The sequence below is a fragment of the Nocardia altamirensis NBRC 108246 genome, assembly GCF_001612685.1.
Classification (GTDB): Bacteria; Actinomycetota; Actinomycetes; order Mycobacteriales; family Mycobacteriaceae; genus Nocardia; species Nocardia altamirensis.
Genome location: NZ_BDAY01000091.1, coordinates 1 through 48,036, shown reverse-complemented (window position 1 = coordinate 48,036; position 48,036 = coordinate 1). Strand labels below are relative to the sequence as shown.

The following is a 48,036-nucleotide window of genomic DNA, read 5'->3' as shown; positions in this document are numbered from 1 at the left end:
AGTGCGGACCCACGGAAGAGGTGCGGACCCGGAAGGCGCCGGATGGTTTGCGTGCGGACCGGTTGGTATTTTTGGCGGCCAGGAGGGGACGGAACACTCAGAGCAGGTGCCTACCGGGCCGGGCGGTCGGCGACGAGGGCGGTGGTGTTGTCGGTGCCACCTAGTCGAAGGGCGCTGTCCACCAGGATGTCCGCCGTCATGGCGGCCGAGTTCGCCTCGGCGAGTATCGCTTTGACGGCAACGATGTCGAGCTTCTTGTGCACGCCATCGGTGCTCAGGAGTAGTCGGCCGGAGCTGGCTCCGGTGACGGCGACGCCGATGTCGCCGGGTCGAACGGTGCGCACGGAGGTGGTCACCAGGTGGTTCAGCCGAGGGGGCGGGGTTTGCCCGCGGGCTCGCCAGAATTCGGCGACGGTGTGGTCGGTGGTGATCTGATGCAGCACCCGGCCGTTCCAGCGATAGGCGCGGCAGTCGCCGACCCAGGCGATATCGCACTGGCCGTCGGCGACCGGGAGCACCGCGATGACGAGGACGCAGTCGGCATCGGCCTGCGGGAGCTCCCGGTGCAATTCGCGTTGGGCCGCAAGGATTCCGGCCCGCGCGCCGTGCTCCGCGCCCGCCCTTGCGGCGATGGTGGCGGCGGTGCGTGCCGCGCGAAGGGCGGAGAGGTGATCACCGATGCCGTCGGCAACCACGAAGGCGGTGCGGCCGCTGACCGGATCGGTCGTGACGGCCGCGGCGTCGGCGTTCACCGAGCGCAGACCGCGCCTGCTCACCGACTCCCATGTCGCGCCGGTGAGCCGGACGAGCTCGGCTTCCTTGTCTTCGGGGACAGGTGCTGAGCACATGACCTGACCTCCTCGTACCCGGTGCGCGTGCCTGCCTGCACCATCCCAGTGTGCCGCCGCAACCCGTGTGCGCGCGGCCAGTCTGCTGAGTGGGTGCTGTGAAGCCGGTTACGGTTTGGTGTCCGCGCCCATCCGGCTCAGCTGGGCGCCGAGACCGGAACGGCGAGTTGGGCTTTGATGCGTTCGTAGGTCGGCAGGGTCTCGTAGCGCAGGACGGCGGTTTCCTCGACGAAGAGCCGGTTCGAGATGCGCCGGTAGCTCGCGAGATCCTCGGTGACCAGCACCACCACGTAATCCCATTGGCCGACAACGGAATAGCACTGCTGCACGGTCGGCTCGGTGAGCATACGAGTACAGAAATCGGCGTAGCGTCCCGCGTCGTCCTCGGCCAGCTGGACCAGCACGACGGCGGTGAGCCCGAGCCCCACCGCGCGAGGATCGACCACGGCGACCTCGGCGGTGATCACTCCGCCCGCGCGCAGCCGGACGAGCCTGCGCTGCACCGCGCTCGGCGACAGCCCGACCTGTTCGCCGAGGTCGTGCAGCGGCCGGGTCGCGTCGACCTGCATCAGTGCGAGTAGTCGGAGATCGATCTCATCGAGCGGAAAAGCAGTCACGCAAGGAATTTGCGTGACGGCGGGAAAATTGTCAATCGCGTCCGGCGCCGCGCACTCTATGTTCAGCCCATGGACGATCTTGTCGACATCGGTGCGCTCCGGCGACGCGCGGGCATCAAATGGGCGCAAGCAGGCCACGACGTGCTGCCCGCATGGATCGCGGACATGGACTTTCCCGTCGCCGATCCGGTGCGCGAGGCGTTGTCGCGGGCGATAGCCGGCGATCTCGGCTACCCGGACTGGGACGATCGGCTCGATCGAAACCCGTTGGCGCAGGTGTTCACCGATCGCGTGCACGACCGCTACGACCTCGCGCTCGACCCCGAGCAGGTGTACGTCTTCACCGAACTGGTGCAGGTGGTGCAGCTCGTGTTGCATCTGATGACTCGCCCCGGCGACGCGGTGGCGGTCCATACGCCCACCTACCCGCCGTTTCTGGAGACGTTGCGGGTGATGGACCGCCCGCTGGTGCCGATCCCGATGATCGAAGGACCGCGTGGCTGGACCTTCGACATCGACCGCTTCGCCGCGGACGTCAGCAGCTTCGGTTGCCGCGCCCTGGTTCTGGTGAACCCGCAGAATCCGACCGGCCACATGTTCGATCGCGACGAACTGTCCGCGATCGCCGAGGTCGCGCAGCGCCACGATCTGATCGTGATCTCCGACGAGATCCACTCCGAGCTCACCCACGACGGGAACCGGCATCTCCCGTTCGCCGCGCTCGGCCCCGAAATCGCTAGGCGCACAGTCACACTCAACTCCGCGAGCAAGGCGTTCAACCTGGCCGGATTGCGTTGTTGTGTCGCCCATATCGGCGACAGCAGGGTGCGCGCGGCGTTGGCCGCGCACCCACCGCAGCTGTACGGGCAGGCGAGCGCGCTCGGTGTGCTGGCAACCCGCGCGGCCTGGCAGGACGGTGACGCGTGGCTGGCCGACACCCAACGGAGATTGACCGAGAACCGTGACCTCGTCGCGGCAATGCTGCCGCCCGAGATCCGATTCCACCCACCGCAGGCGACCTACCTGGCCTGGCTCGATTGCCGCGCCCTCGAACTCGACCGGGACCCAGCGGCCTTCTTCCTGGAAGAAGCCGGGGTAAAACTGCTGCCAGGACCGGATTTCGGCACGGCGGGCAGCGGTTTCGCCCGGTTGAACTTCGCCACGTATCGTCCGGTCCTCGAGGACATGCTCGGCCGGATGCGCGACGCGGTCGAGAAACACCGCAACCGTTGACGGTTCGCGCTCCGAGTAGATTGGCCTCATGAGCGTGTGGAGCGGCTTGATCTCCTTCGCCCTCGTGGCCGGACTGTTGACCGTGGTGCCCGGCGTCGACACCGCGCTGGTGCTGCGCTCGGCCATCGCGCGTGGCACGCGCTACGCCTTCGTCACCGCGTGTGGTGTCGGCACCGGTCTGCTGGTGTGGGGAACGGCCGCGGCAGGCGGGTTGTCGGTGCTGCTGAGCACCTCGCAGGTCGCGTACACGGTGTTGCGTGTCGCCGGTGCGGTCTATCTGATCTGGCTCGGCGTCACCAGCCTGCTCGCCCTGCGGCATCGGGCCGATGCCGCAGAAGCCGCCGCGGACGACACCGCGGGCGGCAGCATGCTGCGCGCCTGGCTGCGCGGTGCGCTGTCCAACCTGCTCAATCCGAAGGTCGGCGTCTTCTACATCGCGATGCTGCCGCAGTTCATCCCGCCGACGGCGCCGCACCTGCTGATGGGCGCGGCGCTCACCATGGTCCATTTCCTCGAGGGCATGCTGTGGCTGACCGTCCTTATCCTCGGCGTCCGGTTCATGCGGGCCTGGCTCGGCCGTCCCTCGGTCAAGCGAGCGATGGAGGCCGTCACCGGCACGGTGCTCGTCGCGTTCGGACTGAAGCTGGCTCTGTCGGATAACGCGTGACCGCGTTGCCGCCCAACCGGATTCGGCACGGCGGACACCGATTACGATCACCGTGATGCTGATCCCCGCGGCCGCGGCGTTCGGTGCCGTACGCTGCGCGACCGCTGGAGTGTCGACGAGGGATGCCGGTGGCGCCCGCCGCGGCGGATGGTAGGAAAGGGAACGTGTCCACAACTGTCGAAGGATCGGTCCCCAACAGCAGCTCTCGCGCGGTAGCCGAGGTGGTGGACCTGGTCAGCGCGCTGATCCGGTTCGATACCTCGAACACCGGCGACCTCGCCACCACCAAGGGGGAGCGCGAGTGCGCGGAGTGGGTGGCCGAGCAACTGCACGAGGCGGGGTATACGACCGAATACGTGGAGTCGGGAGCGCCGGGGCGCGGCAACGTGTTCGCCCGACTGGCGGGCGCCGACAACAGCCGCGGGGCACTGATGATCCACGGGCATCTGGACGTGGTGCCCGCCGAGGCCGCCGACTGGAGCGTGCACCCGTTCTCCGGCGCGGTCCGCGACGGCTACGTGTGGGGGCGCGGCGCCATCGATATGAAGGACATGGTCGGCATGATGCTGGCCATCGCCCGTCAGTTCAAGCGGGAGGGCACGGTCCCGCCCCGCGATATCGTGTTCGCGTTCCTGGCCGATGAGGAGAACGGCGGCAAGTGGGGATCGCAGTGGCTGGTGGACAACCGCCCCGACCTGTTCGACGGCATCAGCGAAGCGGTGGGTGAGGTCGGCGGCTTCTCGCTGACGGTCCCGCGTCCCGACGGCACCGAGCGCAGGCTCTATCTAGTGGAGACGGCCGAGAAGGGCCTCGGCTGGATGCGGTTGCGCGCCAAGGCCCGAGCGGGCCACGGCTCGTTCCTGCACGAGGACAACGCGGTCACCATTCTGGCCGCCGCCGTGGCGCGGCTCGGCCAGCACACCTTCCCGGTGGTGATGTCGGATTCGGTGTCGCAGTTCCTCGCGGCGGTGTCGGAGGAGACCGGGCTGGAGTTCGATTCGGACGGTCCCGACATCGAAGGCCAGCTGGCCAAGATCGGCACCCTGTCCCGCATTATCGGTGCGACACTGCGGGATACGGCGAACCCGACCATGCTGCAGGCCGGCTACAAGGCCAACGTGATCCCGCAGACCGCGGAGGCGGTGGTGGACTGCCGGGTGGTGCCGGGCAGGCAGGCGGCGTTCGAACGGGAAGTGGACGAGCTGATCGGCCCGGACGTCGAACGCGAGTGGATCACCAAACTTGACTCGTACGAAACGACTTTCGACGGCCACCTGGTCGACGCGATGAACGCCGCGATCCTCGCCCACGACCCGCAGGGGCGTACCGTGCCCTACATGCTCTCCGGTGGCACCGACGCGAAGGCGTTCGCCCGCTTGGGTATTCGGTGCTTCGGTTTCGCGCCGCTGCAACTGCCGCCGGAACTGGACTTCGCTGCACTGTTCCACGGTGTCGATGAGCGAGTTCCGGTGCAGGCGCTGGAATTCGGCACCAAGGTACTGGAACACTTCCTCCTGAACAGCTGACAACCCGAAAGGACCACCCGTGCCCGATTACTCCTTCAACCCGTATGACGCGCTGCCGCAGCTGCCGTCGTTCACGCTGACCTCCGACGATGTCACTGACGGCCAGCAGTTCGGCAACGATCAGGTCAGCGGTGTGTTCGGCGCGGGCGGCAAGGACATCTCGCCGCAGCTGTCATGGTCCGGATTCCCTGCGGAGACAAAGAGTTTCGCGGTCACCGTGTTCGATGTCGACGCGCCGACGGCGTCCGGGTTCTGGCACTGGGCGGTCGCCGACATCCCGGTCGGTGTCACCTCGCTGCCCAGCGGTGCGGGCAGCGACGGCGGCGCCTTGCCGACGGGCGCGCTTTCGCTGCGCAACGACGCCGGCATCACCGGATTCGTCGGCACCGCACCGCCGGCCGGCCACGGCTACCACCGCTACTTCATTGCGGTGCACGCGGTGGACGTGGCGAGCCTCGGCCTCGACGAGAACGCGAGCCCGGCCTACCTCGGCTTCAACCTGTTCTCGCACGCGATCGCTCGCGCCACGATCGTCGGCACCTACGAGCAGAAGTAGTTTCGGGCAAACGCCGGTGGCCCTGGGCAAAAGCCCAGGGCCACCGGCGTTTTCGAGCTACTTGACGTTGACGACGTTCGCGGGCACCTCGGCGGCGTAGAGCTCGCCGATCGCACCGGCGTACTTCGCCGCGATCGGGTTGCGCCGCAGCTTGAGCGTCGGGGTGAGCTCGTCACCGCCGGGCTCCCACGCCTTGTCCACGATCACGAACCGCTTGATCTGCTCCACCCTGGACAGCTTGGTGTTGCCGGCCTGCACGGCGGCGAGCACCTCGTCGACGATCTCCTGCCGGGTCGACAGCGCCGTCAGGTCCGCGTCGGGGGTGCCGAGCGACTTGGCGCGCACGGCAGCCGTGTCGGGGTCGAGCACGATCAGCGCCGCGATGTACGGCTTCGCGTCGCCGATCGCGACCACCTGGCCGACCAGCGAGGACATCGCCTTGACCGCGTTCTCGATGTTGGTCGGCGAGATGTTCTTGCCCGCCTCGCTGATGATGAGTTCCTTCTTGCGGTCGACGATGGTGACGTAGCCGTCGCCGTCGATGGTGGCGACGTCGCCGGTGTGCAGCCAGCCGTCGGCGTCGATCGCCTCGGCGGTCTTGTCCGGCATCTTGCGGTAGCCGGGGGTGACGATCGCGCCGCGCACCAGCAGCTCGCCGTCCTCGTCGAGGCGCAGCTCGACCCCGTCGAGGGCGCGGCCCACCGAACCCGGCTTCGGCTTGGCCAGTTCGGTGAAGGTGCCGACGCCGGAGGTCTCCGACATGCCCCACACTTCGGTGACGGTGAAGCCGAGGCCGAGCATGTATTCCAGCGTCTCCGGCGGGATCGCCGCGGCGCCGGAGGCCGCGACCTTGAGGGTGTCGAGACCGAGGGCGTGGCGCAGCTTGCTGAGCACCAGCGCGTCGGCGAGCTTGTGCTGCACGCTGAGCAGCGGCCCGCGCCCTGAGCCTGCGAGGTCGGCGCGGGCGGCGGCGACGCCGACGCCGATGGCCCAGTTGGCGAGGTTCTTCTTGACCGGGCTCGGCTCGGTCGCCAGCTTCGCGTCGATGCCTGCCTTGATCTTCTGCCAGACGCGCGGGACGCCGAAGAACGCGGTGGGGCGCGCGTCGGGCAGCGCGGCGGCGATCTCGCGTGGATCGGGGACGCAGGTCATCTGCACGCCGGTGAAGAGGTTGGCGCAGTGTCCGGAGATGCGGTCGGCGACGTGCGCGGCGGGCAGGTAGGACACCGACCGGTCGTCGATGCCGAGGACGAGCGGCCCGGTCACCAGGCCGACGATCTGCGCGACGACATTGCGGTGGGTGATCTCGACGCCCTTGGACGGGCCGGTGGTGCCCGAGGTGTAGATCAGGGTGGCCAGGTCGTCCGGCTGCACGGCCCGCCAGGAGGCCTCGAAGTCGAAGTCGGCCAACGGGTTTGCCTCGACATCGGCGAGGCTGATCGTGCCTGCGGCCGAGCCGTCGACGAGGACGATGTGCTCGAGCGGCACGCCTGCACCCTGCACGGCGCCGAGGAAGACCTGCTCGGTGACGACGACCTTGTTTTCGGCGTTGGTGAACAGGTGCGCGATCTGCTCGGGGGAGCTGGTGTTGTAGATCGAGAACGGGGCGGCGCCGAGGTGCAGCGCTGCGGTGTCGACGAGGTTGAACTCGGGTCGGTTGGTGAGCATGATGCCGACGGTGTCGCCGCGGCTGACGCCGAGTGCGGCCAGGCCTGCGGCGATGACGCGGACCCGCTCGCCGTACTGCCGCCAGGTGATCTCCTGGGTGCCGCCTACCGTCCGGAGTGCGACCTGCTCGGGTCGCAAGGTCAGGGTCTCCTGGAAGGCTTCCGTGACGGTGTAGACCGTTTTGCCCGATTTGTGCGAATAGCCGATGTCTGTTGTCGTCATATCCCTGTTCCGATTTCCATGCGATGAACCGCGCCTCGCGGCGTCCGCACGCGGGCGGTTCGAAGACCCGAATCCTGACATAATGCGGCGACGCGTCTGTCAGTTTCTCACGAGTCGGCGCACCAGGAGTGGCGCGGCTCACTCATGGTAACTAGATCGGCGGGGAATGACGGGGCTTACGCGCAAGGTAATGGCCGTGCACCCGCCTGCGCAGCGCGAACCAGCCACTACGCAGGAACAGCCACAGCTCGGCGAAGCGCGCGTCCGCGGTCGGATGCAGGTGTCCACTCAGTCGCTGGGCCTCGCGCAGCTCCAGCGCGCGCGGGCTGCGCGGGCGCGTGTGCAGCGACCGCACGGTGACCTTGATGCCCGCCGCGCGCACCGCGCGGACCTTGTCCGGATTGTTCGTCATCAGGCGCACCGAGCGCAGGCCGAGGCGTTCCAGCGCCACGGCCGCATGGTCGTAACTGCGCGAGTCCGGCTCCAGGCCGAGGCTCTGGTAGCTGCGGAACGTGTCGACCCCGTCGCGCTGGCTGGTTCGCAACCCGCGCGCCTTGTTGACCAGGCCCGCGCCGCGACCCTCCTGCTCCAGGTAGATCAGGATGCCGGAGCCCGCCGCCTGGATCAGGTCCATGGCCTTGTCCAGGGCGGGTCCGCAGTCGCAGTCGTCGGCCTGCAGCGCGTCGCCGTAGAGACAGCGCGAATGGATCCGGACCAGGCAGCCGTCGGTGAGCTCACCGAAGATCAGCACATGCCCGCCGTCGCGCGCTTCGGGTAATTCCAGCACCCGAACTCGAAGGTCGTTTCCCTTGCGGAACATCCGGTGGCCGGTGTCGGCAAGGTCCCACTCGGCAATGGTCAAACTGCTTCCTTCGCAATGGATCTTGGGGCACAGGTCGAATAGGGACCGACGTTCGCGGGCGCTTGGCCCTGATCGTCGACAGCAGAGGATAGACCCGGCAGCGCAGGCGTGCGCGGCGGTAGCGCGGCCACGACGCTTGCGACGTCGAGTCCGAGTGGCGCGGGCGGCAATTGGGCGGCGCGGGGTCGTCGCGCCCGCCACTCGACGAGCAGGCCACGGTGCCACAGCGCGTAGCCGAGGGTCAGCAGCAAGCCGACGAGCACACCCGCCGCCACCTGACCCGTCGCCACGAGCAGGACCGACATGATCGCGACCGCGCCGACCGCGGCGAACTCCCGGTTCATCAGCGGCAGGAACGTCCGCCAGGCCACCGGCGGCGCGACCGGCGCCGTCGGCCACGACGCATCGGCGATCGGGATCATGTGCCCGCGATGCACCCGTTTCGCCTCGAGATAGGCGAGCGCCCGCTCGCTGCGGACCGGCGTGATCATCGGCAGCACCACCACGTCGAGACCGGCGGCGCGGACGGCGTCGACCTTGGCCGGGTTGTTCGTGAGCAGCTGGATCGAGCGCAGCCCGAGCTCGAACAGGCCGCGGGCCGCCGCGTCGTAGGTCCTGGCATCGACGGGATAGCCGAGCTCCTGATAGCTGGTGAAACTGTCGAGCGCGTGCCGTTCGCTGTGCCGGTAGCCGCGCGCCTTGTTGACCAGGCCCGCGCCGCGCCCCTCCTGCTCCAGGTAGACAAGCACACCGGAGCCTGCGCGTTGCATGAGGTCAAGGGCCGCTTCGAGTTCCGGCCCGCAATCGCAGTCGTCGGAGCCGAGCACCTCGCCGTAGAGACAGCGCGAGTGGATCCGGACGAGGCAGTCCTCGGGGGTGAGGTCACCGAAGATCAGCAGATGTCCGCGTTCGCCCGCGTCGTCTAGTTCTGACACCCTGATCCGCAGACCGTTGTCCTTGCGTACGACCCGGTGATCGGTATCGGCAAGGTGGGACAGGGGTGTGGTCAATGCTGCTCCTCCGAAGCAAGTCGGTTGATGCGGTCGATTTCGCTGACCGGCGGCATTGCTCCGGGGACGTCCCCGAACGACTGCGTTGCCACCATCGCAGCGGTCGCCCAGACGTAGTCGTCTTTGTCGGCGGGCCTGCGGGTCGAAACGAGACGGTATACCAGCGCCGCCGCGAAGGCAGCCTGCGCTCCCGGTGAATCTTCCATGGCGGCGGGAAATGCCGGAATCTGCAGGTTCACCCGGTCCGACCAGACGGTGCAGCCGAAGTCCTCGGTCGCGCAGACCGAGCGCACGCCGAGCGCCCGGAGTCGTTGGGCGGTATCGGTAGTGGAGGCGGCCGCCACCTCGGGGACGAGCGCGGCGAGGTCGTGACTGGTGCCCGCCAGGTAGTCGACGGCGCCGAGGTAGCGGTACAGATATTGCGGCAGGGCGATGGGCGGACCGGGATGCACCACGAGCAGTGGCCGTGGCTCCATCCGCTGGACCAACGCCATCACCTGCTCGATCACGGCACTCGGCTGCTCGAAGGTGAGCAGCACCGCGTCGGAGGCCGCGACCGCCGAACGGATCCTGGTACTGCGTAAGTCGTGTGCGCTCAGCCGGATTCGGTCGTCGCGACAGCCGATGAGCCCGGCCGCGCCGGTGCTGGTGATCATCACCGCGGTCACCGGGGTCGGCGCGTCGGGCACCACCTTCACCAGGTCGGTGTCGACGTTCTGGGAGCGCAGATAGTCCAGGACGCGCTTGCCCGCGTCGTCGTCGCCGACCGCGGAGATCAGCCGGACCTGCAGGCCGAGCCGTGCGGCGGCGACGGCACGGTTGAGTCCCTTGCCGCCGGGATGTTCCTCGAAGCTGTTGCCCACCACAGAGGCGCCGGGCATGGGGATGTGATCGACGAAGTAGATGTGGTCGATCACCGCGTCACCGAAGACCGTGACCACGCCCCGAACCGCCGGTGTGGCAGGCGCTTTCGGCGACGGTGTGGACTTGACCGCAGGTTCGGCCTGTGGGCGGGCGTCGTAGACCGATTCGTTGACGAGCAGGCTCGCCAGGGCGGTGAACGCACGGCGTTCCGGCGTGGCGCGCAAGGATCGGACGGTCAGGGCGCGCGGCGTCGGTTCGGCGTCGAGGGTGTCGTGCAGCAGCTGCCAGCCCTCGGCGAGGTATTCGCGTCGTTCGCCGAGATCCGCGGCGTACAGCCGGTCGAGATCGACACTGTCGGAAGCGGTTTCCCGAAGTAGGCCGAGGGACAGTTCGGCGTCGGCGATGATCCGGTTGGTCGGCTCCAGTTGCGCGGCCAGGTTCCGGACCACCGGCAGCACCGCCTCCTCGGGTTCGACTCCGTGGCGGCGGGCGTGCTGGCGCACCGCGAGCAAGTCCAGCAGTGGTGCGACGTCGATTTCGGTGGTGCGTAATCGATCCGAGCTCAGACCAGAGCGTTTGCACAGCCGCGTGAGGATATTGCGGACGGCAACGATTCCCGAGTCCTGCGGGATCATGGCAGGTCAGCCTCTCTCTGGTCGTTGCTGGGGAGTCGCGCTGACGATAGGCGGGAAAACCGGGTTTAGCCAGCCGACGAACTGTCAATTACCAACCTACAACGGCAATTGACGGTCCGATACGGCAAATGCCACACTGGGCTTGGCGAAACTTCGCCTCCCCAGCCACCTCGGGAGGGGACCCGGAGATGAAAATCGTTCTCCTGATTCGGCAGAGCAGGCGGCGAAAGCCACACCGACACAACGGCTCCGACACCGACCTCGAGCCGAACCTGGTCACGGACTAGGCGGGCCTCGCGCGCTCGCCTGCCCCCGCATCCCATCCAGATCAAGCCGTCGCGCGCACCGCTTCCCCGAGGAAGCCTGCCGGGCCGACCGCACCACGCGGGTCGGCCCGGCTCCGCACCCACCAAGCAGGCGCGTCGGTGGCTCCTCCGCGGAGGAGGCAACCGTGACGATCTACGAGAACAGCCGGGCGATGACGAGCAGCGACACCTCCGAATGGGCGTGGCGGGTAGCGGGTCACGAGGCATCGGCATGGCGCCTGAGCTGGTTGCCGCACCGGCTCAGCTACGAACAAGCCCGAGCCGGCATGGAATTGGACGAGCTGCTGAGCCGCAACGGCTCGGCGGCTACCGACACCGCCGGCGGTCACCCGGCAGGGGACCCATCGACGCAGGAGCGGGCCGAGACACTGGCCGCGGTCCTGGGAATCACGGTGCAGCGGGCCACCACTTTGCTGCACCTGCGGATGCACGACAGGAGGCATTCGCAATGATCGAACTGCTACACCGGAGGCAGCGATGACTGTGCACACCACCCCATTCACCATGATCAGTGACAAGACCCCGGAGTGGGCGTTCAGGGAGCCGGGCAGCGTGGCGGGCTGGCGGTTGAGCTGGCTACCCGAGCACACGTTGACCGAAGTGCAGGCGCGCGCGGGCATGGAGCTCGACGAACTGCTGAGTGACCCGGCGGCCACCCAGGACAGCAGGACCCAATCGGTCATCGAGACCTGCGCCGAGGTGGTCGGCATCCGCTGGGAACAGGCGGTCGTGTTGCTGGCCAAGCGGATTGCGGCCCGACTGAACCAAGGCCGGTCCGCGCAAGGCGACCCGGTGCCGCGCGGGCAGGCCAGGTCGCATCCGCTGCGCAAGCACGTCGTCGAACCGCCGTTTGTGCACTGAGTCGGTCGGCGGTCAGTCGCGGCCGTCGGAAAGCGTTGGTAATCCGGCGATCCGGTCGATCTCGTCGACGGCAGGCATGGCGTCGGACACGTCGCCGAACGACTGGGTCGCGGCCATCGCGGCGGTGGCCCACTCGAAGTCGGATCGGTCGGCAGGGCGCTCATTGGTGACCAGCCGGTAGGCGAGGGCGGCGCCGAAGGCCGCATAGGATCCCGGCGAATCCTCGAGCAGCGCCGCAAGGGAGCGGGGCACATCGAGATTCAGCGCCGTCGAGCGCACGCTGCATTCGAATCGTTCGACGGCGCACACACTTCCGACGCCCTGGGCGAGCAGTTGCGGCGCGATCTCGAAACCGAAGTCGGGGATCGGTGCTGCGCCGGACCGCCCCGGCTCGGCCACCAAATCGCCGAGCTCCCTGCGGGTCCCGATCAGGTAGTCGATCTTGCCGAAGTATTTGGAGATGTACTGCGGTGCATCCGTCGACGGTGTGGCCTGTACGAGCACTCGCGGCCGTCCGCGTCCTGGTCGGATCACCGCGAGCGCCTGCTCGACCACGGCGATCGGCGGCTCGAAGGTGAGCAGCACCGCGTCGGCGGTCGTAAGCGCGGAACGCGCCGCGGGCGTGCGCAGGTCGTCGCGGCTCAACCGGACCGCGGCATCACTGTCGCCGATGATGCCGGTGGCGCCGCTGCTGGCGATGATGACAGCGACAACCGGTGTCGACTCACCCGACACGACCTTCACCAGTTCGGTGTCGACGCCCTGGCGACCCAGATACCGGATGATGCGCCGACCGGCGACGTCACCGCCGACCGCGCTGATCAGCTGGACCCGCAACCCGAGCCGGGCCGCGGCCACCGCGCGATTGAGACCTTTGCCGCCGAAGTGCTCCTCGAAACGTCCACGCGCCGTGCTGCCTTCGGCGGGCAGTCGGTCGGTGCGGTAGATGTGGTCGACAACGGCGTCGCCCATGATGGTGAGCACGCCTCGATCCCCGGAGACCATGCGCCGCCCCCTCGGGTGCCTGTTGGGTTGTGCCCCAACCAGAATAAGCCGCGCAGGCCCGATCCGGCCGCGATCCTCACCATTGCAGAACCGGCGGCGACCTCAGGCGTTGGCGGTGTGCTCCGCCCCGATGGCGTCGGCGATGTTCTGATAACCGTTGGCGCGCAAGCGCTCCGCGAGGCCGCGGTGGATCTTGCGGGTCCAGAACGGGCCGCCGTAGATGAAGCCGGTGTAGCCCTGCAGCAGCGTGGCGCCCGCCTGGATCCGCTCCCAGGCCTGATCGGCGGATTCGATACCGCCGACGGAGATCAGCACGAGGCGATCGCCGACCCGGCGATACAACCGGCGCAGCACATCGAGGGAACGGTCGGCGACCGGCGCACCGGACAGCCCGCCCGCGCCCATCGCCTCGACCTCGGCCGCGGGGGTGCGCAGGCCGTCGCGGCGGATGGTGGTGTTGGTGGCGACAATGCCTGCGAGGCCGAGCTCGACGGCGAGATCGGCGACGGCGTCGATGTCCTCGTCGGACAGGTCGGGCGCGATCTTCACCAGCACCGGTACCTCGACACTGTCGAGCACCGCCTGCAGCAGCGGCCGCAGCGATTCGACGGCCTGCAGGTCGCGCAGACCCGGGGTGTTGGGCGAGCTGACATTGACGACGACGAAGTCGGCGAGCGGCCCGAGCAGCGCCGCGCTGATCGCGTAATCGCCTGCGGCCTCGGCAGCTTCGACGATCTTCGTCTTGCCGATATTGGCGCCGATCGGCACGTCACCGCGGCGCCCGCGCAGCTGCTCGGCGGCGGCCGATGCGCCGAAGTTGTTGAACCCCATGCGGTTGATCAGCGCATGATCGGCGGGCAGCCGGAACAGGCGCGGCGCGGGATTGCCCGGCTGGGCCTGCGCGGTGACCGTGCCGATCTCGGCGAAGCCGAAACCGAGCGGCGCCCACGCGTCGACGCCGTCCGCGTTCTTGTCGAAGCCCGCGGCCAACCCGAGCGGCGCGGGGAAGTCGATGCCGAACGCGGTGTTGCGCAGGATCGGATCGTCGGCCGCGAGCAGCTTGGTCATCGCCACGCGGCTCGGCGCGAAACGCGCGGCCAAGCGCATGGTTGCGAAGACGATGTGGTGGATGCGTTCCGGCGGAACCAGGAACATCAGGCGTAATAGCAGGGCGTACATCAGCTCACATTCCCGGTTCCGGCTGGGGTAGCGCGGTCTTTCGGCGGCGCAGCAGCACCCGGCGGCTGCCGTCGGTGTAGGCGCGAACGCGGGACAGCTCCCAGCCCCCGAACTCGGCCTGGATGGCCAGCCGCATGGACGCGGTCACTCTGGTCACGTCCGGCGGCAGGCGCAGCGGCACGTATTCATAGTCGTCACTGGTGGTTTCCCAGCCGACAGGCAGGCCGCGTCGCCGCGTCCGCCGGTCGGCGGGCTCGTGTGCTGCCGGTTCATCCTCCGCGCGCGTTGCCCGAGTCATCAGTGCCCTCTCTTCCGATCGTCCGCGCGGATCCGCTGCAGGCCGTCGCCGGTCGCGGACCCCACGAACATGTCACCGGTGCGCTGCTCGATGGTCACCGAGTTCGGCTGCCGGACGGTGGCGTACCGTCCCACCTCTTTCGGTATACCCGTCGACAGGTCGAATCCGACGACTTCGTTGCTCTGCGTGCACGTCACCCACACGGTGTCGGACCGCTGATCGTAGGCAAGCGCGTAAGGGGAAGAGTTTACCGGGAACCGCTGACGCAGGACGAGAGGTGCGGCACTGAAGACCAACAGTTCGCCGCCCGCGGTGTCGGTCACCAGGATGCGGCCGAACCGATCGGAGATCATCGTCGTTGCGCCGTCGCCGGCTCGAAGTGACAGGCCGAGGCCGTCTTTGCCTGGTTCGATCTCGGTGACCGAGGTCTGGCGGCGGTCGAGCACGGTGACGCGGTCGTCGGTGTAGGTGAGCGCGTCGGCGGAGGCGAGACCGTCGACGGTGGAGACGACCGCGCCCTGCGGGGAGAGGGTGCGGACCTTGCCGTCGGCGGTGCCGACGAGCAGCCTGCCGTCGTCGAGATACTGGACCGAGCGGGCGTCGCCTGCGACCGGGACCTCGGTGACCGCGCGGGTGGCGAGGTCGACGCGAAGGATCCGTTTGGCGGCAGGGATCAGTACTTCGCCGGGTTTGCCCTGGCTGATGGCGACGCCGGGGGCGGGGAGGGACACGGCGTCGACGCCGGGCGTACCTGCGAGTTTCGCGGGGTCGATGACGAGCAGCGTGCTGCTCTTCGGGTTGGTGATGTCGAGTGCGGCCAGCCGACCGGTGCTCGCCTCGGCGAAAAGGCCTGCGATCGGGGTGCCGAGCGGGGTGACCTCGCCCGCGGGCGTGGTGGTCGGCGTGGGTGCGGTCGCGGCGACGGCCGGGTCTCTGGTGGGCAGGTTTTCACTGTTGGAGCTGGAGGAACATCCGGTGAGCAGGACGAATGCCATGCCGCCCGCGACCAGCGCTGGGACACGTGCGCGCCGGTGCCGGACCCTCACCTCCGGGTGTTTCGCGAACGCCGCCGACGGAACATCGGGTCGGGCCTGGCGGCGGTAGCGGGCCGTCACCACGGTGGGCCTCGCGAACGCCGCCACCTGAACCCAGCCGCGAGGGCGCATCCAGCGAACTCCTTCTTACCGTCGAATAAACCGCAACGTCACCATCTGACCATGATGGCGCAACACCGCGGCCTACCGGGGTGTCGGCTGGGGGAGAATGTGGGTGATGGGGGTTACCGTTGAGTTGAATCAGTGTCCAAATCAGGGAGATCCGGTTGATAGCCGACCATACGTCGGGCTTTGCCATCGATGACATAACCGTTGGTCCGTTCGCTCATGGGTTCGGAACGACCGGCGATGGCAGGCCCTACGCGTTTCGTACGGTCCGATCCACGCTGACGCTGGAGATCTACCGACCCGACCTCACCAGCGCGGTGCCGAGCCCGGAGGACGTCGTCGCGGTCGCCGAGGCGCGGGTCACCGATATCGACCTCGACGACGAACGCAGCGTCGTCGCGTTGGTGCGGGACCTGATCCCCGACGCCGCGCCGGTCGCCGTGCCGGATCGTGACGTGACAACTGTTCGCGCGTTGCTCGGTCGGATCAGTTCCGTGATTGATGGTATGTAGATGGGGATGCCATACACACGATGCGCCCTGACCACGGCCACCCTCGTCCTGCTTGCCTGCGCCGCCTGCAGCACCGGGCCGGACGAGGCGGCCGTCGACGCCGCGCGTTCGGCGGCCAATGCTTCCCTGTCCGCCTCCGTCACCACCTCCTCGATCGCCGCGCACCCGCCGCTGCCGACCGCGGCCCAGCTGGACTCGCAGATCAAGCGGGCGCTCGACCCCGCGCTGCCCGACAGCGAACGCACCGACCTCATCGAGGACGGCGACGCGTTCAAGACGGCTATCCCGGACATGTACAAGGCGCTGCAAGACAATCCGCGCGCCGTCTATGGGGTCACCGACCCGGTGTTCGACAACCACGACGGCACGCTCACCGCGACGATGCGCCTGGACAAAGACGGAACAGGGTCCGCGGTGCGCACCACCGTCGTGCACTTCGTGCTGCACGACGGTAAGTGGAAGATCTCGCGCACCGACCTGTGCGGGATCCTGCGTTCGGCCGACTACCGCACCGCGGCCTGCGGCTGACCCGGGTGTCCGGCTTACGCAGCGCGCCCTCGGTACGCGCAGTGCCGCAAGGGGATTCGAAGGTGCACTCCGGATTGCTGCGGTGGGGCCGGTGCGTCTACCGGCACCGGTTCCTTGTGCTCGGCGTGTTCGCGCTGGCGGTCGTGCTGTCCGGGCTGTACGGGCGCGGCCTCGCGGATCGGTTGACGCAGGAGGGCTGGTTCGACGAGACCAGCGAATCGGTGGCGGCGTCCAAGATCGCCGACGCCACCTTCGGTCGCGACACCGACAGCGACCTGATCCTGCTCTACACCGCGCCCGCCGGGACCACCGTCGACGACCCGGCGGTGCGCAGCGCCGTGACCGGCGCGTTGAACGGATTGCTCGCGCAGTTTCCCGACAACATCCTGAAGATCGACAGCTACTGGGACAGTCCGTTCGCGGCGAACGCCACCGATGCCTCGCACACCCATGCGTTCGCGAGTGTCGGGTTGCGGGGTGAAGGGACCGCGACCGTCGAGAACTATTCGGCGATCAAGGATCACCTCGGCGCCGGGCGTGCCGGTGGCGGACCTGGCGGCACCACGGTGCAGCTGGCCGGGTTGCAGCCGGTGCTCGCCGGCCTGAATACCGGTATGCAGGACGACATTCACCGCGCAGAGCTGATCGCGCTGCCGTTGGTGGCGATCCTGTTGTACTTCGTGTTCGGCGGGGTGATCGGTGCGTTGCTTCCGGTGCTGATCGGTGGGATGACGATCATGGGCACCGCCGGAATCATGCGCGGGCTCACCGGGTTCATCGACGTGAACGTGTTCGCCAGCACGGTGATGACGTTGGTCAGTCTCGGATTGGCCATCGACTACGGACTTTTCACGGTCACCCGATTCCGGGAGGAGCTCGCCGCGGGGCGGACCGTGGAGGAGGCGACCGCACGCACCGTCGCCACCGCCGGGCGCACGGTGCTGTTCTCGGCGGCGATCATCGCGGTCAGTCTCGGGGCGCTGTTCATCTTCCCGAACGGGGTGCTGCGATCGGTGCCCTACGGCGGCATCAGTTCGGTGCTGCTGGCGGCGCTGCTTTCGGTGACGGCCTTGCCCGCCGCACTCAGCATCGCCGGGCGGCGCATCGATCTGCTCGGGTGGAAACGGTTCTCCCGCACCCAGACCGAGGCGCAGATCGACGCGGGATTCTTCTCCAGGCTGGCGCAGTGGTCGATGCGGCGGCCGTGGGCGGTCGCGGTGCCGATCGTGCTCGTGCTGCTCGCGTTGAGCATTCCGATCCGCCACATCGAGTTCGGCGGGATCAGTGAGAAATATCTCGGCGCGGAGAATTCGGCGCGCGTTGCGCAGGAGCGATTCGACGAACTGTTCCCCAGTTTCCGCACCGAACCGCTGAAACTTGTTGTGCTCGGCGCGAGCCCGGAGCAGCTCAGCGATATTCGGTACGCGGCGAGTCAGATCCCCGGGCTCACCGGACGATTCGAGCCTTCGGTGGCGACCAAGGACGGCGTCAATGTGCTGCAGGCCGGGCTGGCCGACAAGCAGGACTCCGACCGGGTGATCAATGCCCTACGGGCGATACCGGAACCGCCGGGGGTGGAGGTCATGGTGGCCGGGGTGCCCGCGTTGGAACGCGACAGCATCAACGGGCTGCTTGCCGGGCTGCCGGTGCTGGTGGCGCTGCTCGCGGCGGCGGCATTGGTGCTGATGTATGCCGCGTTCCGGTCGATGGTGTTGGCGGTCAAGGCCGTTGCGATGAGTGCGTTGAGTTTGGTGTCGACGATGGGGGTGCTCACGTGGGTGTTCGTGGAGGGGCACGGGGCGGGGTTCTTCCATTTCACCCCTGGGCCACTGATGTTCGCGGTACTGGCGTTGATCGTGACCGTAGTGTTCGGTCTGTCGACCGACTATGAGGTGTTCTTGCTGTCCAGGGTGGCTGAGGCGCGGGGCGGTGGTGCGGATCCGCCCGAGGCGATCCGGTACGGCATCGCCCACACCGGTAGCGTGATCACCTCTGCTGCAGCGATTCTCATCGTGGTCACCGGTGCGTTCGGGTTCTCGGATCTGGTGTTGATGAAGTACATCGCCTACGGGATGATCGCTGCGCTGATTCTCGACGCCACGGTGATCCGGATGCTGCTGACGCCTGCGGTGTTGAAGCTGATCTGGCGCTGACTCGACCGGATTCACCTCTGGGCCAGTGATGTTCGCGTTCACCTCCGGACCAGCCATGTTCGCGTTCACCCCTGGGGCAGTGATGTTCGCGGTGCTGGGGCCGATCGTGACGTAGTGTTCGGAAAAAGCTGCCGCAGTGGGCGTTCAGCGCCGGATCGGCAGGACCAGCTGTGCGCCGGTGACCGGGTGGTTCAACACCTCGACGGGGTGCTGGTAGACGCGGGTGAGCAATGCGGTGGTGAGCACCTCGCGCGGCGGGCCGTCGGCGGCGATGCGACCCGCGTCGAGCACGGCGACACGATCCGAATAGGCGGCGGCAATGCCGAGATCGTGCAGGACGACCACGACAGCGGCGCCGGCCGCGGCCCGCGCGGTGGCGAGTCGAAGCACTGCTTCCTGATGGCCGAGATCGAGCGCGGCGGTCGGTTCGTCGAGCAGCAGAGTTCCGGTGTCCTGCGCGAGCACGCGGGCCAACGCGACGCGGGCCCGTTCACCGCCGGACAGCGTCGGAAACGACCGGGTGGCAAGGTGTTCCACGTCGGCGGCGGCCATCGCGGCGGCGATCCGCTCGTCGTCGAGTGCCCGCCGCTCGGTGCGCAACCACGGCGACCGCCCCATCGCGACCACCTCGCGAGCGGTGAAAGGGAAACCGACAGTGTGGTTCTGCGGGAGCACCGCCCGCCGCCGCGCCATATCGAGCGTCGACCAATGCGTCAGCGCCTGCCCTTCGAGCTCGACCGTCCCCGCGCTCGGCGTGAGTTCCCCGGCCAACGCCGCAAGCAACGTCGACTTACCAGCCCCGTTGGGCCCGACCAACGCAACGATTTCCCCTGCGACAACATCGAAGTCGACCTCGTCGAGCACGCGCCTCCCCGCACTGTTCGCGCCCCGCCGTTCGATACTCACCCCCCGTGCCCGCAACGTCACCGCACCCTTCTCCGGCGCTTCGGGCAACTCGTGCGTCCGCGCAAACACCCCACCGAGCTGCCGAACCCCGCTCATGCGCGCATCTCGCTGCCGCTCGGCCCCGTCACACGCGGTGCAAGCTGGTGCGTGATTCGCGCTTGTCGTTCACTCAAGACTGCGCCTCGCCGCACGGCCCCGTCATGCGCGTTGTGCTGGTGCGTGATTAGCGCTCGTCGTCCACTGATGACTCCGGCTCGCCGGCGCACGGCTTCGTCGTGCACGATGCGCGCTGGCGGGATGATTCGCTCACAGCGTTTGCTCATGACTGCGGCTCGCTGGCGCTCGACTGCGCCATGCGCGTTGTGCTGGTGCATGATTCGCGCTCGTAGTTCGGTGCTGACTCCGGCTCGCCGGCGCACGGCTTCGTCCTGCACGATGTGTGCTGGCAGGATGATTCGGTCACATCGTTTGCTCATGACTACGCCATCTGCGTTGTGCTGGTGCGTGATTCGCGAGCTCATGCCCAACCTCCGGCACGTGCTCGGGTGCGGCGCAGCAGCCAGAAGAAGAAGGGGCCGCCGACGAGGGAGGTGAGCATGCCGAGGGGGAGGTCGGCGTTGTGCACCAGCGAGCGGGCGCCGACATCGGCGGCAAGCAGGACGACGGCGCCGACGATGGCGCTGAGCGGGATCAGCACGCGGTGGGCGGGTCCGACCAGCATGCGGACGAGGTGCGGGACGATGAGGCCGACGAACAGCACGATGCCGTTGAAGGCGACGCCTGCGGTCGCGAGGAGCGCAACCACCAGAATGACGTTGCGCCGCAAGCGTTCCACGTCGACGCCGAGGTTCCGGGCGGCCGCTTCGCCGAGTGCGAGCAGGTCCAGTCGCGGCGCGATCAGGATGGCGGCAGTGACGCCGACGGCGGTGAGGCAGGCGACGATGGTCACCGAATCCCAGTTGGCGCCGTTGAGCGAACCCAACTGCCAGAACACGAGCTGATCGCGCGCGGCGGGGGAGGCGACGAACAGCAGGTACGCGATCAGCCCGCCCGCGAAGGCGTTGATCGCGACCCCGGTGAGCACCAACGTGACCACCTCGGTCCGTCCGTTGGAGCGCGAGAGCACATAGACCAGCAAGGTGGTCGCCAGCCCGGCGACGAACGCGGCCGCAGCCACCGACCAGGCGGCGACGAACGCACCACCGATCACAATGACGGTGCCCGCACCGACCGCCGCACCGGCCGACACCCCGATCACCCCGGGTTCGGCGAGCGGGTTCGCGAACACCCCTTGCAAGAGCCCGCCTGCCGTCGCGAGCGCCGCGCCCACCAGCATCGCCAACAGCACCCGAGGAAACCGCACCTCCCACAAGGTGACCTCGCCCGCAGGATGGGCAGGCATCGGCCCCCAATCCAGCCCGATCCGATGCAGCACACTCCCCGCCACCTCAGCAGGCGTCGTAGGCACCTGCCCGATCGCAGCAGAAACGAGCGCCAACACAATCAACCCGACGATCGCCACCACAAAAGCCACCGTGGTCCGCGACCGCCGCCGCGACTTAGGCGCGCCCGGCGGCTCCACTGCCACAGCCGGTTCCGTCTCGGTGGCGGCGGATTCCGTCATGCGCCCACAGTTTCCATCACGCCGGCCCGCTCAATCCCGCCACCACAGTCGACTGACATGAGGGCACGGTAAGCCACGCGCGCACCCCCACCCGCGCCGACACGGTCGGCAACGTCGATCATGCGGGCACGGGGCCGTAGATGGCCTTGCTCAGGGCCGCGATCACCTTGCCGGTGTTGGGGCCGAAGCTGAACAGCACCGAGTCCGACATGTCGACGACGCGCTTGTTGCGCCCGGCCGGAGTCTGCGCGATACCGGGGACCTTCTGCAAACCGTCCACGCCCCCAACGGATTTCAAGCCGTCGGACATCACGATCAGCAGATCGGGTGCGGCCGCGATCATGGCTTCGCTGGTGATCGAAACGAACGGTTCTTTCAACGCGGCGCCCGCGTCCTTGCCGCCGAGCGCGGCGATGAGCGCGTCCGCGCCGGACCCCGGCCCGGCCAGGAACGTGATCGAGGTGGTACGCAGGTACAGGAACGCCATGGTGAGCGCCGGATCCTGCTTGGGCACCGCGGCGGTGGCGGCGGCGATCTCGTCGCGGGTGCGCTGCCCGAGCGCCTGCCCGCGTTCCGGCACGCCGAGCGCGCCCGCGACCGCCTCGATCTGCGGGACCACACCGTCCATCGTGCGCTGCGGATCGAAGTAGACCACGGTGACGCCCGCTGCTTTGAGCTGGTCACGAATCGCGGGCGTGACACTGACGGTGTCGGTCAGGAAAACCGAAGGACGTTGCGCCAGTACCGATTCCACGCTCAACATGCCGTTGCCGCCCGCCACGTTCGGCACCTCGCGGACCGCGGGAAACGCGGCGCTGGTGCTGCGGCCGACCAGTTTGGGTCCCATCCCGAGCGCCCAGACGATCTGCGCCAGGGTGCCGTACCGATCCACCGCGATGATGCGATCGGCGTCGGTGATGGTGACGTCGGTGCCGTCGAACGAACGCACCGTCACAGGCAACGTCGGCGTAGGCAGCGGCCCGACCGGCGTCGGATCGAGATCGGTCAACGTCGCAGTGGCAGGCCCACGCTGCCCGGAGGTAGACGCGGCACTGTCATTCCCACAGCCGGCCACACCCACTACCAGGCTCAGCGCGAGAATCGCGAGAACCCCGCGCGCCCACCAAGATCGACCCGAGCCGACCCGCCGTGCCCGCCCGCACGCTTCCTCCGACGTCGCACACCTCATGTAGGTCAGCCTAAGACGTCCCACGAACCGCCCCGCACCCACCCAACACCGATCCGCCCGCACGAGTGGCACATGACTGCGGCAACACGCCGTCCCCGCCCTCCGTCATGTACCACTCGTGGACCCGGCCTGCCTGGTGGTGGGGTATTCGGTTGAGGGCGCTGACGTCATCGGGCGCCTGTCGGCCAGAGCATCGACGTCGTCGAGTGCCTGTCTGCACGAGTGGTACATGGCTGCGGCGACACGCCGTGGGAGGCCTCTGTCATGTACCACTCGTGGCGCCGGACCGCTTGGCGGTGAGCTATTCGGTGCGGGAGTTGATGTTGCCGGTCCTCCGTTATGCGCCATTCGTAGCTGAAGGCCCGCCTGCCGGTGGGCTATTCGGTCCGGGGCGCTGACGTCGTCTCGTACCAATCAGCGCGAGTGGCACATGGCTGCGGCGACACGCCGTCGCTGCCCTCCGTCATGTGCCACTCGTGGCCCAAGACCCGCCTGGTGACGAGCTATTCGGTGCTGGAGCTGACGTCGTCGAGGGCGGCAGCGATAGCGCGGGGGAGTTCGAGGGTTTCGGCGGCGAGCACACCGGTGAGCTGGCCGATATCGCGCGCGCCGACGATCATGCTCGCGACACCGGGACGATCACGGATCCACGCCAGCGCGACGGCCAGGGGTGACGTGCCCAAACCGTCGGCGGCGGTGACCAACGCATCGACCACGCGGGTCGCGCGTTCATCGAGCCTGCTGCGGATTTCGGCGGCGGTGGCTTCGTCGGCACCGCGCGAGTCGGCGGGCACGCCGTCGCGGTACTTGCCGGTGAGGATGCCGCCAGCGAGCGGTGCCGACGCGATCACGCCGACGCCGTGGTGCAGCGCGGCGGGCACGAAATCGGTTTCGGCGCCGCGAGCCAGCAGCGAGTACGACGTCTGCGCGGCACCGAGCGGGACGACGGAGGCGAGACTGGCCAGCTGCCAGGCGTTGAACCCGCGGACTCCCGCGTACCGCACTTTGCCTGCCTGCACCACCTGTTGCAGGGTGGCGGCGACCTCGTCGAGCGGGGTCCGCGGATCCCAGACCGCGACATTCCAGATGTCGAGATGGTCGGTGCCGAGCTCGAGCAGCGTCCGATCGAGCTGACGCAGCAGCGCCCGTCGTGAGGTGTCCACCGCGGCGTGCGTCGGCTGCGGCACGGCAGGCCCCGCGGGCGCGGGCAGCACCCGGGGCGCGACGCCCGCACATCCACTGAGGACGAGATCGTCGCGGGAAACGAGATCGCCGAGCAGCTCGGCCAGGATCCGCTGCGCACCACCGCCCACGTAGGCGGGCGAGGTGTCGACGAGCGTGCCGCCCGCTTCGACGAACGCCACCAACTGCACGGCAGCCTCGTCGGCGTCCGTGTGCGAACCCCACGTATGAGTCGCCAGCCCTATCCTGGACACCCGTAAACCGCTGCGGCCAACCGTCCGCTGTTCCATCACTGTGCCCGCACAATCGTCACGCCGCCAAGCCTAGAGCGTGCACGGCCATGCTTACGCGTCGCTTCGCTCAGCTCCAGCATGACCGCGTGGCGGCGGCACCTATCCGGCAGCCGACTACCGCGCAGCGTCGCACCGAACCGCCTGCGGCGAACGGGGTTACTGCCGAGCATGCCGCAGCCGAGCATGCCGTACCCGCGTCGACACTGTACTGTCGCTGCGGGATTGCGGCGGCGGGCAACGAGGTGCGCCTCGCGAATTGCCTAGGCGGAACAGTTCTTTCGGCACATCAACCACACGGAGGCGGCGCATGAGAGACCAGGAGGCTGCATGACAGGCGAATCGATGACCTGGGTGCAGGCGCTGGTGCTCGGTTTGGTGCAGGGACTGACGGAGTTCCTGCCGATCTCGTCGTCGGCGCATCTGCGGATCGTGTCGGGGGTTTTCTTCGGCGACGACGCGGGCGCCTCGTTCACCGCCGTCACCCAGTTGGGTACCGAGGCCGCCGTCCTGGTGTATTTCGCCAAGGACATCTGGCGGATCGTGCAGGCCTGGTTCACTGTGCTGCTCCGCAAGCTGAGCGCGGTGCGGGAGACCGTCCCGATCACCGATCAGGTCACCACCCGGCTGCCCGTGATCACGTCGGCGGAGGCGGACCGCTACTTCGACGAGGAGGCTCAGCGTCAGCTGGACTACCGCGTCGGCTGGTATGTGATCATCGCCACCATCCCGATCGGTCTGATCGGCTACTTGCTGAAAGACGAGATCCGCACGGCGGCCCGCAATCTGTGGCTGATTTCGTTCATGCTGATCGCGTTCGCGCTCGTCATCGCCGCGGCCGAATATTACGGACGCAAAACCCGTCCGATCGAACAGCTGACCACCCGCGACGGCTTGGTGATGGGTTTCGCTCAGTGCCTTGCGCTGATCCCCGGTGTTTCGCGGTCGGGCGCCACGTCCTCGGCGGGCTTGTTCCTCGGGTTGACCCGTGAAGCGTCCGTGCGGTTCTCGTTCCTGCTCGCGATTCCCGCGGTGACCGCGTCGGGTCTGTTCAGCATCCCTGATGCTTTCAAACCGGCCGGTGAGGGGCTCAATGCCAGTGGACCGCAATTGCTTGTCGCGACCGTGCTCGCCTTCTTCGTCGGTTACGCGTCGGTGGCATGGTTGTTGAAGTTCGTCGCGAAGCATTCGCTGAACTGGTTTGTCGGCTACCGGATCGTGCTGGGTTTGGTGATGATGGGATTACTGGCCGGCGGGGTCGTGTCCGCCACATGAGGTATGCATCGCGAAGCGATTCGATGAGGGGCGGTGGCCGGGTGACGGGTGGGCCTAGGCTGGCGTTATGACGGTGATTCTGCTGCGACACGGTGTGTCGACCTCGAACACCGCCCACACTCTGGCCGGACGCAGCACCGGTGTCGAGCTGACCGAGCGCGGCGAAGAGCAGGCAAGGGCTGTCGCCGACCGCCTCGCCGGGCTCCCGATCGACCGCATCGTGCATTCGCCGCTGTTGCGCTGCCAGCGAACTGTGGCGCCGCTCGCGGAGAAGTTCGGGCTGGAACCGGTCTTCGACGATCGGCTGATCGAGGTCGATTACGGCGAGTGGACGGGCCGACCCATCGCCGAGCTGTTGGCCGAGCCGCTGTGGAAAGTGGTGCAGCGGCACGCCTCCGGCGCGGTGTTCCCCGGCGGTGAGGGTTTGGCGCAGGTGCAGAGCCGTGCGGTGGCCGCGCTGCGCGAGCACGATCGGGCGTTGGCCGAGCAACACGGCCGCGATGCGCTGTGGGTGGCGTGCACGCACGGTGACGTCATCAAATCGGTGCTCGCCGACGCACTCGGCATCCATTTGGACGGTTTCCAGCGAATCGTGGTGGAGCCAGCGTCGATCAGCGTCGTCCGCTACACCCCGACCGCACCGTACGTGTGGCGGCTCAACGACACCGGCACCGACCTTTCGGCGTTGATTCCGCCTGCGCCCGTAGCGAATCCGGATGCCGGGGCGGACAAGGCCGATGTCGATACCTCCGGACCGATTCCCGGCGGTGAGCTGGGTGGTACCGGGAGTGCGGATAATGGGAATGCGGAGCGTTGAGATTCCTTGTACACGGTAATGGGCGTTGTATCCCAGCGCCGTGGGTAGTCGATCAGGGTCACGTATCAGGAGGTGCATGTGTCACGCGCAATCCATGTATTTCGCACCCCCGATCGTTTCGTCGCCGGGACCGTCGGTGAGCCGGGCGATCGCGCTTTCTACTTGCAGGCCGTCCAGGAACCGCGGGTTGTCAGTGTGTTGCTGGAGAAGCAGCAGGTGAAGGTGCTCGCCGACCGGATGGGTCTGCTGTTGGACGAGGTGGCCCGCCGCTTCGGCGCCGAGGTGCCACCGCAGGCCGAGGACATCAGCGACAGCGCTCCGCTGGTGACGCCGATCGACGCCGAGTTCCGGGTCGGCACCATGGGCCTCGGCTGGGACGCCGACGCCAACGCCGTCGTGGTGGAGTTGCTCGCGATCACCGAGACCGAGGTCGACGAGTCCGTGGTGCTCGACGACACCGAGGAAGGTCCGGACGCGGTCCGAGTGTTCCTCACCCCGATCCAGGCTCGCGAGTTCGCGCTGCGCTCGACCCGAGTGATCGCGGCGGGCCGCCCGCCGTGCCCGCTGTGCGGGGAGCCGTTGTCGTCGCGCGGGCATATGTGCGTGCGCACCAACGGATACAAGCGCGGGGACATCTTCGGCGCGGCCGAGCTAGAGGAGTGAACGGTGACGCGGGCCGGGGACCGGCTGCACAGCGGTGAGCTGACAGTGATCGGGCGGATCAGCACCGCCAGCAATGTGACCCTGGTCTGCGACATCCTCGACGAGACCGAGCCGCCGCTGCGGGTGGTGTACAAGCCGGTGCGCGGGGAACGGCCGCTGTGGGACTTTCCTGATGGCACGCTCGCGGGTCGGGAGGTGGCCTCGTACCGGGTGTCTGCGGCGCTGGGGTGGGGTGTGATCCCGGAGACGATTCTGCGGGACGGGCCGTACGGGGTCGGCATGGTGCAGCGGTGGGTGGACGGCGTGGACAACCACACCGAACATGGTGATCGGCTCGACCTGGTCGATCTGTGTCCGCCCGGTGCGGTGCCTGCCGGTTTTCGTGAGGTGTTGCGTGCGCAGGATCCGGCGGGCAACGAGGTGTCGTTGATTCATGCCGACGATCCGCGGTTGCAGCGGATGGCGGTGCTGGATGTGTTGCTCAACAACGCCGACCGCAAGGGCGGGCATGCGTTGGAAGGTGTCGACGGTCAGGTTTACGGCGTCGATCACGGCATTTGCTTGCACAGTGAGCACAAATTGCGCACGGTGCTATGGGGTTGGGCAGGGCAGGCTTTGAGCGAGGCGCTCGTCGAGGACATCACCGCGTTTGCCAAAAATCTGCCTGGGGATGTGGCGGACGAGCTCGCCGAGCACATCACCGATGCGGAGATCGAGGCATTGGTGGATCGGACGCAGGAGCTGATCGAAGACCCGGTGATGCCGACACCGCGCACGTCTCGGCCGATTCCGTGGCCGGCGTTCTGAAAGGTTTTGCCGGCGGGTGCTGTCCGGCAGTGAGTGCATGTTTGCATACTCAGCAGACTTGCACGTCGCGCTGAAACCGGCGCTGCTCCTGGATCGGCGTGAGAGTAGGGCCTGCTCGCCCAACCGGCGTGAGATCGCGTGCGGTGTTTCGGGCAAAGTGGGAACTGGTGGCGGTGGCTTCTCGGCCGATGCCGCCACCAGTTCCCACTCGATCGTGGGTATCCGCGTTATTGCTCTTCGTGCGGGTGGGCGATACCGTCGCCGGACTGGCCCTTCTTGTGGTGGCGTGCGGTGCGGTGTTCGCGATGTGCGGTGGTGTGACGTGCATCAATGCGATTGTGTGTCCCTTCCGCCGACACTTGATTCTGCGAGAGCAAAAACCTTGACATCCCATGATTTGCTGAAATCCGCAGGTCGGGACCGGCAGGTCAGGGGCTCGGCGGGGTGACTGGGCTGGGGTGCGGCGCGATGATCTCGACCACACCTTTAACCTTGAAACATGCAGTCCTGGTCCGATATCGCCCTACCCACCATCCCCGGAGCAGGGCCGCCGTTGCGGTTGTTCGACACCGCTGACCGACAGGTGCGGCCGGTGACCCCCGGTGCCACCGCCACCATGTACGTCTGCGGGATCACGCCTTACGACGCCACCCATCTCGGTCACGCCGCCACCTACCTCACCTTCGATCTGGTCAACCGGTTGCTGCGCGACGCGGGCCACGACGTGCACTACGTGCAGAACGTGACCGACGTCGACGACCCGCTGTTCGAACGCGCGGAACGCGACGGCCTGGACTGGCGTGATCTGGGCAGCCGGGAAATCGACCTGTTCCGCGAGGACATGACCGCCTTGCGCATCGTGCCGCCCCGCGAATACGTCGGCGCGATCGAATCCGTCGACGAGGTCGTCGAATTCGTGCAGAAGCTGCTGGCTTCGGGTGCCGCCTACATCGTCGACGACGCCGAGTTCCCCGACATCTATTTCCGCGCCGACGCCACCGAACAGTTCGGCTACGAATCCGGATACGACCGCGCCACGATGGAGCGGCTGTTCGCCGAACGCGGCGGCGACCCGGACCGCCCCGGCAAGCGCGACACCATCGACGCGCTGCTGTGGCGGGCCGCCCGTCCCGGCGAGCCGTCCTGGCCCGCACCGTTCGGTGAGGGTCGGCCCGGCTGGCACATCGAGTGTTCGGCGATCGCGCTCAATCGCATCGGCCCCGAGTTCGACATTCAAGGCGGCGGCAGCGACCTGATCTACCCGCATCACGAATACTCCGCCGCACACGCCGAGTCCTTGATCGCGGGCCGCCGTTTCGCCCGCCACTACGTGCACGCGGGCCTGATCGGCTTGGACGGCGAGAAGATGTCGAAGTCCAAGGGCAACCTCGTGCTCGTGTCCACCCTGCGCCGCGGCGGCGTCGACCCCGCCGCCATCCGCCTCGGCCTGCTGGCGGGCCACTACCGCCAAGACCGCATGTGGACCGACGCGGTCCTGGACGAAGCCAAGGCCCGCCTCGACCGCTGGCGCCGCGCCACCGCCCTCCCCGCGGGCCCCGCCGCCACCGACACCGTCGCCCGCCTCCGCCAACACCTCGCCGACGACCTGGACACCCCCAAAGCCCTCGACGCCATAGACAATTGGGCCCACCAAGCCCTCACCTACGGCGGCACCGACACCACCGCCCCCACCACAATCGCCACCGCCATAGACGCCCTCCTCGGCATCACCCTCTGACCCCACCACCCAGGTAACCGGATCACCATGCCCCGCCCGTAAACCCCTTCGTCCGCCGAGCGGGACATGGCCGAGGCGACACACCGTCGAAGCCTCGGTGATGCCCCGCTCGATGGTGTGCTTGCGGTCGAAGGGGTCATGGCAGCCTCTGGCGCGGGTTGCGGACGGCTTGGTGCGGCGGCGTGCCTGTGGTGATGTTCCGCTCGGCGGTGTCCCGTTCAGCGGTGTGCTTGCGGTCGAAGGGGTATGGCGGTCTCTGACGCCGGATGCGGGAGCGTTCGTGTGGCGGCGGCGCGGCGGTGATGTCCTGCTCGCAGGTTGCAGGGGCATGGCGGTGTCCAGCGGGGCTCCGAAAGCGCCGGGCGGGCGTGGCTGCGGATGGGCTGGGCTCAGCGGCGGCGTCTCTCGGGTGGGGCCGGGTCTGGTGGTCGGCGACACGGTGCGCCGACTCTGCCCGATCGCATCCATCAGTGCGTCGACCAGATCACCGTCTCCGTCGGCGTTGGCAATGTCGAATCCCAGGTGCTCGCTATGGGTCCCGTCGGTCTGATCGTCCGGGATCTGGGGGTGGGTAGGTTGCGTGTGGCGGGCGGGATGGTTGATTGGGGTGGCGTTCCGTGGTGGGGTGCAGGGGTGTGCAACATTCCTGGGCGGGGCTTGATCGGGCGGCGGACGATGTTGGGTGGCGTGTTCGGGGCGGGGGTGTTGTTGGCGGCGGGGCGGTTGGTGGCCTCGGCTGAGGTGGCGGCGCCGCGGACGGTGGCGGCGCGGCAGCGGTTCTTCGGGGCCGAGGCTGTCGACGCGGAAACCGGTGTGGTGCGGGCGGATCGGGTGGTCCTGTCGTGGGTGGGGTGCACGACGTATGCGATGGCCATCGGCGGCTCGGTGTTTCTGCTCGACGCGTGGGTTCCCCGGCTCACCAGCACCGGGTATGTGCCTGCGACGCCGCAGGATCTGGCGGATCTCGCGCCGGAGGCGATCTTCATCGGGCACGGGCATTTCGATCACGCCGGCGATGCGGGCCGGATCGCGCAGGCGTCGGGTGCGGTGGTGTACGGGACGGCCGATCACGGCGTGAGCATTCGTGCGCAGGTGAGCGATCCGGGATTCCGGACCGTCGCGCTCGGCGACGCGAATTCGCGGCCGGGGGAGCGGCACGATTTCACCGTCGGCGCGGTCGAGGTGACCGCGGTCAGGCACGTGCATTCCGCGCCGACCGCGCCGGAGCGGCCCGGTGGCTCGGCCCCGTTCTTTCCGCTGCCGGAACTGTGTGCGCTGGTGCAGCATCCGCCGACGCTGGCGGGCGTTTTGCAGAGCGTGCCACGCTTGAACGATCCGGAGGGCGGTTCGCTGCTCTACCAGTTCCGGGTGCCCGGATTCTCCGTGGTGTGGCATGACTCCACGGGCCCGTTGACCGAGAAGGCGCCCGAGGTTTTCGACGTTTTCGCGAGCTTGCCGCCGACCGACCTGCAGATCGGTGCCGTCCAAGGCTTCAACCAGATCACCAACGGTTTGCGCGATCCTCGCCGCTACCTCGAGGCGATCAGCCCGAGCCTGTTCGTCCCCACCCACCACGACAATTGGCTGCCCGGCATCACTGCGGGCGCCGCCAACTACGACCCACCTTTGCTCGACGAACTCGCCCGCATCCCGGCCCCCAGCCGCCCCGAGTTGCGCGCACTGCACGATCCTGCCGACTACCTCCGTCCCGACCGTCTGACCTTCCGCCTCTGAGGTTGCCTCAGCCGTCGCGCATACCGGATTGATCAGTGAACCTCGGCGCCCTCGCAGAGCGAGCGGACCGTTGCGCTGCCGACATCGCGCGCACCGCGACCTGTGTAGCGGATTGGTCTGCCCACCTGGAGGCCGCGGCAGATCTTCCTGCTCGACCCGGCCGTCGCTACATCCACCGATCTCGTCTATGAGCTGGCCGTGTGCCGCTGCGCTGACCGCGTTCGTGAACGAACGAACCGTCGGTCGACGCTGCCGGATGGATGACGATCGGAAGCGGGACTCGGCAGGGCGCCGAATTGGCGTGTGTGGCATGATTGCACGGCATGCCGCAACGCACGGACTGCCGAAAGTGATGGGGGCGGATGGCAATCCGCGGGGTTGCACGAAAGGGTTTGGGGCGGGCCAAGGCTAGCCCGCCGCGGCCTCCGCAGACGCAACGGGCTCGTGGACTCCTGGCGTGAGGTCAGACGTGTAGAGGCGTTCGATATCGGGCGCGTACTTCGAGGCAATCGGCTTGCGCCGCAACTTCATCGTGAGTGTGATCTCGTCCCCGCCTGGCTCCCAGAAGGCGGGCAGGACGGTGAAGCGCTTGATCTGTTCCACCCGCGAGAGTTTGGTGTTGCCTGCCGCGACGCCGCGCGCGATCTCGGCGATCACCCGCGGGTCCGCGGCCAGCGCGGCGGCCGAGGCGTCGGGCAGACCGTGTTGGGCCGCATAGGGTTCGGCGGTCTCGGCGTCGATGACGATGAGTGCGGTGTTGAACGGTCGCCGGTCGCCGATGGTGGCGATGGATCCGATCAGCGGCGTGGCCGCCTTGATGGCGTTCTCGATGTTGGCCGGGGACATGTTCTTTCCGGCGGAGTTGATGATGAGTTCCTTCTTGCGGTCGACCACGCGCAGGTATCCGTCGGCGTCCTGAGTGAGGATGTCGCCGGTGTGCAGCCAGCCGTCGGCGTCGATGGCTTCGGCGGTCTTGACCGGTTCGTCGCGGTAGGTGCGCATGATCGAGGGGCCGCGCACCAGGAATTCGCCGTCCTCGGCGATGGTGGATTCGAGGCCGGGCAGCAACCGGCCGACGGTGCCGAGGCGGGAGTCGTCCGGTGCGCTGACGCTGCCGACGCAGGTCACTTCGGACATGCCCCACACCTCGCAGATGGGCACGCCGAGTCCGAAGAAGAAGCCGAGTGTCTCCGCCGGGATCGGCGCGGCACCCGACATCGCCCACTTCACCTGATCCAGGCCGAGTTTCGCGCGCAGCTTGGACAGCACGGCGGCGTCGGCCTTGGCCCATTCGGAGGCGAGCTCGTCGTCGATGGGTGTGCCGGCAAGCTGCGCGACGGCCTTGCGGCGTGCGACACCGAGACCCCATTGCAGGCCGGCGCGGGTAGTCTCGTCGGGTTCGTTGGCGGCCGCGAATTCGAGTGCGGCCTTGAACTTTTCCCATACCCGCGGCACCGCGCCCCAGATCGTCGGCCTGGTATCGACGAGCGCTGCGAGCAGTTGGGCCCGGTCGGGGACCACGGTGATCTGGGTGCCGAACACCTCCTGCAGGTACAGCGCGGTGAATCGGTCGGCCATGTGCGCGGTCGGCAGATACGAGGTCTGCCGGTCACCGAATTCGACGGGGAGTACAGAGGCGAAGGCGTGCGCGTCGAAGATCAGGTTGGCGTGGGTGAGCTCGACGCCTTTCGGATTGCCGGTCGTTCCCGAGGTGTAGCAGAGCGTCGCGATATCGTCGGGCTGTACCGCGCGCCAGCTCGCCTCGAAGTCGAAGTCGCTGCGGCCCAATGCTTTCAGTTCCTCGACGCTGATCGTGCCGTCCGGCGCGCCGTCGAGGCTGACGATCGTTTCGATCGGCACTCCGGCCGCGCGGACTCGTTCGACGTATTGCGCCTCGCAGATCACCACTCGGTTGCCCGCGTTGCCGAACACGTAGTTCAGCTGCTCGGGCACCAGCGTGTTGTACACCGAGAACGATGTCGCTCCGGTGTGCTGTGCGCCCACTTCGAGTGGGTAGAACTCGACCCGGTTCGCCATCATCAGTGCCACCGTGTCGCCGCGGCCGATGCCGAGCGCCGCGAGCCCCGCCGTGATCGCCCGCACCTGGTCGGCATACTCCCGCCAGGTCAATGCCTGTGCGCCGCCGATCGATCGGACGGCGACCGCGTCCGGATCAATCGTCGCCACCCGCTGGAATGCGGCACAAGACGTAGTCGGTTCGCCCATCGCACAACCCCGTTCCATCCATCGATCTATCTCAGACGGTAAAGGCCGTGATCCGACCCGGGGACGTTTCGATTGATTTCCTTCCCAGCCAGCGCAATTGCGGTAGTGCGGTGCATCCGCTAGATCCTGTCAGCCACGATCCGTCGCGTAGTACGGAACATCACGACGCCCCGTGCTGACCGTCGCCGAGGACGTGATCGTGCTCGGCCGCCAGCCCGAGCTGGAGCATGCGGTCGCGAACCTGCCGCGTTATCGGCGTGTCGCCGCCGCCATGCCCCGGCGAACGGCCGAGGAGCTGACGAGTGGCACATGGCTGAGAGCTCTACTCGCGTTTTGCCGCAGCCATGTGCCACTCGTGCACGCCGGGGATGGGCGTGGTGCCGCCCCGGGTGTGTCGGGGTGTGCGGGTCGGGGCAGGCTGGAGGATGGGTTCTGTTCGGTGTCCTGCGACTCTGTGCAGTTCGGTGGCGTTTGATAGACACCTACCCCGTAGGGGTATATGGTCGACTGGTTGGTCTGACCGACAGCACGCCTCGGCTCGACGTCCGAGCTGAGCGTTCCGAGCGAGGAGTGAGGCCCGTGAACCACGACACGCAGCACCGCCATCCGGCGCTACGCCGCACCGCAGTCTTCGATGTGCACGGACTGCACTGGGCCAGCCAAGCGAATGTCGTCACCGCCGTCCTCCGCCGCCGCCCCGGCGTGCTGGATGTGGCCGCCAACCCGACCGCGCAAACCGCCACCATCACCTACGACCCCGACCTCACCTCGGTCCCCGACCTGGCCGCCTGGATCCGCGACTGCGGCTACCACTGCGCAGGCCGCTCGGTCCCCACCCACCTCTGCGACCCCCTGATCGAGCCCGCCGCCAACCACTCGACCCGCCCCGACGCATCCGAGGCACCCGCCGCAGCGACGGCGCCCGGTGACCAGCCCGGCCAATCGGCCGCAACTGTGGGTGGACATGGCGACCACTCGGGTCATGGTGAGGGTGTAGCCGAGGATGCAAGCCATGCTGCTGCGGGTGGACATGGTGACCATGCGGGTCATGGTGAGGCCGAAGGTGCGGGTCATGCGTTGGCGGGTGGGCATGGTGACCATGCGGGTCATGGTGAGGCCGAAGGTGCGGGTCATGCGGTGGCGGGTGGGCATGGTGACTATGCCGGTCGTGGTGGGGCAGTAACTCATTCGGCGGCGGGGCACGGTAACCACGCCGGTCGTGGTGGGGCGGTAACTCATTCGGCTGCGGGTGGACATGATGACCATGTGGGTCATGGTGGGGGCGCGGACCATTCGGCGGCGGGGCACGGGGGGCATGCCGGGCACGGGGGGATGTCGATGGCTGCGATGGCGGCCGATATGCGCAATCGGTTCGTGGTGGCGGCCGTGTTCTCGGTATTGGTGATGTTGTGGTCGCCGATGGCTACCGACATGTTCGGGGTGCATCTGCCGGTGCCGTTCGGGTTGCGGCAGGACGTTTGGGCGCTGGTGTTGAGCTTGCCGGTGATCTTCTACTCGTCGGCGATCTTCTTCACCGGCGCGGTGGCGGCGTTGCGGGCGCGCACGTTGGACATGATGGTGTTGGTCGCGGTGGGGATCGGGGCGGGCTGGCTGTATTCGCTGGCGATCACGGTGACCGGCGGCGGCGAGGTGTTCTATGAGGCCTCGACGATGCTGGCCACGTTTGTGTTGCTCGGACATTGGTTCGAGATGCGGGCCCGCGGCGGTGCCAACGACGCGATCCGCGCGTTGATCGATCTGGCGCCGCCCAAGGCGGAGGTGATCCGCGACGGCCAACCAGTCGAGGTGCCCACTGCCGAGGTGGTGGTCGGCGATCTGCTGCTGGTGCGGCCCGGTGCGAGGATCGCGGTCGACGGCGTCGTCGAGGAGGGCGAGAGCGAGGTCGACGAGTCGATGGTGACCGGCGAAAGCCTGCCGGTGCACAAGGAATCCGGCGCGACGGTGATCGGTGCGTCGTTGAACGTCAACGGCACGTTGCGTGTTCGTGCCACCAAGGTCGGTGCGGATACTGCCTTGGCGCAGATCGTGGAACTGGTTCAGCAGGCGCAGAATTCGAAGGCGCCGGGACAGCAGCTAGCCGATCGGGCGGCGTTCTGGCTGGTGTTGGTCGCATTGATCGGCGGCGCGTTGACGCTGACCGTCTGGCTGCTTGCCGGTGCCTCGTTCGCCAAGGCCATGCTGTTCGCGATCACGGTCGTCGTGATCACCTGCCCCGACGCACTCGGCCTCGCCACACCGACCGCGATCATGGTCGGCACCGGGCTCGGCGCGAAACGCGGTGTGCTGTTCAAGAATGCGCTGGCGTTGGAGGCCGCAGCACGCATCCAGACGGTGGTGCTGGACAAGACCGGCACCCTGACGAAGGGCGAACCGGAAGTCACCGACGTGGTGACCGCGGAAGGTTTCACCGCCGACGAGGCGCTGCGGTTGATCGCCGCGGTCGAACGCGAATCCGAGCACCCCCTCGCCGCCGCCATCGTCCGACACGCGGAATCCATAAGTGCCGCACCGCAGTCCGCAAGTGATGGTCACCGCACGGCGCACGAGGACGGCCGGGATGTCGCTACCACGGAGAAGGCCGACGTCAGTGCCGCATCCGTCAGTGCCGCATCCGTCAGTGCCGCTGCACTATCCGCAGGCGATAGTCGCCGGCGCGAGGACGTGGACAGCCGGGATGTCGCGACCACGGAGAAGGCTCACGTCAGTGCCGCATCCGTCAGTGCCGCTGCACTATCCGCAGGTGATAGTCATCGGCGCGGGAACGCGGACAACCTCGATGCCGCGACCGCGAACAACACACGCGGAGGTGCCGCACCGCTGTCCGCGGTCAAGTTCGAGAACGTTCCAGGCCACGGCGCGATCGCCGAGGTCGACGGGCATCGCGTGGTAGTCGGCAACCGCCGCCTGTTCGAGCGCGAACACATCGATCTGGGATCGCTTGCCGCGCAACGCGATCGGCTCGCCGATTCGGGCCACACCGCGGTTCTCGCGGCGATCGACGGCACGGCTGCCGCGGTGATCGCGTTGGCCGACGCGCCGCGCGACACCTCCGCCGCCGCGGTCGCCGAACTGCACGACCTCGGCATCGAGGTGGTGATGCTGACCGGCGACAACCGCGCCACCGCCGCACGCATCGCCGCCGACTTGGGCATCGACACCGTCATCGCCGAGGTGCTGCCCGGTGACAAGGCGGCGAAAATCGCTGAGCTGCAACGCGGCGGCCGCAAGGTGGCGATGGTCGGTGACGGCGTCAACGACGCCCCCGCGCTGGCGGGCGCCGATCTCGGCATCGCGATCGGCGCGGGCACCGACGTCGCCATCGAGACCGCGGATCTGGTCTTGATGCGCTCGGACCCGCTCGATGTCCCCACCGCCCTGCGCATCGGCCGCGGCACCTTGCGCAAGATGCATCAGAACCTGGCGTGGGCCGTCGGCTACAACACGATCGCGCTGCCGATCGCCGCGGGCGTGTTCGTTCCTGCCTTCGGCTTCACCCTGCGTCCGGAGATCGCGGCGATGTCGATGTCGGGCTCGAGCATCATCGTCGCCCTGAACGCCTTGTCCCTCAAACGCCTCCGCCTACCATCCGCCGACAACCCCCGCTGAACGCCCCCAGCACCTGCTTCGCGTCGAGGGGGCAGTGGTGGCGGGGGCTTCTCGGCCGATGCCGCCACCATTGCCCCGATGATCAACCGACCAACTCCAGAACGGGTGCGGATTCGCAGTAGGGGTGCGGATTTCGGGCGTTGGCGGGGCTGACCGCGGTCGCAGGGGACACCAGCGATCCCGTATATGGGGATCGAGGGCGTGGTTTCGCGTCGAGTGGGAACTGGTGGCGGAGCCTACTCGCGCGATGCCGCCACCAGTTCCCAGTGATCAGTCGACCAACTCCGTATAGGTGATCGCCTGCGGCACCTGGTGGTCGCCGACGGCAGCCGCTGAGCCCGACGAACCGGTCTGTACATGTCTGAGACGCTGTCCTAGATTCGGTGGCTATGGACACGATTGAGTTGACCGCGCCCGATGGGCGGCTCGAGGCGATCATGGCGCGGCCGTCCGGGGCTGGTCCGTGGCCCGGTGTGGTGGTCATCCACGACGGAGTTGGGTTCAGCGCGGATCTGCGGCGCACCGTGCGGATGCTCACCGACTACGGGTATTTGACGATCGCGCCGAATCTGTTCTCGCGCGGGCGGGTGCACTGCATTCGCACAATCTATCGGGCTCTCGTGCAGACCGGGGAGGGGCCGCCGGTGCGCGATGTGATCGCCGCCCGCGACCGGCTCGTCGCCGACCCCGACTGCACCGGCCGCACCGCGGTGATCGGCTTCTGCATGGGTGGTGGTTTCGCATTGCTGGTCGCGCCCAAGGGTTTCGACGCCTCCGCGCCGTTCTACCCGACGCTCTACGGCGACTACCGCACGCTGCTCGAGGGGGCATGCCCGGTGATCGCCAGCTACGCACAGCGCGACCCGATGCTGATCGGCGCACCACGCAAACTCGATGAGGCACTGACCGAACACGGCGTCGAGCACGACGTCAAGGTCTACCCGAAGGTCACCCACGCCTTCGCCAACCTGACCCCCGCCGACCCGTTGCTGCGCGTCACCGGCCTCGGCTACAACGAGGACGCCACCCGCGACGCCTGGCAACGCATCTTCGCCTTCTTCGACACCCACCTGTCGGAGCCGACCAAACCCTGACCGTGCGTCGCCTGCTCCGCAGATAGCGCGGCGGCCGCCGTTATTCCCCGCGCCACTGCGGTGTGCGCTTCTCGGCGAACGCGCGCGGTCCTTCGGCGGCGTCTTTGCTGACGAACACCGGTGCGGCTTCCTCGAAGCTCATCTGCCAGATCGGGGTCTCCCAGTCGGAGCCGAAGTCGTTGACGCGGTGGATGATTCGTTTGGAGGCGCGGACCGAGAGTGGCGCGTTCGCGGCGATCGTCTCGGCCAGTTCGAGCGCGCTGGGCAGCACCTGGTCGGCGGGTACGACCCGGTTGACCAGACCCTAGTGCAGCGCTTGGGCGGCATCGATCGGTGTTCCGGTCAACGCCATCTCGAGCGCGATCTTGGGTGGCACGGCACGCGGCAGCCGCAGCAATCCGCCTGCCGCGGCGACCAATCCGCGCTTGACCTCGGGCAGTCCGAGCGAGGCCGCGTCGCTCATCACCGCGAGATCACTGGCCAGCACGATCTCGGTGCCGCCGCCGAGCGCGAAGCCGTTGACGGCGGCGATCAGCGGCTTGTCCACGAAATGCTGGACCAGCCCGGCGAATCCGTACTCGGGGTGCGCCGGGTCGTGAATCCCGTTGCCGCGCGCCAATTCCTTGAGGTCGGCTCCGGCGCAGAACGCCCGCCCGGCCCCGGTGATCACCCCGACCCGCAGCGCGGGGTCGGCGGCGAGTTCGTCGAGCGCGGCACCGACCGCGCTCGACAACGCGGCGTTCACCGCGTTCATCGCATCGGGCCGATTCAGCGTAATGACGGCGATGTGGCCTCGGCGTTCGATGGTTGCGGCGTCGGTCAAGGCGGACCCTCCTTCGCGTGTGATCATTCGAACCTACCGGCACCGGACAGTCGTGCGTCGTGGTGTCTCGGTGGGCGAGCCGGTATTCCTGACTCGACCCGCCCCACGATGCCCGGTCCGCACCCTGCTCCCGTGCGAGACTGAGCGCGTGAGTGGGCCTAACACAGACATTCAGCACGAAAAGGGCGACACCGAGGGCACTCCTGCGCCGCAGGACCGCGCCACTCCGCCCGATCGAGCCACCCCGCCCGATCGCGGTGACGTGATCGGTTCCGGCATCATCTGGATGGCGAAGTGGGCGCTGTGCATCGTCGCGATCGCGGCGGGCACCTGGGTGCTCGGCACTGTCGTCGGCAGGCTGTGGGTGGTGATCCTGCCGGTGGCGCTCGCGGTCGTCGTCGCCACCGTGCTGTGGCCGCCGACGCGATGGCTCACCCGGCGCGGCTTGCCGCCGGCACTGGCCGCGTCGATCACCGTGGTCGGCTTCATCGCGCTGCTGTCCGGTGTCGTCGCGTTGATCGTGCCGTCGGTGGTCGATCAGGCGCCGGAGCTCGCCGACAAGGCGACCGCGGGCGTCAACCAGGTGCGCGACTGGTTGCAGGGCCCGCCGTTGCGCATCCGCGACGAGCAGCTCGATTCGGCGGTCGACGCGATCGTCTCGCGGCTGCAGTCCAGCGCTCAGCAGATCGCGACGGGAGTGTTCAGCGGCGTGAGCGCGGCGACGTCGGCGATCATCACGCTGTTCCTCGTGCTGGTGCTCGCTTTCTTCTTCGTCAAGGACGGCCCGCGGCTGCTGCCGTGGATGCACACGGTGTTCGGCAGCCGCAGCGGCCGCCACGTCGAGGAGGTCGCCCACCGGGTGTGGGACACCCTCGGCGGTTTCATCAGGACCCAGGCGCTGGTCAGTTTGATCGATGCGGTGTTCATCGGCGCCGGGCTGGTGATCCTCGGTGTGCCGCTGGCGCTGGTGCTTGCCGTGGTGACGTTCCTCGGCGGGTTCATCCCGATCGTCGGCGCGGTCGTGGCCGGCGCGCTCGCCGTGCTCGTCGCCCTTGTCGGCAACGGTTTCACCACGGCGCTGATCGTGGTCGGCATCGTCATCGCGGTGCAGCAGCTCGAGGGCAATGTGCTGCAGCCGGTGTTGCAGAGCCGGAGCATGAAACTGCACGCGGTGATCGTGTTGCTCGCCGTCACCGCGGGCGGTTCGCTCTACGGGATTGTCGGTGCGTTTCTCGCCGTTCCGGTCGCGGCTGTCGTCGCGGTCGTGATCCGCTATATCGGCGAGCAGATCGATGTGGTCACCGCCGCGCCGCCGGAGTCGGACGAGGAGATCGAGCCCGCACCGAAGTAGGTCGATTGCCCAGGTGCGCTACATATTTCGCACGGTAACTGCTACCAGCAGTTTCGCTGGACGAGGCGGTGGACCTCGTACCACGCCGACAATCTCGATGGGGTACTGTTCGGACCTCTCCGCCCCCGTGTTCACCCATCCGTCCCCCCATCCGAACGAACAGAACGGCGCCAGCGCATGTCACGAGTGGTCACCAAGGAGCAGTACTTCGACACCGCTCTGGAGGTGCTCGCCGCGTTCGGTTTCAAGGGCCTGAATATCGGCGTGCTGTGCCGGCGGCTCGGCGTCACCAGCGGCTCGTTCTATCACCACTTCGGCAGCTGGCAGGGCTTCGTCGACATGCTGCTCGAGCACTGGGAGAACCGGCAGGTGCTGATCCTGCGCACGCTGAAGTTCAACCAGGGCAACCCCGATGACGACATCCGGGCCATGTCCGATCTGGCCGTCGGCCTGCACCACGCCGCGGAGGCCGCGATCCGCGCCTGGGCCGCCAACGACGAATCGGTGAACCTCGCGCTCAAGCGGGTCGACGAATCCCGCAGGCGCACTGTGCACAAGGCGATCATGGGTGTCGTCGCCAACGAGGAGACCGCCGAGGTGGTGACCTCGCTGGGCATGGCGATGCTGATCGGCTACCAGCAGATCGCGGCGGGCGGGGAAAACCTGTCCCTGGACCGGTTGCTCACCGAGTATGCGCGCCTGATCTATTCGCACGCGCCCCGCGCAACTCAGCCGAGCAGCTCGTCCACATAGCACCAGCGCCACGCCTCGCCAGGCTCCACGCTGCGCATCACCGGATGCCCGCTGCTCTGGTAATGCTTGGTGGCGTGGTTGCCGACCGAGGAGTCACAGCACGCGATGTGCCCGCAGGACAGGCACATTCGCAGGTGCACCCACGTCATGCCTTCGGCGAGGCATTCGGCGCATTCGCCGGGTTCGACCGGTTCGAGCACCAGCGGCGCGGCCCGCAGGTGCACGCAGTTCTCCGCGGCGAGCGGTCCGGCCAGGGTCTCGACCCGGTCGTCGTCGGCCTCGTCGAACCGGTCGATCATCGATTCCTCGAGGTCGAGCCTGGCCAGCACGTGCTGCAGGATCTCGTAGTCGACCGTCCCCGAATCACGAACACGCAGCACGGTTTCGCGTTCAGCCGTGAGCATCTCCAGCCGTAGCCTGCGGTATTCGGCGGTCGGCGTCGCCTGCTCGGCTTCGGCGCGCCCGAGCCGCTCCCAGGCGGCATTGGCCTTCCAGGACACTCGATCCCGTAGCTGCTGCACCACCCCCGGCGGCGTGTCCGGCCTGATCTGTTCCTCGAGCGCGGCGAGCCCTGCGGTGGCGGCCTGCTGCAGCAGACTCGCTTTGCGCAACGCGTCCTCGGCACGGCTGGGCCCACGCAGATCCAGCAGCCGCACCAGCCACGGCAGCGAGGTGCCTTGCAGCAGCAGCGTTCCCGCGACCACCACCAACGCGAGCAACTTCAACACCGGCAGCTGCGGGGTGTCCGCGGGCAGCAACAGCACCGCGGCAAGGGTGACGACGCCGCGCATGCCCGCCCACGACACCACCGTCGAATTCCGTAGCGGCACCGCGGTATTGTGCCCGATCTTGCGAAACAGCAACGACCACGGGAAGATCCACAGCGGCCGCGCCACCATCACCGCGAGCAGCACCGCGACCGCGCTGATCACCAGCGTCGTATGATCGAGCCCGCTGCGCCACGCGCCCTCGAGGATGCCACGCACCTGCAACCCGATGATCACGAACACCGAACTCTCCAGAATGAACTGGATGGTGCGCCAATTGGTGCGCTCGGCGATGCGTGAGGCCGCGCTCTGCCACACCGGCGCCCCGTGCCCGAGGATCATGCCGCAGGTGACCACCGCGATCACCCCGGAGGCGTGAATCCCCTCGGCGGGCAGGTACGCCGCGAACGGCGCGAGGAACGACAGCGTCGTGTCGAGCACCGGGTCGGTGATCCGGCGGCGCAGCAGCGCAAGCAGATACGCGACGACGACGCCCACCGCCGCGCCGCCGCCCGCGGCGAGCAGGAAATCCCCGCCTGCCGTCCACACCGACACCGCACCGGCCGACGCCGCGATCGCCGTGCGCAACGCCACCAGCGCGGTCGCGTCGTTGAACAGCGATTCGTCCTCGAGGATCGTGACGATCTGCCGCGGCATCCCGATCCGGCGCGCGACCGCCGTCGCGGCCACCGCGTCCGGCGGCGCCACCACCGCACCGAGGGCGACCGCGACCGCGAACGGCACCGGAAGCAACCACCAGACCACCGTCGCGACAAGGAAGGTCGTGAACAGCACCAGCCCCACCGAAAGCGAGGCGATGGTGCGCACGTTCGCCCGGAAGTCCACCAGCGAGGTCCGGATGGCCGCGGTGTAGAGCAGCGGCGGCAGCAGGCCGAGCAGGATGATCTCCGGGTCCGGATGGATCGCGGGCACGAACGGCAGATACGACGCCGCGACTCCGGCCAGGGTCAGCACCAGCGGTTCGGACACCCCGAACCGGCGGGCGAGCGCCGCCAACGCTGCCGCTGAGGCAACAAGAACCACCAAGCCGATCGCGACATGCACTGTCGCATTCTCGCAGAGCGTCCGCGTAGCGAACTCGCGCGCGGTAGATGACGTGTCCGCTGTCGACGGATTTCCTGTGAAAGCGGGGTCGAGGGTCCATGCTTGTCGGCGACAAGGAGGTAGGCATGGAGGAGTTCGCGTCCTGGCGGGCGCATGGCAGGCGGTTCACCCACCGCGGCCATCAGATCTTCTGGCGAGACGGCGGGGACGGTCCCGACGGCACACTGCTCTGCATCCACGGGTTCCCGACCGCGTCCTGGGATTGGCATGCGGTCTGGCCCGGCCTGTGCGAGCGGTTCGCCAGGGTGATCGCACCGGACATGATCGGCTTCGGGTGGTCGGCGAAGCCGCTGAACTACCAATATTCGATCGCCGATCAGGCCGATATGCACGAGAATCTGTTGCGCGCGCAGGGGATAAGCCGGTTCCACATCCTGGCGCACGACTACGGCGACACGGTCACCCAGGAGTTGCTCGCACGCGACGGCGAGCGTCGGGTCGCCGGTGACGAGTCGTTGGTGATCGAATCGGTGTGTCTGCTCAACGGGGGCTTGTTCCCGGAGACGCACCGCGCTCGTCCGGTGCAGAAGTTGCTGGCCAGTCCGCTGGGGCCGCTGCTCGGCCTGGTCGGCACCGAGCGGGCGTTCACCAGTAGCTTGGCGGCGATCTTCGGTCCCGAGACCAAGCCGAGCGACGAAGAGCTGCACCAGTTCTGGATCCTGTGGTGCAGCAAACGAGGGAAGCGTAACGGGCACAAGCTGATTCGCTACATGGCCGAGCGTCGTCAGCATCGGGAGCGGTGGGTCGGTGCGCTTCGTGACGCGCCGATTCCGACCAGGCTGATCGACGGCTTGCTCGATCCGGTGTCCGGGGCGCACATGGTTCGCCGCTATCGCGAACTGATTCCCGAGCCCGACGTGGTGGAGCTGGCGAAGGTCGGCCACTATCCGCAAGTGGAAGCCCCGAAGGACGTCCTCGCGGCGTTCCTGGATTTCCACGCCACGCGGGTCGCCCACCGCACGAGCTGAACCTGGTCGACGGGGCATGCGGACCGCCTCGATGCCCCGTCGATCTGTGGCAGAGGTACGTCGGGCGTTCTGCCCATGGTTTGACGCCGTGCGTGTCGCCCACTGCGCAGCGACACTGCCCGGCGTGCTCGACGCCGCCGCACGGGTGCGCACGGCCGTCGGTGCGCCTGCGGCTGACTCTCATCGACGGCGGCATGCGGACCGCGATCGTCGTCCGTCGGTTCGATATGTGTGTGGAGGGCGGCCGTCCTCCGTCGATCTGCGGTCCGGTGACAAGCCGGGACGCGCACCGACGCCTCGCTGACCGGGTCGAATCGACCCATGCCACGTCACGTTTATGGGGTATCCCATAACATGGTGGTATGACGACTCGGCGAACTCGTGGTGATGGATCTGTGCGGCCGCGTACGGGGGACGCGCGACGGCGGATGGTCGAGGGCGCGATCGAGTCGTTGCGCAGCCACGGCGCCAGCGCAACCAGCGTCGATCGGGTGCTGGCCAGCACGGGTGCGCCGCGCGGCTCGGTGTATCACCATTTCCCCGGCGGGCGCACCGAGCTCATCAGCGATGCGATCACCGCGGCGGGCTCGTTCATGAGCACCTTCATCGAGGAGCTCACCCGCGAGCACGATCCGCTGACCGCGCTCGACGAGTTCGCCGCGTTCTGGCGGCGTACCTTGGTCGACAGCGATTTCCGTTCCGGCTGCCCGGTGTTCGCGGTCGCCGTCGAAACCAATGACGACACACCGGAATTCGCGCGCGCCGCGGTGGAGATCTTCGCCCGCTGGCACCGCGCGCTCGCCGAGATGCTCGTCCGCGAGAACGTCGCGCAGGCCAGGGCGAACCGCCTGGCCACGCTCACGGTCGCCGCGTTCGAGGGCGCTATCGCGCTGGCTCGCGCCCAGCACGACATCACCCCGCTCGAGGATGTTGTCGACGAACTTCGCGTCGTGCTCGGCAGCGTCGCTCCCGCCTGACCGGCATTCCCCGGCAGTGCACCGCTTGACACGCCTATTATGGTGTAGGCCATAGTCAAGAACGGGTCCGGGTTCGACTGAGGCGAGAGCGTTCTCGTGCCGGCCGTTGCCACGCGCATCGAAGGAGCCGCTGATGTCCGCAGATTTGTCGAGGAGCCGCGCGCTCCCGCGCACCGACCTGGGCGAGCGGGTCGCCCGATGACCGCGGTGCAGGGGGAGTGGCACAAGACCGCGTGCATCCTCTGCGAGAACAACTGCGGCCTGCTGATCCAGCTCGAGGACCGCCGCTTCGCCAAGATCCGCGGCGACAAGGAGCACGTCGCCTCCGCCGGCTACACCTGCAACAAGGCGCTGCGCCTGGACCACTACCAGAACGGCGGCGCCCGCCTCACCGCACCGCTGCGCCGCGAGGCCGACGGCAGCTTCACCGAAATAGACTGGGACATCGCCATTTCCGAGGTCGCCGCGCGCCTCGCCGCGGTGCGCGACCAGCACGGCGGCGACAAGATCTTCTACTACGGCGGTGGCGGACAAGGCAATCACCTCGGCGGCGCCTACAGCACCGCCCTGCGTCGCGCCCTCGGCGCCCGCTACCGCTCCAGCGCGCTGGCGCAGGAGAAGACCGGCGAAGGCTGGGTCGACGCGCACCTCACCGGCAGCCACACCACCGGCGATTTCGAGCACGCCGAGGTGTCGGTGTTCCTGGGCAAGAACCCATGGCAGTCCCACGGGGTGCCGCGGGCTCGCACGGTGTTGCAGCAGATCGCCAAGGATCCCGCCCGCTCCATGATCGTGCTGGACCCGGTGCGCACCGAGACCGCCGACCTGGCCGATATCCACCTGCAGCTGCGCCCAGGCACCGACGCGTGGTGCCTGACCGCGATCCTGGCGGTCCTGGTCCAGGACGACCTCGTCGACCACGCGTTCCTGGCCGAGCACACCACCGGTTCCGAGGCGGTGCTGCACGAGCTGTCCGGCATCGACGTCGCCGCCTACGCCGAAACCGCCGGTGTCCCCGAGGCGCTCGTGCGGGCAGCCGCCCAGCGTATCGGCACCGCGGCCAGCGTCGCCACCTACGAGGACCTCGGCGTCCAGCAGAGCCCCAACAGCACCTTGATCTCGTATCTGAACAAGCTGCTCTGGTTGCTCACCGGCAACTTCGCCAAACCCGGTGGCATGCACCCGCATTCGTGGATGGCGCCGCTGGCCGGATACAGCCGCGACGTCAAACTCACCCCCGTCACCGGCGCGCGCATCCTCGGCGGCATGGTGCCGTGCAACTCGATCTCCGAGGAAATCCTCACCGACCATCCCGCCCGCTTCCGGGCCATGATCATCGAATCATCGAATCCCGCGCACTCGCTGGCGGATTCGGCTGCTTTCCGGCAGGCGCTCGACGCGCTCGAACTCGTCGTCGTCATCGATGTCGCCCTCACCGAGACCGCACGCCGCGCCGACTACGTGCTGCCCGCGGCCAGCCAGTTCGAGAAGTGGGAAGCCACCTTCTTCAATCTCGAGTTCCCGCACAACACCTTCCACCTGCGTGCCCCCGTGCTCGATCCGTTGCCGGGCACCCTGTCCGAGCCGGAGATGTACGCGCGGCTCATGCGCGAGCTCGGCACGGTCGGCAGCGGCAAGCTCGCCGTGCTGCGGGCCGCCGCGAAACTCGGTCGCCGCCCGTACAAGTGGGCGTTCGCCGCGCTGCTCGCGACCGACAAGTCCTTGGCCGGGGTTGCGCCGTACGTGCTGTACGAAACGCTCGGCCCGACCCTGCCCGACGGCGCCCGTGCCGCCGCGGTGCTGTGGGCGCTGGCCCAGCGCATCGCCAAGGTGTATCCGGCGGCCATGCACCGCGCAGGCCACCGCGACGCCGACGCCCTGTTCGACGCGATCCTCGCCGGCCGCTCCGGTGTCACCTTCACCGTCGACGATTACGCCGACGCCTGGGATTACCTACCGCACCCCGACAAGCGCATCCCCGTCGCGATCACCGAACTCCTGCCCGCGCTACACGGCCTCGCCGACACCCAGGCCACCCACACCAGCACCGAGTTCCCGTTCGTCCTTGCCGCGGGCGAACGCCGATCCTTCACCGCCAACACCATTTTCCGCGACGACACCTGGCGCCGCCGCGACCCGGAAGGCGCGCTGCGCCTCAACCCCGACGACGCGGTCCGGCTCGGCCTGAGCACCGGCGACCAGGCCCGCATCACCACCCGCCGCGGCTCGGCGATCGCCGCCGTCGAAATCAACGACCGTATGCAGCCAGGCCACGCCTCGCTGCCCAACGGTCTGGGCCTGGACCTGCCCACCGGCGACACCACCCACCGCACCGGCGTCGCCGCCAACGAACTCACCGACCTCACCTGGCGCGACGCCATCGCAGGCACCCCATGGCACAAACACGTCCCGGCCCGCATCGAACCCCTCCAACAGACCTGAACGTCCGCGTCCGCTCGCCCCTGCGGTAGCAGCCTCATCGGTCAACCGCACACTCGCTCGGGCCTGAACGTTCGTGTTAGCACGCACCTGGGCTACAACCTCAGGCGCCAAATCGCACACTCGCTACGTCGACAGGGGCGCTGGCGCTGAAGTCCGCACCCCTTCTGTGAATCCGCACTCGCTGCGGGCTGCCAGAAGGAGTGCGGATTCACAGAGGGAGTGCGGATTTCGCTCGACCGCAGTGCCGGTCGCACGCAGCCGGACGGGCTTTGGCGCCGAGTGGGAACTGGTGGCGGAGGCTACTCGCGAAACGCCGCCACCAGTTCCCACTCGATCTAGAACCAGTCGCTGAGTCATACCGGTAGCGCGGCAGGCGACTGGCAAGGTGGCGGGGAAGTGGTCTACCGGTGAGGCGTGCATAACGAGCCGGGCAAATCGGTGGCTCTCATGGGGACAGCGCAGGTGGGGGACCGTAAAGTTCCGCTCATGGCGTTTCAGCTCGAAGTTCTACCGGCTCCACCCTTGCAGTTGACGCCGGAATGCTTGGTACACACCGGGATTGTGCGGTTGTTCGTGACGGGCATGCTCGTCCAGGGTTCCGGTGCGCCGCCGGAACAGTTCGGGTTCTTCGTGCCCACCGCGACCCCGCTGCTGCCCGCCGCTCAGGAACCGCGCCTACTGGCCGAGGCGTATTTGATGACCGGCATCGCGACGTCGGTCTCGGGCAACTTCCCGTTCGGTGTCGCCCATGTCGAGGGCTCCTACTTGTCCGACCCCCGCGGCGGCGCCGACCGCTGGCTCTACGTCAGCGGCGCCGCCTACATCGGCCGCGAAATCCGCATCGGCTATCGAGTCACCGTCCAGTCCAACTGATCGCGCCACCCGGGAGGGCGTCGAGCAGGACCCACAGAGGTCTCATACGGTT

The 48,036-nt window shown here is 68.0% G+C and carries 39 protein-coding genes and 2 pseudogenes; 24 read left to right on the top strand and 17 right to left on the bottom strand.

Going from position 1 to position 48,036, the window contains the following annotated elements:
• Nucleotides 1-110: 110 nt before the first annotated feature.
• Both NA11_RS36485 and NA11_RS45245 read right to left on the bottom strand, forming a co-directional pair.
• Complete coding sequence (locus tag NA11_RS36485; RefSeq protein WP_084655363.1) at nucleotides 111-848, bottom strand: PP2C family protein-serine/threonine phosphatase; 738 nt, start codon at nucleotides 846-848, stop codon at nucleotides 111-113.
• 137 nt (nucleotides 849-985) lie between these two features.
• A complete protein-coding gene (locus tag NA11_RS45245) occupies nucleotides 986-1,465 on the bottom strand; it encodes an Lrp/AsnC family transcriptional regulator (protein WP_141718045.1) in 480 nt (159 codons plus the stop codon).
• 69 nt (nucleotides 1,466-1,534) lie between these two features.
• On the opposite strand from NA11_RS45245, the gene NA11_RS36475 reads away from it, so the two are divergent.
• The 4 genes from NA11_RS36475 (at nucleotide 1,535) to NA11_RS36460 (ending at nucleotide 5,447) form a co-directional block, all read left to right on the top strand.
• Complete coding sequence (locus NA11_RS36475; RefSeq protein ID WP_069166642.1) at nucleotides 1,535-2,698, top strand: MalY/PatB family protein; 1,164 nt, start codon at nucleotides 1,535-1,537, stop codon at nucleotides 2,696-2,698.
• Between the two features lie 28 nt (nucleotides 2,699-2,726).
• Nucleotides 2,727-3,365: a LysE family translocator gene (locus NA11_RS36470; RefSeq protein ID WP_069166634.1), complete on the top strand. Its 639-nt coding sequence runs from the start codon at nucleotides 2,727-2,729 to the stop codon at nucleotides 3,363-3,365.
• Between the two features lie 164 nt (nucleotides 3,366-3,529).
• Nucleotides 3,530-4,891 (top strand): M20/M25/M40 family metallo-hydrolase, encoded by a 1,362-nt coding sequence (locus NA11_RS36465; protein WP_069166641.1) that lies wholly within the window; start codon nucleotides 3,530-3,532, stop codon nucleotides 4,889-4,891.
• 19 nt (nucleotides 4,892-4,910) lie between these two features.
• Nucleotides 4,911-5,447 (top strand): YbhB/YbcL family Raf kinase inhibitor-like protein, encoded by a 537-nt coding sequence (locus tag NA11_RS36460; RefSeq protein WP_069166633.1) that lies wholly within the window; start codon nucleotides 4,911-4,913, stop codon nucleotides 5,445-5,447.
• Between the two features lie 57 nt (nucleotides 5,448-5,504).
• On the opposite strand, the gene NA11_RS36455 is transcribed toward NA11_RS36460, so the two are convergent.
• The 4 genes from NA11_RS36455 to NA11_RS36440 all read right to left on the bottom strand — a co-directional run bounded on the left by NA11_RS36455 (nucleotide 5,505) and on the right by NA11_RS36440 (nucleotide 10,708).
• On the bottom strand, nucleotides 5,505-7,337 hold the full coding sequence (locus tag NA11_RS36455; protein ID WP_069166632.1) for an AMP-dependent synthetase/ligase: 1,833 nt from the start codon (nucleotides 7,335-7,337) through the stop codon (nucleotides 5,505-5,507).
• A 151-nt stretch (nucleotides 7,338-7,488) separates the two neighbouring features.
• Nucleotides 7,489-8,199, bottom strand: a complete 711-nt coding sequence (locus tag NA11_RS36450; protein WP_069166631.1) for a GTP cyclohydrolase II — start codon at nucleotides 8,197-8,199, stop codon at nucleotides 7,489-7,491.
• Nucleotides 8,196-9,209 (bottom strand): GTP cyclohydrolase II, encoded by a 1,014-nt coding sequence (locus NA11_RS36445; protein WP_069166630.1) that lies wholly within the window; start codon nucleotides 9,207-9,209, stop codon nucleotides 8,196-8,198. Before NA11_RS36445 ends, NA11_RS36450 begins: the two co-directional genes overlap by 4 nt.
• Nucleotides 9,206-10,708, bottom strand: coding sequence for a carbohydrate kinase family protein (locus NA11_RS36440; RefSeq protein WP_069166629.1), 1,503 nt, complete (start codon nucleotides 10,706-10,708; stop codon nucleotides 9,206-9,208). The genes NA11_RS36445 and NA11_RS36440 overlap by 4 nt, the downstream gene beginning before the upstream one ends.
• Before the next feature lie 451 nt (nucleotides 10,709-11,159).
• On the opposite strand from NA11_RS36440, the gene NA11_RS36435 reads away from it, so the two are divergent.
• Complete coding sequence (locus NA11_RS36435; protein WP_069166628.1) at nucleotides 11,160-11,486, top strand: hypothetical protein; 327 nt, start codon at nucleotides 11,160-11,162, stop codon at nucleotides 11,484-11,486.
• A gap of 25 nt (nucleotides 11,487-11,511) precedes the next feature.
• Nucleotides 11,512-11,895 (top strand): hypothetical protein, encoded by a 384-nt coding sequence (locus tag NA11_RS36430; protein WP_069166627.1) that lies wholly within the window; start codon nucleotides 11,512-11,514, stop codon nucleotides 11,893-11,895.
• A gap of 12 nt (nucleotides 11,896-11,907) precedes the next feature.
• Here the strand turns inward: NA11_RS36430 and NA11_RS36425 are convergent, their stop codons facing one another.
• The 4 genes from NA11_RS36425 to NA11_RS36410 form a co-directional block, all read right to left on the bottom strand.
• The gene (locus NA11_RS36425) at nucleotides 11,908-12,900 is read right to left on the bottom strand and encodes a PfkB family carbohydrate kinase (protein ID WP_084655361.1); all 993 of its coding nucleotides are present in this window, start codon (nucleotides 12,898-12,900) and stop codon (nucleotides 11,908-11,910) included.
• Between the two features lie 102 nt (nucleotides 12,901-13,002).
• A complete protein-coding gene (locus NA11_RS36420; protein ID WP_069166625.1) occupies nucleotides 13,003-14,079 on the bottom strand; it encodes a quinone-dependent dihydroorotate dehydrogenase in 1,077 nt (358 codons plus the stop codon).
• Nucleotides 14,080-14,083: 4 nt separating this feature from the next.
• Complete coding sequence (locus NA11_RS36415) at nucleotides 14,084-14,377, bottom strand: DUF5703 family protein (RefSeq protein ID WP_069166624.1); 294 nt, start codon at nucleotides 14,375-14,377, stop codon at nucleotides 14,084-14,086.
• Entirely contained in the window at nucleotides 14,377-15,543 is a 1,167-nt protein-coding gene (locus NA11_RS36410; protein WP_369691182.1) for an NHL repeat-containing protein, read from the bottom strand. Before NA11_RS36410 ends, NA11_RS36415 begins: the two co-directional genes overlap by 1 nt.
• 155 nt (nucleotides 15,544-15,698) lie before the next feature.
• On the opposite strand from NA11_RS36410, the gene NA11_RS36405 reads away from it, so the two are divergent.
• The 3 genes from NA11_RS36405 (at nucleotide 15,699) to NA11_RS36395 (ending at nucleotide 18,733) form a co-directional block, all read left to right on the top strand.
• Nucleotides 15,699-16,052, top strand: coding sequence for a hypothetical protein (locus tag NA11_RS36405; protein ID WP_069166623.1), 354 nt, complete (start codon nucleotides 15,699-15,701; stop codon nucleotides 16,050-16,052).
• A 6-nt stretch (nucleotides 16,053-16,058) separates the two neighbouring features.
• Entirely contained in the window at nucleotides 16,059-16,580 is a 522-nt protein-coding gene (locus tag NA11_RS36400) for a WKL family lipoprotein (RefSeq protein ID WP_245746462.1), read from the top strand.
• Nucleotides 16,581-16,642: 62 nt separating this feature from the next.
• Nucleotides 16,643-18,733, top strand: a complete 2,091-nt coding sequence (locus NA11_RS36395; RefSeq protein ID WP_245746461.1) for an MMPL family transporter — start codon at nucleotides 16,643-16,645, stop codon at nucleotides 18,731-18,733.
• Nucleotides 18,734-18,877: 144 nt separating this feature from the next.
• Here the strand turns inward: NA11_RS36395 and NA11_RS36390 are convergent, their stop codons facing one another.
• The 4 genes from NA11_RS36390 to NA11_RS36375 all read right to left on the bottom strand — a co-directional run bounded on the left by NA11_RS36390 (nucleotide 18,878) and on the right by NA11_RS36375 (nucleotide 23,924).
• Nucleotides 18,878-19,735 (bottom strand): heme ABC transporter ATP-binding protein, encoded by an 858-nt coding sequence (locus NA11_RS36390; protein ID WP_069166621.1) that lies wholly within the window; start codon nucleotides 19,733-19,735, stop codon nucleotides 18,878-18,880.
• Nucleotides 19,736-20,156: 421 nt separating this feature from the next.
• The gene (locus tag NA11_RS36385; protein WP_069166620.1) at nucleotides 20,157-21,263 is read right to left on the bottom strand and encodes a FecCD family ABC transporter permease; all 1,107 of its coding nucleotides are present in this window, start codon (nucleotides 21,261-21,263) and stop codon (nucleotides 20,157-20,159) included.
• Nucleotides 21,264-21,381: 118 nt separating this feature from the next.
• Nucleotides 21,382-22,452: a heme/hemin ABC transporter substrate-binding protein gene (locus NA11_RS36380; RefSeq protein WP_084655360.1), complete on the bottom strand. Its 1,071-nt coding sequence runs from the start codon at nucleotides 22,450-22,452 to the stop codon at nucleotides 21,382-21,384.
• 503 nt (nucleotides 22,453-22,955) lie between these two features.
• The gene (locus tag NA11_RS36375; protein WP_069166619.1) at nucleotides 22,956-23,924 is read right to left on the bottom strand and encodes an aldo/keto reductase; all 969 of its coding nucleotides are present in this window, start codon (nucleotides 23,922-23,924) and stop codon (nucleotides 22,956-22,958) included.
• A gap of 330 nt (nucleotides 23,925-24,254) precedes the next feature.
• Between NA11_RS36375 and NA11_RS36370 the strand changes: the two genes are divergently transcribed.
• The 6 genes from NA11_RS36370 (at nucleotide 24,255) to NA11_RS36345 (ending at nucleotide 30,958) form a co-directional block, all read left to right on the top strand.
• On the top strand, nucleotides 24,255-25,199 hold the full coding sequence (locus tag NA11_RS36370) for an undecaprenyl-diphosphate phosphatase (RefSeq protein ID WP_174567784.1): 945 nt from the start codon (nucleotides 24,255-24,257) through the stop codon (nucleotides 25,197-25,199).
• 67 nt (nucleotides 25,200-25,266) lie between these two features.
• The gene (locus NA11_RS36365) at nucleotides 25,267-26,016 is read left to right on the top strand and encodes a histidine phosphatase family protein (protein WP_069166618.1); all 750 of its coding nucleotides are present in this window, start codon (nucleotides 25,267-25,269) and stop codon (nucleotides 26,014-26,016) included.
• A 78-nt stretch (nucleotides 26,017-26,094) separates the two neighbouring features.
• Nucleotides 26,095-26,679 (top strand): DUF3090 domain-containing protein, encoded by a 585-nt coding sequence (locus tag NA11_RS36360; protein ID WP_069166636.1) that lies wholly within the window; start codon nucleotides 26,095-26,097, stop codon nucleotides 26,677-26,679.
• Nucleotides 26,680-26,682: 3 nt separating this feature from the next.
• Nucleotides 26,683-27,486, top strand: a complete 804-nt coding sequence (locus tag NA11_RS36355) for an SCO1664 family protein (protein ID WP_069166617.1) — start codon at nucleotides 26,683-26,685, stop codon at nucleotides 27,484-27,486.
• 499 nt (nucleotides 27,487-27,985) lie between these two features.
• Entirely contained in the window at nucleotides 27,986-29,224 is a 1,239-nt protein-coding gene (gene mshC / locus NA11_RS36350; protein WP_069166616.1) for a cysteine--1-D-myo-inosityl 2-amino-2-deoxy-alpha-D-glucopyranoside ligase, read from the top strand.
• Between the two features lie 531 nt (nucleotides 29,225-29,755).
• Nucleotides 29,756-30,958 (top strand): MBL fold metallo-hydrolase, encoded by a 1,203-nt coding sequence (locus tag NA11_RS36345; protein ID WP_245746458.1) that lies wholly within the window; start codon nucleotides 29,756-29,758, stop codon nucleotides 30,956-30,958.
• A gap of 408 nt (nucleotides 30,959-31,366) precedes the next feature.
• Here the strand turns inward: NA11_RS36345 and fadD11 are convergent, their stop codons facing one another.
• Nucleotides 31,367-33,184 (bottom strand): fatty acid--CoA ligase FadD11, encoded by a 1,818-nt coding sequence (gene fadD11, locus NA11_RS36340; protein ID WP_069166614.1) that lies wholly within the window; start codon nucleotides 33,182-33,184, stop codon nucleotides 31,367-31,369.
• Between the two features lie 309 nt (nucleotides 33,185-33,493).
• Between fadD11 and NA11_RS47260 the strand changes: the two are divergent.
• The 3 genes and pseudogenes from NA11_RS47260 to NA11_RS36320 all read left to right on the top strand — a co-directional run.
• Nucleotides 33,494-33,937: pseudogene (locus tag NA11_RS47260) on the top strand (heavy-metal-associated domain-containing protein); the annotation flags it as partial.
• Nucleotides 33,938-34,516: 579 nt separating this feature from the next.
• Nucleotides 34,517-36,811: a copper-translocating P-type ATPase gene (locus tag NA11_RS46880; RefSeq protein ID WP_369691183.1), complete on the top strand. Its 2,295-nt coding sequence runs from the start codon at nucleotides 34,517-34,519 to the stop codon at nucleotides 36,809-36,811.
• 389 nt (nucleotides 36,812-37,200) lie between these two features.
• Nucleotides 37,201-37,905 (top strand): dienelactone hydrolase family protein, encoded by a 705-nt coding sequence (locus tag NA11_RS36320; RefSeq protein ID WP_069166611.1) that lies wholly within the window; start codon nucleotides 37,201-37,203, stop codon nucleotides 37,903-37,905.
• Between the two features lie 40 nt (nucleotides 37,906-37,945).
• On the opposite strand, the pseudogene NA11_RS36315 reads toward NA11_RS36320, so the two are convergent.
• Nucleotides 37,946-38,755, bottom strand: a pseudogene (locus NA11_RS36315) (crotonase/enoyl-CoA hydratase family protein).
• A 235-nt stretch (nucleotides 38,756-38,990) separates the two neighbouring features.
• Here NA11_RS36315 and NA11_RS36310 point away from each other — a divergent pair.
• Nucleotides 38,991-40,079 (top strand): AI-2E family transporter, encoded by a 1,089-nt coding sequence (locus NA11_RS36310; RefSeq protein ID WP_069166610.1) that lies wholly within the window; start codon nucleotides 38,991-38,993, stop codon nucleotides 40,077-40,079.
• A 177-nt stretch (nucleotides 40,080-40,256) separates the two neighbouring features.
• The gene (locus tag NA11_RS36305) at nucleotides 40,257-40,832 is read left to right on the top strand and encodes a TetR/AcrR family transcriptional regulator (protein WP_069166609.1); all 576 of its coding nucleotides are present in this window, start codon (nucleotides 40,257-40,259) and stop codon (nucleotides 40,830-40,832) included.
• Here the strand turns inward: NA11_RS36305 and NA11_RS36300 are convergent.
• The gene (locus NA11_RS36300) at nucleotides 40,808-42,664 is read right to left on the bottom strand and encodes a Na+/H+ antiporter (RefSeq protein WP_069166608.1); all 1,857 of its coding nucleotides are present in this window, start codon (nucleotides 42,662-42,664) and stop codon (nucleotides 40,808-40,810) included. The two genes, NA11_RS36305 and NA11_RS36300, sit on opposite strands and share 25 nt — an antisense overlap.
• 125 nt (nucleotides 42,665-42,789) lie before the next feature.
• On the opposite strand from NA11_RS36300, the gene NA11_RS36295 reads away from it, so the two are divergent.
• The 4 genes from NA11_RS36295 (at nucleotide 42,790) to NA11_RS36280 (ending at nucleotide 47,984) form a co-directional block, all read left to right on the top strand.
• Nucleotides 42,790-43,692 (top strand): alpha/beta fold hydrolase, encoded by a 903-nt coding sequence (locus NA11_RS36295; RefSeq protein WP_069166635.1) that lies wholly within the window; start codon nucleotides 42,790-42,792, stop codon nucleotides 43,690-43,692.
• 362 nt (nucleotides 43,693-44,054) lie between these two features.
• A complete protein-coding gene (locus NA11_RS36290; protein ID WP_245746457.1) occupies nucleotides 44,055-44,669 on the top strand; it encodes a TetR/AcrR family transcriptional regulator in 615 nt (204 codons plus the stop codon).
• A 198-nt stretch (nucleotides 44,670-44,867) separates the two neighbouring features.
• Nucleotides 44,868-47,111, top strand: coding sequence for a molybdopterin-dependent oxidoreductase (locus NA11_RS36285; RefSeq protein WP_069166606.1), 2,244 nt, complete (start codon nucleotides 44,868-44,870; stop codon nucleotides 47,109-47,111).
• Nucleotides 47,112-47,597: 486 nt separating this feature from the next.
• The gene (locus tag NA11_RS36280; protein ID WP_141718043.1) at nucleotides 47,598-47,984 is read left to right on the top strand and encodes a hypothetical protein; all 387 of its coding nucleotides are present in this window, start codon (nucleotides 47,598-47,600) and stop codon (nucleotides 47,982-47,984) included.
• The last annotated feature ends 52 nt before the right edge of the window (nucleotides 47,985-48,036 follow it).

Bases quoted from the DNA above. Each gene is read 5' to 3' on its own strand.
- NA11_RS36485 (WP_084655363.1), bottom strand. From the start codon at position 848: ATGTGCTCAGCACCTGTCCCCGAAGACAAGGAAGCCGAGCTCGTCCGG.
- NA11_RS36475 (WP_069166642.1), top strand. From the start codon at position 1,535: ATGGACGATCTTGTCGACATCGGTGCGCTCCGGCGACGCGCGGGCATC.
- NA11_RS36470 (WP_069166634.1), top strand. From the start codon at position 2,727: ATGAGCGTGTGGAGCGGCTTGATCTCCTTCGCCCTCGTGGCCGGACTG.
- NA11_RS36455 (WP_069166632.1), bottom strand. From the start codon at position 7,337: ATGACGACAACAGACATCGGCTATTCGCACAAATCGGGCAAAACGGTC.
- NA11_RS36440 (WP_069166629.1), bottom strand. From the start codon at position 10,708: ATGATCCCGCAGGACTCGGGAATCGTTGCCGTCCGCAATATCCTCACG.
- NA11_RS36430 (WP_069166627.1), top strand. From the start codon at position 11,512: ATGACTGTGCACACCACCCCATTCACCATGATCAGTGACAAGACCCCG.
- NA11_RS36425 (WP_084655361.1), bottom strand. From the start codon at position 12,900: ATGGTCTCCGGGGATCGAGGCGTGCTCACCATCATGGGCGACGCCGTT.
- NA11_RS36420 (WP_069166625.1), bottom strand. From the start codon at position 14,079: ATGTACGCCCTGCTATTACGCCTGATGTTCCTGGTTCCGCCGGAACGC.
- NA11_RS36415 (WP_069166624.1), bottom strand. From the start codon at position 14,377: ATGACTCGGGCAACGCGCGCGGAGGATGAACCGGCAGCACACGAGCCC.
- NA11_RS36410 (WP_369691182.1), bottom strand. From the start codon at position 15,543: ATGCGCCCTCGCGGCTGGGTTCAGGTGGCGGCGTTCGCGAGGCCCACC.
- NA11_RS36400 (WP_245746462.1), top strand. From the start codon at position 16,059: ATGCCATACACACGATGCGCCCTGACCACGGCCACCCTCGTCCTGCTT.
- NA11_RS36390 (WP_069166621.1), bottom strand. From the start codon at position 19,735: ATGAGCGGGGTTCGGCAGCTCGGTGGGGTGTTTGCGCGGACGCACGAG.
- NA11_RS36385 (WP_069166620.1), bottom strand. From the start codon at position 21,263: ATGACGGAATCCGCCGCCACCGAGACGGAACCGGCTGTGGCAGTGGAG.
- NA11_RS36380 (WP_084655360.1), bottom strand. From the start codon at position 22,452: ATGAGGTGTGCGACGTCGGAGGAAGCGTGCGGGCGGGCACGGCGGGTC.
- NA11_RS36375 (WP_069166619.1), bottom strand. From the start codon at position 23,924: ATGGAACAGCGGACGGTTGGCCGCAGCGGTTTACGGGTGTCCAGGATA.
- NA11_RS36370 (WP_174567784.1), top strand. From the start codon at position 24,255: ATGACAGGCGAATCGATGACCTGGGTGCAGGCGCTGGTGCTCGGTTTG.
- NA11_RS36365 (WP_069166618.1), top strand. From the start codon at position 25,267: ATGACGGTGATTCTGCTGCGACACGGTGTGTCGACCTCGAACACCGCC.
- mshC (WP_069166616.1), top strand. From the start codon at position 27,986: ATGCAGTCCTGGTCCGATATCGCCCTACCCACCATCCCCGGAGCAGGG.
- NA11_RS36345 (WP_245746458.1), top strand. From the start codon at position 29,756: ATGGGTCCCGTCGGTCTGATCGTCCGGGATCTGGGGGTGGGTAGGTTG.
- fadD11 (WP_069166614.1), bottom strand. From the start codon at position 33,184: ATGGGCGAACCGACTACGTCTTGTGCCGCATTCCAGCGGGTGGCGACG.
- NA11_RS46880 (WP_369691183.1), top strand. From the start codon at position 34,517: ATGTCGATGGCTGCGATGGCGGCCGATATGCGCAATCGGTTCGTGGTG.
- NA11_RS36320 (WP_069166611.1), top strand. From the start codon at position 37,201: ATGGACACGATTGAGTTGACCGCGCCCGATGGGCGGCTCGAGGCGATC.
- NA11_RS36305 (WP_069166609.1), top strand. From the start codon at position 40,257: ATGTCACGAGTGGTCACCAAGGAGCAGTACTTCGACACCGCTCTGGAG.
- NA11_RS36295 (WP_069166635.1), top strand. From the start codon at position 42,790: ATGGAGGAGTTCGCGTCCTGGCGGGCGCATGGCAGGCGGTTCACCCAC.
- NA11_RS36290 (WP_245746457.1), top strand. From the start codon at position 44,055: ATGACGACTCGGCGAACTCGTGGTGATGGATCTGTGCGGCCGCGTACG.
- NA11_RS36285 (WP_069166606.1), top strand. From the start codon at position 44,868: ATGACCGCGGTGCAGGGGGAGTGGCACAAGACCGCGTGCATCCTCTGC.
- NA11_RS36280 (WP_141718043.1), top strand. From the start codon at position 47,598: ATGGCGTTTCAGCTCGAAGTTCTACCGGCTCCACCCTTGCAGTTGACG.